Origin of the sequence: Streptomyces sp. NPDC058086 (assembly GCF_042885015.1) — a bacterium.
Taxonomy (GTDB): Bacteria; Actinomycetota; Actinomycetes; order Streptomycetales; family Streptomycetaceae; genus Streptomyces.
Window position 1 is genome coordinate 1 of record NZ_JBHVST010000076.1, and the last position, 48,049, is coordinate 48,049.

At 71.1% G+C, this 48,049-nt stretch carries 40 protein-coding genes and 1 pseudogene; 21 read left to right on the forward strand and 20 right to left on the reverse strand.

Translation table 11 applies throughout. The features are described from left to right. Nucleotides 1-18 precede the first annotated feature (18 nt). On the reverse strand, nucleotides 19-2,175 hold the full coding sequence (locus ACFVWD_RS40185; protein ID WP_389602917.1) for a protein kinase: 2,157 nt from the start codon (nucleotides 2,173-2,175) through the stop codon (nucleotides 19-21). A 187-nt stretch (nucleotides 2,176-2,362) separates the two neighbouring features. On the opposite strand from ACFVWD_RS40185, the gene ACFVWD_RS40190 reads away from it, so the two are divergent. Continuing rightward, nucleotides 2,363-3,088: a hypothetical protein gene (locus ACFVWD_RS40190; protein ID WP_389602918.1), complete on the forward strand. Its 726-nt coding sequence runs from the start codon at nucleotides 2,363-2,365 to the stop codon at nucleotides 3,086-3,088. Nucleotides 3,089-3,286: 198 nt separating this feature from the next. Here the strand turns inward: ACFVWD_RS40190 and ACFVWD_RS40195 are convergent, their stop codons facing one another. After that, nucleotides 3,287-3,877: a biotin transporter BioY gene (locus ACFVWD_RS40195; RefSeq protein ID WP_101405161.1), complete on the reverse strand. Its 591-nt coding sequence runs from the start codon at nucleotides 3,875-3,877 to the stop codon at nucleotides 3,287-3,289. A gap of 611 nt (nucleotides 3,878-4,488) precedes the next feature. Between ACFVWD_RS40195 and ACFVWD_RS40200 the strand changes: the two genes are divergently transcribed. The 8 genes from ACFVWD_RS40200 to ACFVWD_RS40235 all read left to right on the forward strand — a co-directional run bounded on the left by ACFVWD_RS40200 (nucleotide 4,489) and on the right by ACFVWD_RS40235 (nucleotide 13,250). Next, a complete protein-coding gene (locus ACFVWD_RS40200) occupies nucleotides 4,489-5,694 on the forward strand; it encodes an ROK family protein (protein WP_389602919.1) in 1,206 nt (401 codons plus the stop codon). 393 nt (nucleotides 5,695-6,087) lie between these two features. Beyond that, on the forward strand, nucleotides 6,088-7,173 hold the full coding sequence (locus ACFVWD_RS40205) for an ABC transporter substrate-binding protein (RefSeq protein ID WP_389602920.1): 1,086 nt from the start codon (nucleotides 6,088-6,090) through the stop codon (nucleotides 7,171-7,173). Between the two features lie 5 nt (nucleotides 7,174-7,178). Beyond that, a complete protein-coding gene (locus ACFVWD_RS40210; protein WP_389602921.1) occupies nucleotides 7,179-8,030 on the forward strand; it encodes an ABC transporter permease in 852 nt (283 codons plus the stop codon). Beyond that, a complete protein-coding gene (locus tag ACFVWD_RS40215) occupies nucleotides 8,006-8,743 on the forward strand; it encodes an ABC transporter ATP-binding protein (protein WP_168491541.1) in 738 nt (245 codons plus the stop codon). Before ACFVWD_RS40210 ends, ACFVWD_RS40215 begins: the two co-directional genes overlap by 25 nt. Beyond that, a complete protein-coding gene (locus tag ACFVWD_RS40220; RefSeq protein WP_389602922.1) occupies nucleotides 8,740-10,074 on the forward strand; it encodes an LLM class flavin-dependent oxidoreductase in 1,335 nt (444 codons plus the stop codon). The genes ACFVWD_RS40215 and ACFVWD_RS40220 overlap by 4 nt, the downstream gene beginning before the upstream one ends. 11 nt (nucleotides 10,075-10,085) lie before the next feature. Continuing rightward, complete coding sequence (locus ACFVWD_RS40225; protein WP_389602923.1) at nucleotides 10,086-10,976, forward strand: TauD/TfdA dioxygenase family protein; 891 nt, start codon at nucleotides 10,086-10,088, stop codon at nucleotides 10,974-10,976. Nucleotides 10,977-11,098: 122 nt separating this feature from the next. Next, entirely contained in the window at nucleotides 11,099-12,493 is a 1,395-nt protein-coding gene (locus ACFVWD_RS40230) for an amino acid permease (protein WP_389602924.1), read from the forward strand. 115 nt (nucleotides 12,494-12,608) lie between these two features. Continuing rightward, nucleotides 12,609-13,250, forward strand: a complete 642-nt coding sequence (locus ACFVWD_RS40235; RefSeq protein WP_389602925.1) for a superoxide dismutase — start codon at nucleotides 12,609-12,611, stop codon at nucleotides 13,248-13,250. A gap of 122 nt (nucleotides 13,251-13,372) precedes the next feature. On the opposite strand, the gene ACFVWD_RS40240 is transcribed toward ACFVWD_RS40235, so the two are convergent. Continuing rightward, nucleotides 13,373-13,981 (reverse strand): histidine phosphatase family protein, encoded by a 609-nt coding sequence (locus ACFVWD_RS40240; protein ID WP_101408129.1) that lies wholly within the window; start codon nucleotides 13,979-13,981, stop codon nucleotides 13,373-13,375. Nucleotides 13,982-14,186: 205 nt separating this feature from the next. On the opposite strand from ACFVWD_RS40240, the gene ACFVWD_RS40245 reads away from it, so the two are divergent. Continuing rightward, complete coding sequence (locus tag ACFVWD_RS40245) at nucleotides 14,187-14,423, forward strand: hypothetical protein (RefSeq protein ID WP_168491554.1); 237 nt, start codon at nucleotides 14,187-14,189, stop codon at nucleotides 14,421-14,423. A 13-nt stretch (nucleotides 14,424-14,436) separates the two neighbouring features. On the opposite strand, the gene ACFVWD_RS40250 is transcribed toward ACFVWD_RS40245, so the two are convergent. Continuing rightward, nucleotides 14,437-15,093 (reverse strand): DsbA family protein, encoded by a 657-nt coding sequence (locus ACFVWD_RS40250; protein ID WP_168491556.1) that lies wholly within the window; start codon nucleotides 15,091-15,093, stop codon nucleotides 14,437-14,439. Between the two features lie 204 nt (nucleotides 15,094-15,297). Here ACFVWD_RS40250 and pepN (ACFVWD_RS40255) point away from each other — a divergent pair, with 204 nt between their 5' ends. Together pepN (ACFVWD_RS40255) and ACFVWD_RS40260 are read left to right on the forward strand one after the other, a co-directional pair. Then, nucleotides 15,298-17,877: an aminopeptidase N gene (pepN, locus tag ACFVWD_RS40255; RefSeq protein ID WP_389602926.1), complete on the forward strand. Its 2,580-nt coding sequence runs from the start codon at nucleotides 15,298-15,300 to the stop codon at nucleotides 17,875-17,877. Between the two features lie 212 nt (nucleotides 17,878-18,089). Beyond that, nucleotides 18,090-19,166 carry a hypothetical protein gene (locus ACFVWD_RS40260; protein ID WP_389602927.1) on the forward strand — a complete coding sequence of 359 codons (1,077 nt, stop codon included), beginning with the start codon at nucleotides 18,090-18,092 and terminating at the stop codon, nucleotides 19,164-19,166. Between the two features lie 131 nt (nucleotides 19,167-19,297). Here the strand turns inward: ACFVWD_RS40260 and ACFVWD_RS40265 are convergent, their stop codons facing one another. The 5 genes from ACFVWD_RS40265 to ACFVWD_RS40285 all read right to left on the reverse strand — a co-directional run bounded on the left by ACFVWD_RS40265 (nucleotide 19,298) and on the right by ACFVWD_RS40285 (nucleotide 24,417). Further along, on the reverse strand, nucleotides 19,298-20,437 hold the full coding sequence (locus ACFVWD_RS40265) for a serine hydrolase domain-containing protein (RefSeq protein ID WP_389602928.1): 1,140 nt from the start codon (nucleotides 20,435-20,437) through the stop codon (nucleotides 19,298-19,300). 113 nt (nucleotides 20,438-20,550) lie between these two features. Then, the gene (locus ACFVWD_RS40270) at nucleotides 20,551-22,299 is read right to left on the reverse strand and encodes a TIGR03767 family metallophosphoesterase (RefSeq protein ID WP_389602929.1); all 1,749 of its coding nucleotides are present in this window, start codon (nucleotides 22,297-22,299) and stop codon (nucleotides 20,551-20,553) included. 273 nt (nucleotides 22,300-22,572) lie between these two features. Further along, complete coding sequence (locus tag ACFVWD_RS40275; RefSeq protein ID WP_389602930.1) at nucleotides 22,573-23,022, reverse strand: NUDIX hydrolase; 450 nt, start codon at nucleotides 23,020-23,022, stop codon at nucleotides 22,573-22,575. 36 nt (nucleotides 23,023-23,058) lie between these two features. Then, the gene (locus ACFVWD_RS40280) at nucleotides 23,059-23,940 is read right to left on the reverse strand and encodes a pyridoxamine 5'-phosphate oxidase family protein (RefSeq protein WP_389602931.1); all 882 of its coding nucleotides are present in this window, start codon (nucleotides 23,938-23,940) and stop codon (nucleotides 23,059-23,061) included. Nucleotides 23,941-23,964: 24 nt separating this feature from the next. Next, nucleotides 23,965-24,417, reverse strand: coding sequence for a VOC family protein (locus ACFVWD_RS40285; protein ID WP_389602954.1), 453 nt, complete (start codon nucleotides 24,415-24,417; stop codon nucleotides 23,965-23,967). A 126-nt stretch (nucleotides 24,418-24,543) separates the two neighbouring features. Between ACFVWD_RS40285 and ACFVWD_RS40290 the strand changes: the two genes are divergently transcribed. Next, a complete protein-coding gene (locus tag ACFVWD_RS40290) occupies nucleotides 24,544-25,080 on the forward strand; it encodes a CGNR zinc finger domain-containing protein (protein ID WP_389602932.1) in 537 nt (178 codons plus the stop codon). A gap of 264 nt (nucleotides 25,081-25,344) precedes the next feature. Further along, the gene (locus tag ACFVWD_RS40295; protein WP_389602933.1) at nucleotides 25,345-28,647 is read left to right on the forward strand and encodes a S8 family serine peptidase; all 3,303 of its coding nucleotides are present in this window, start codon (nucleotides 25,345-25,347) and stop codon (nucleotides 28,645-28,647) included. Between the two features lie 51 nt (nucleotides 28,648-28,698). Here the strand turns inward: ACFVWD_RS40295 and ACFVWD_RS40300 are convergent, their stop codons facing one another. Next, nucleotides 28,699-29,445: a hypothetical protein gene (locus ACFVWD_RS40300; protein WP_389602934.1), complete on the reverse strand. Its 747-nt coding sequence runs from the start codon at nucleotides 29,443-29,445 to the stop codon at nucleotides 28,699-28,701. Between the two features lies 1 nt (nucleotide 29,446). Further along, on the reverse strand, nucleotides 29,447-29,968 hold the full coding sequence (locus ACFVWD_RS40305; protein ID WP_389602935.1) for a sigma-70 family RNA polymerase sigma factor: 522 nt from the start codon (nucleotides 29,966-29,968) through the stop codon (nucleotides 29,447-29,449). A gap of 294 nt (nucleotides 29,969-30,262) precedes the next feature. Here ACFVWD_RS40305 and ACFVWD_RS40310 point away from each other — a divergent pair, with 294 nt between their 5' ends. Further along, the gene (locus ACFVWD_RS40310; protein ID WP_168508700.1) at nucleotides 30,263-31,279 is read left to right on the forward strand and encodes an aspartate-semialdehyde dehydrogenase; all 1,017 of its coding nucleotides are present in this window, start codon (nucleotides 30,263-30,265) and stop codon (nucleotides 31,277-31,279) included. Between the two features lie 51 nt (nucleotides 31,280-31,330). On the opposite strand, the pseudogene ACFVWD_RS40315 reads toward ACFVWD_RS40310, so the two are convergent. Beyond that, nucleotides 31,331-31,862, reverse strand: a pseudogene (locus tag ACFVWD_RS40315) (DUF1203 domain-containing protein). A 111-nt stretch (nucleotides 31,863-31,973) separates the two neighbouring features. Here ACFVWD_RS40315 and pepN (ACFVWD_RS40320) point away from each other — a divergent pair. Further along, nucleotides 31,974-34,553, forward strand: coding sequence for an aminopeptidase N (gene pepN, locus ACFVWD_RS40320; RefSeq protein WP_389602936.1), 2,580 nt, complete (start codon nucleotides 31,974-31,976; stop codon nucleotides 34,551-34,553). A gap of 79 nt (nucleotides 34,554-34,632) precedes the next feature. Here pepN (ACFVWD_RS40320) and ACFVWD_RS40325 read toward each other — a convergent pair whose 3' ends face one another. Beyond that, entirely contained in the window at nucleotides 34,633-35,934 is a 1,302-nt protein-coding gene (locus tag ACFVWD_RS40325) for a M14 family zinc carboxypeptidase (RefSeq protein ID WP_389602937.1), read from the reverse strand. 539 nt (nucleotides 35,935-36,473) lie between these two features. Between ACFVWD_RS40325 and ACFVWD_RS40330 the strand changes: the two genes are divergently transcribed. Continuing rightward, nucleotides 36,474-37,901 carry a ThiF family adenylyltransferase gene (locus ACFVWD_RS40330; RefSeq protein ID WP_389602955.1) on the forward strand — a complete coding sequence of 476 codons (1,428 nt, stop codon included), beginning with the start codon at nucleotides 36,474-36,476 and terminating at the stop codon, nucleotides 37,899-37,901. Next, nucleotides 37,898-39,058: a hypothetical protein gene (locus ACFVWD_RS40335; protein WP_389602938.1), complete on the forward strand. Its 1,161-nt coding sequence runs from the start codon at nucleotides 37,898-37,900 to the stop codon at nucleotides 39,056-39,058. Before ACFVWD_RS40330 ends, ACFVWD_RS40335 begins: the two co-directional genes overlap by 4 nt. A gap of 35 nt (nucleotides 39,059-39,093) precedes the next feature. Here the strand turns inward: ACFVWD_RS40335 and ACFVWD_RS40340 are convergent, their stop codons facing one another. The 5 genes from ACFVWD_RS40340 to ACFVWD_RS40360 all read right to left on the reverse strand — a co-directional run bounded on the left by ACFVWD_RS40340 (nucleotide 39,094) and on the right by ACFVWD_RS40360 (nucleotide 44,348). Beyond that, on the reverse strand, nucleotides 39,094-39,870 hold the full coding sequence (locus ACFVWD_RS40340) for an SDR family NAD(P)-dependent oxidoreductase (protein ID WP_389602939.1): 777 nt from the start codon (nucleotides 39,868-39,870) through the stop codon (nucleotides 39,094-39,096). 88 nt (nucleotides 39,871-39,958) lie between these two features. Further along, nucleotides 39,959-41,371, reverse strand: a complete 1,413-nt coding sequence (locus tag ACFVWD_RS40345; RefSeq protein ID WP_389602940.1) for an RNA polymerase subunit sigma-70 — start codon at nucleotides 41,369-41,371, stop codon at nucleotides 39,959-39,961. A gap of 121 nt (nucleotides 41,372-41,492) precedes the next feature. Beyond that, nucleotides 41,493-42,413, reverse strand: a complete 921-nt coding sequence (locus tag ACFVWD_RS40350; RefSeq protein WP_389602941.1) for a LysR family transcriptional regulator — start codon at nucleotides 42,411-42,413, stop codon at nucleotides 41,493-41,495. Beyond that, nucleotides 42,314-43,327: a DMT family transporter gene (locus ACFVWD_RS40355; RefSeq protein ID WP_389602942.1), complete on the reverse strand. Its 1,014-nt coding sequence runs from the start codon at nucleotides 43,325-43,327 to the stop codon at nucleotides 42,314-42,316. Before ACFVWD_RS40355 ends, ACFVWD_RS40350 begins: the two co-directional genes overlap by 100 nt. 61 nt (nucleotides 43,328-43,388) lie before the next feature. Beyond that, entirely contained in the window at nucleotides 43,389-44,348 is a 960-nt protein-coding gene (locus ACFVWD_RS40360) for an EamA family transporter (protein WP_389602943.1), read from the reverse strand. 125 nt (nucleotides 44,349-44,473) lie between these two features. Here ACFVWD_RS40360 and ACFVWD_RS40365 point away from each other — a divergent pair, with 125 nt between their 5' ends. After that, complete coding sequence (locus tag ACFVWD_RS40365; protein WP_389602944.1) at nucleotides 44,474-44,971, forward strand: MarR family winged helix-turn-helix transcriptional regulator; 498 nt, start codon at nucleotides 44,474-44,476, stop codon at nucleotides 44,969-44,971. A gap of 39 nt (nucleotides 44,972-45,010) precedes the next feature. On the opposite strand, the gene ACFVWD_RS40370 is transcribed toward ACFVWD_RS40365, so the two are convergent. Next, nucleotides 45,011-45,508 (reverse strand): hypothetical protein, encoded by a 498-nt coding sequence (locus tag ACFVWD_RS40370; protein ID WP_389602945.1) that lies wholly within the window; start codon nucleotides 45,506-45,508, stop codon nucleotides 45,011-45,013. A gap of 4 nt (nucleotides 45,509-45,512) precedes the next feature. Here ACFVWD_RS40370 and ACFVWD_RS40375 point away from each other — a divergent pair, with 4 nt between their 5' ends. Next, a complete protein-coding gene (locus ACFVWD_RS40375; protein ID WP_389602946.1) occupies nucleotides 45,513-45,701 on the forward strand; it encodes a hypothetical protein in 189 nt (62 codons plus the stop codon). On the opposite strand, the gene ACFVWD_RS40380 is transcribed toward ACFVWD_RS40375, so the two are convergent. Continuing rightward, a complete protein-coding gene (locus ACFVWD_RS40380; RefSeq protein ID WP_389602947.1) occupies nucleotides 45,698-47,176 on the reverse strand; it encodes an FAD-dependent monooxygenase in 1,479 nt (492 codons plus the stop codon). The two genes, ACFVWD_RS40375 and ACFVWD_RS40380, sit on opposite strands and share 4 nt — an antisense overlap. Nucleotides 47,177-47,303: 127 nt before the next feature. Here ACFVWD_RS40380 and ACFVWD_RS40385 point away from each other — a divergent pair, with 127 nt between their 5' ends. Beyond that, complete coding sequence (locus tag ACFVWD_RS40385) at nucleotides 47,304-47,897, forward strand: TetR family transcriptional regulator (RefSeq protein ID WP_389602948.1); 594 nt, start codon at nucleotides 47,304-47,306, stop codon at nucleotides 47,895-47,897. Nucleotides 47,898-48,049: the final 152 nt, after the last annotated feature.

The following is a 48,049-nucleotide window of genomic DNA, read 5'->3' on the forward strand; positions in this document are numbered from 1 at the left end:
GGGCCCCTCCCCCTCTGTTCACAGGGGCGTGAAGCTCTTTTTGACCTCGTCGTACAGGGGGAGCGCGGTCGCCTCGATGTCGGGGTGGTACCAGGTGCTGATCTCGTACGACGTGCCGCCGGAGCGGAAGCCGAGCAGTCGGACGTGCCAGAGCCGGCCCTTGGCCGTGACGGTGTACTCCCAGACGACCGCGGGAGCGCCGCGGAACGTGGTGCGTTCCAGGCGGATCCGGCGGTAGTTCAGGCCCTTGCTGGTGCCCACCTCCGCCTGCTGCCACTGCGCCAGCAGGTCACCCCGGGCCGGGGTCGCGTTGGCCACGATCTCCTGCGCGCGGTCGGGCGAGGTGTAGTGCACCTCGGAACCGCTCTCCGCCACCCGCTGCCAGCCCTGCGGCGGCACCCACGCGTACAGCCCGGCCTCCTTCCGGGCGCCCGCCGGCAGGCTCGGCGGGCGTGACGTGCCGTCGACGGTGGGGGGTGGGGAGGAGGGGGCGGTGGATGAGGTCTGCGCGGAGTTCGGTGACGTCGACGAGGCCGATGGTGAGGTCGAGGTGGAGGTCGATGTGGAGGCGGACGCGCCGGTCGTGTCGTGGGAGGAGCCGCCTGTCTGCGTCATGACGAGCCCGACGACGGTTCCCACGATCACCACGCCACCGGCGGCCGCCAGGCCCATCCGGCGCCGGCCCCGGCGTGGGACGGAGGGCACGGCGGGGCCGGGGAGTTCGCCCGGCGGCATGACCACCGCGCGGGAGACCGTGGTGTGCGTGGCCAGGGAGCGGGGTTCGGGAAGCGGCGGGGGTGCGCCGGGCTCGGGGGCGGGTGTGGGGACGGGGGCGGGTGTGGGGACGGGCGTGGCTTCAGGGGCGGGTGTGGGCGTGGGTTTGAGGGCGGGTGTGGGTTCAAGGGCGGGCGTGAGATCGGGTGTGGGATCGGGCTCCGGGATGGCGTCCTGTACGGGGTCCGGCTCGGAGTCCGGTTCCGGGGTCGGTTCGGGGTCCCGCCGGGGCGGGGGATGGTGCGCGGCGCGTATGAGGCTCACGTCCAGGAGCGCGCGCGTGGGCGACTCCTGGTGGAACAGGGGGACGGGGGGTGGCGCGGATTCCGGTGTCTCCGGTGTCTCCGGCATCTCCGGCATCTCCGGTGCGTCCGGAGCCTCAGCCGTCCTTCCCACCACTGGCGTCTCGGATGCCTCTGGTGCCTCCGGCGCCTCCCGCGTCTCTGCCGCTTCCAATATCTCGCATGTCCCTGGCGCTTCCGGTGCTTCCCGTGTCCCTGGCGCTTCCGGTGCTTCCCGTGTCCCTGGCGCTTCCGGTGCTTCCGGTGTCCCCTCCGCTGGTTCGGGTACGGGCCCCGCTTCAGGGGATTCGGTCTCTTCCGGTCGGGGGAACGCGATCGGGCGCAGCGCCGTCTCCAGCTCCTCCAGACCCGGTCGGGTCGACGGCTCCTTCTCCAGCAGGGCGGCCAGGATCTCCCCCAGGTCACCTGCCGTGGAAGGGAGTTCGGGCTCCTCGTACAGGACCGCGTGCAACGTCGCCAGCGTGGTCGAACGGGAGAACGGAGAGCGGCCGCCGAGGGCCGCGCAGAGCGTCGCACCCAGGGACCAGACGTCGGACGGCGGGCCCTGGGGGCGTCCGGAGACACGCTCGGGTGCCATGTAGTCCGGGGAGCCGACCAGCATCCCGACCATGGTGAGCGCCTCCGCGTCCTGGAGCGCGGCGATGCCGAAGTCGGTGAGGACGACACGATGGCCCCGCCGCTCGACCAGGACGTTGCCCGGCTTGATGTCCCGGTGCAGTACTCCCCCCGCGTGCACCTGGCGCAGCGCCGCGACCAGTTCGAGCCCGATACGGGCCGCGGCGGGCGGGTCGAGCGGTCCGTCCTCGACCACGAGCTGTTCGAGGGAGCGGCCGGCGACGAGTTCCATGACGATCCACAGGCGCTCGCCCTGGTCCACGACGTCATAGATGCGCACGACATTGGGATGGTCGATCCGGGCCGTGGCCCTGGCTTCGCGCAGGGTCCGTTCGCGGCGGGTTCGGGTGTCCTCCGGGTCGAGTCCGTCGATCCGCATTTCCTTGACGGCGACCTGCCGGTCGAGCATTTCGTCGGTGGCTCGCCACACCCGCCCCATTCCCCCCTGGCCAATACTCTCGGCCAGCCGATATCGACCCGTCACCAATAATCCCGGAACACCGCCACTCGTATTCCCCGTCAAACCCCTGCACCCCCTCAACACCCGCCACAATCGTCCGCCACAGCAGAAACACAATGGTCACACTTCATGCCGTACCAGCATAGTGCGGAGAAATCTTGTGGTACCTCTTCAAGTACTGCGAATTCAGGCGCAGCCAAGGGGGGCGAACATGAGTTCTCGTCACACGACGACCATCGCGGGATCGCTGCTCACGGCATCTTTCTCGGCCGTGATGATCCTTTCCTTCACCGCCGTCGCGGACGACCAGGGACCGGGGAGCAGCAAGGGGGGAAAGGCCGTGGACCCGGCACCGGCGGGCGTGAAGCTGACCACGTTGCTGCCCGAGAAGATCTCGGTGGACAACAGCACGCACGAAACGGCGCTGACCGCCACGGTGAAGAATGAGGGAACCAAGGACAGCGGAAAGATCCGGCTATTGGTGGTCGGATTCGACGGCCTACAGGTCAAGAGCGTCAAAGGTTGTTCCGCCATGGCGGCCAAGGATCTGCCCAAGGGTTCGAACAGTGGATTCGTGTGCGATGTCGGCAATCTCGCGGCCGGAAAGTCGCAGTCGTACGCCGTCGCCGCGACCTTCGATCTGAGCAAGACCGGAAAGATCTGCCTGCCGGTGCAGGACAGCGACGGAAAGAAGACGTTCTGGCAGCAGGGCCCGGTGCCGTTCGGTACGACGAACCCGTCGCCGAACGCCCCGGCCACTCCGCTGCTGCTCGACACCGAGAACAAGCCGGTGACACCCGGCGGCGACCAGTTGCCCAGGACCGGCGCCGGGAGTGACCTTCTGCCGCTCGGCGCGGCGGGGGCGGCGCTCGTCTCCGTCGGGGCGGCGGGGATGTGGTGGGCCCAGCGGCGGCCTCGCCGGCAGCCGCAGTCGTGACCGGGTGGGCCGGGACGCCGTGTGCGCGGCGTCCCGGCCCGCCTTCAGTTTCTGCGCACGCACACGTACTGCGGGGACAGGTGCGGTGCGGCTGTACGGGCCCGGAACACGGAAGAGGCTCGCCGGGTCGAAGTCGGAGTACGACCTGGCGAGCCTCTTTCGAGGGGACTGCGAACCTCTTCCGAGGGGACTACGGCCTCAGCGGTTGAGGAACTTCCAGGCGGTCGGCAGGACGCCCATCGCCAGCGCCGCCTTCAGGGCGTCGCCGATCAGGAACGGGGTGAACCCCGCCGCGAGGGTCGCGCTCAGTGACATGCCGGTGGCGGCGGCCAGGTACGGGAGGCCGACCGCGTAGATGATCGCCTCGCCCAGCAGCATCGTGCCCGCCGTGCGCAGGAACGAGCGGTCGGCGCCGCGTCGGGCGAGGGCGCCCACGGCGGCGGAGGCGAGCATCATGCCGAGGATGTAGCCGAGGGACGGGGCGGCGGTGCCGGAGCCGCCGTCGGCGAACCACGGCATGCCTGCCATGCCGACGAGGGCGTAGAGCGCGAGCGAGAGGAAGCCGCGGCCCGCGCCGAGGGCCGTGCCGACGAGGAGGGCGGCGAAGGTCTGGCCGGTCACCGGGACCGGGGAGCCGGGCACGGGCAGGGAGATCTGGGCGGCGAGACCGGTGAGGGCGGCTCCGCCGAGTACGAGGGTGATGTCCCTGACGCGGGAGGCCGGGAGCAGGTCGGCGAGGACCTCGCCGGGGCGGATGCCTTGGCGGGGGGTGGCGGCAGCGGTGCTCATGGGGACTCCGGCGGGTGACGGGGGGGGTCGGGACACGGTGACGCTATCCCAGGGGGACGGGTGGATCACCGTGTGCGATCGACAAAGCGGGGATCCCGGGCTTGGTGGAGCCCTTACAAAGGGGGCCGCATACACCTATCGGGGCGTGATGCTGGTCACTGAGGTGGGACGGTTTTGTCCACGGAGAGAGTCGAGCGCGGTCTGTAGGGTCTCACCAATTCGCCCCCGCCGCCCCTACCCGTCCCATCCCTCTGGGGCTCCGCCCCGGACCCCGTCTGGCGTCTTCGTTCGACTGCGGCCCGGTGGGGGCCGTTCGCGCAGTTCCCCGCGCCCCTGAAGGCCTCGACTCGGCCAGAGTTCGGAGGCGAAGGCCGATGCGGGGAGCCGGCGGCGCTGCCACCGGTGAGGGCGAGGGATGGGGGACCCTGGCCGGAATCGGGGGTAAGACCTACCCTTCAGGGCATGGTTGCCCAGGCTGAGAACTTCGCGTCGCGTCGCTATGTCGACCTGCGACGCCAGGGCACCGCCACCTGTCGCCCCGGGTAGGGCGGGCGGAGCGCATCCGGCTCGCCGAGACGCGACCGTTTCGGACACGCTCCCTAGGAAGCGCCATGCCTCGTACCTCCCTGGCCCCCTCCCCGCCCACGACACCCCACCGCGCCGCCGTCGGCGACCGCCGCCGCACCAGCGCCAGCGTCATCCTGCGCTCCGTCCTGGAACACGGCCCGGTCGCGCGCAGCACCGTCGCCCGGCTGACCGGCCTCTCCCCCGCCTCGGTGACCGACTACTGCGCCCGGTTCACCGCGCTCGGCCTGATCCGGGAGGCTCCGGCGCCCCGGCAGTCGAACGGCGTCGGACGTCCCCACGTCCCCATCCACCTGGACGACTCCCGGTTCGTGGTCGGCGGAGTCCACGTGGCCGTCCCGTACACCACCGTCGCCCTGCTCGATTTGCGCGGCCGGGTCGTCATGGAGCGACGGCTCGCCCACGACGACGGCACGGAGCCCGACCGCATACTCGCGAACGCCGCCGCCGGGCTGGCCGCCCTGCTCACCGACCACCCCGGCCGCACCCCCCTCGGCATCGGTGTCGCGGCCGGCGGCTGGGTGGACCGCGACTCCGGGACGATCGTGGAGCACGCACTGCTCGGCTGGCGTGACGTCGACGTCCGGGACGCGCTCGGCACGCAGACCGGGCTGCCGGTCCATGTGGACGGGCACGCACGGGCGTTGGTCAACGGAGAGCGGCTGTTCGGGCGGGCGCGCGGCAGCCGCAGCGTGCTGCACCTGTTCGTCGGCAACGTGGTGGACGCCGCCTTCGCCACCCACGACGAGGTGCACCACGGCCCCCGCTCCCAGGCCGGGGCGATCGCCCATCTGCCGTTGCCGGGCGGCTCGGAGCGGTGCGACTGCGGCCGGACCGGCTGCCTTCAGGCCGAGTTGAGCGAGCGGACGCTGTGCCGGCGGGCGCGGGAGGCTGGGGTCATCACCATCGCCGACCCGATGCACGTGGTCGGCGCCGCGGCCGACGGCGACCCCGTCGCCGTCCGTCTGCTGCTGGAGCGGGCGCGGACGGTCGGGCGGGCGGCCCGGCTGCTGCTGGACGTGCTCAACCCGGACACGGTCGTCGTCGCGGAGGTCGGGACCGTGCATCGGGAGGACTGCCTCGGGGCGCTGCGCGCCGAGGTGGGGGCGGACCGGGCTGCCTCGGTCCTGCCGACCAGTTTCCCGAAATCCGTGCTCGCCGTCGCGGGTGGATCCGTGGCACTCGACGTGGTGTACCGGGATCCGCTGAGCCTGTCACCGGGGACGAATTAATTCAGAAACTCGGAATGTTGACAGCGGTCGTACGAGGACAGGAGCATCCTCCTCATGAGCAGCTCGCGGGTGCAGGTTCCGCTGACCAAGTGCCGCGTCGTCGACCTTATGCGGGTCGCACGCACGCGTTGTTGCTGACGCCGGGTCACTGCCGCGTCGACGCCTTGACCTGCCGGTGTGCCGGCCCGCTGGTGTGTCGGCCTGCTGATGTGGTGACCTGCTGACGCGTTGACGCGTCGACGATCACCCGGCTTCTTCTGCCGCGCCTTCGGCGTGCGCCTCCCGCTTCCCCATGCGCGCGTATTTCGCTTCTTTCACCTCCCTCCCTTGTTGAATTCCGCCTGCCCGGAATTCCGCGCGCATTTCCGCCACTTGGATCCCCGGAGTCCTCCCATGCCACCACTGTCTCCTTCGTCGTCCCCTTTCGCGCCCGGTGTCGACCGGCGGCTGTTCCTGTCCTCCCTGCTCGGCGTGGCCGCCGCGGCCGGACTGAGCGGTTGCGCGGGGGCCAGTGCCGCCGACAGCAAGTCCAAGGGGTCCCTGTCCGCCCCGTTGTCCGCCAAGGTCCCCTCGGGTACGAGCCTCAAGATCGCCTCGTACCAGAACGTCCAGCAGCTCCAGTTCAAGCTCGCGGGCCTCACCGATCTGCCGTTCACCGTCTCCAGCTGGGTGAACATCGGCGCCGGGCCCGATGTCATCAACGCCTTCCGGGCCAAGTCCCTGGACGTCGCCAACAACGCGGGCATCCCGCCGATCCAGGCGCACTACCAGGGCTACGCCGCCAAGATCGTCGCGATCAACATCACCCGCAAGCCCAACTACCTCTTCGCGACCAAGCCAGGCAGTGACATCCACACCGTCGCGGACTTCAAGGGCAAGAAGCTGGCCTTCTCACAGGGACAGGCGCAGGGGGTCGTACTGCTGCGCGCCCTGAAGCAGGCCGGGATCAAGTACGACGACGTCCACCTGGTGCCGCTGACCAGCAACCAGTTCCTCACCGCGCTCCAGGCGGGGCAGGTGGACATCGCTCCGCTCGCCAACCAGCAGGCCCCGGCCTACCTCAAGCAGTACGGGTCCAAGGGCGCTCACACCATCACCACCGATGTCGTGGACCTGCTCAACCTGCTGTGGGCGCCCACCTCCGTGCTGGCCGACCCGGCGAAGGCGGCGGCCGTCGCCGCGTACATCCCGCGCTGGGCGCAGGGGCAGGTGTGGGCGTACGAGCACCCGGACGCCTGGAACGAGGAGTTCTACGTCAAGACGCAGAACCTCACGCTCGCACAGGCCCGGTCCATCACCGAGCTCGCCAACAAGCCGCTGTTCCCGCCGAGTTGGGACGAGGCGGTGAAGTGGGAGCAGGAGACCGCCGATCTGCTGGCCGAGGGCGGCTTCGTGAAGGCGTTCAAGGTCGGCTCGCTCTTCGACCGGCGCTTCGAGGGCATCGCGGCGAAGGCCGTCCCGGCGGAGTACCGGAAGTGACGGCCATGACGACCACCACGACCTCGACCGCCGTGCCGGTGACCGCCGCCGAGGACCCGCCTGCCGTACGGCGCAGGAGGCGCCGCGGCCTCGCTCCCGGCAAGCGCCTGCCCGCCTCCCGGCTCATCGGCCCCGCTCTCTTCCTCGCCCTGTGGGCGGTCGCCTCCGCCGCCGGACAGCTGGACCCGGGCGCGATCCCGGCGCCCTGGACGGTCCTGAAGACCGCCGGTCACCTGTGGACCGACGGCACGCTCCCCACCGACGTCCGCACCTCCCTGGAACGCGCTGGATACGGCTTCGCGCTGGGCCTGACCGCCGGTGTGGTCCTCGCGCTGGCGGCCGGGCTCAGCCGGATCGGCGAGGCGCTGATCGACGGGACCGTGCAGCTCAACCGGGCGATCCCGACCTTGGGCCTCATCCCGCTGTTCATCCTCTGGCTGGGCATCGGCGAGACCTTCAAGATCGCCATCATCGCGATCGTCGTCTACATCCCGATCTACCTCAATCTGCACGCCGCGCTGTCCGGCATCGACCACCGCTACGTCGAACTCGCCGAGGTCCAGGGCCTGTCGAGGCTCCAGTTCGTCCGCCAGATCGTCATCCCCGGCGCGTTGCCCGGCTTCTTCGTGGGGCTGCGCCTCGGGGTGACCGGCTCCTGGCTGAGCCTGGTGGTCCTGGAGCAGATCAACGCCACCAGCGGCCTCGGCTACATGATGTTCCAGGCCCAGAACTACGGCCAGTCGGACGTCATCCTGGTCGGCCTGCTGATCTACGGCGTCTTCGGCCTGGTCTCCGACAGCGTGGTCCGTCTCGTCGAACGGAGGGTGCTGTCATGGCGCCGCACGCTCAGCAGCTGACCACCGCGCCCGCCGTCCAGCTCCGGGGTCTTACACGGTCGTTCGACGGCCGTACGGTCCTCGACGACATCGACCTCGACCTGCCCGCCGGACAGTTCACGGCCCTGCTCGGGCACAGCGGCTCCGGCAAGAGCACGCTGCTGCGGGCCATCGCGGGCCTGGACCACGAGGTCGTCGGAAGCGGCCGGCTCACCGCCCCGGAGCGGGTGTCGGTCGTCTTCCAGGACTCCCGGCTGCTGCCCTGGCGGCGGGTCCTCGACAACGTGCTGCTCGGCACGAACGGTAAGGAAGCGGCCGAGAAGGGCCGCGAAGCCCTCGCCGAGGTGGGCCTGAAAGGCCGCGAACGCGCCTGGCCCAACGAGCTGTCCGGCGGCGAGGCCCAGCGCGCCGCCCTGGCCCGCTCTCTGGTCCGCGAGCCCGAACTCCTCCTCGCCGACGAACCGTTCGGCGCGCTGGACGCGCTCACCCGGATCCGGATGCACGTGCTGCTCAGGGAGCTGTGGGAGCGCCACCGCCCCTCGGTGCTCCTGGTCACCCACGACGTGGACGAGGCGATCGTCCTCGCCGACCGGGTGCTCGTGCTCGACCAGGGCCGGATCGGTCTCGACCTGACCATCGACCGCCCCCACCCGCGCTCCTACCGGGAGCCGGTACTGAGTGAATACCGGGAGCGCCTCCTTGCCGCCCTCGGTGTGACGGAGGACCACGCATGACCCGCCGACTCCACCTCAACGCCTTCCTGATGAACACCGGCCATCACGAGGCGTCGTGGCGGCTGCCGGAGAGCGACCCGTACGCCCACGTCGAACTCGCCCACTACGTCGAGCTGGCCCGGATCGCCGAACGCGGCACCTTCGACTCCCTCTTCCTCGCCGACGGACCCCAGTTGTGGAGCAACCTCGCCCAACGGCCCGCCGGCGCCCTGGAACCGCTCACCCTGCTCACCGCGCTGGCGACGGCCACCGAGCACATCGGCCTGATCGCCACGGCGTCCACGTCCTACAACTCCCCCTACAACCTTGCCCGCAAGTTCGCCTCTCTCGACATCATCAGCGGCGGCCGGGCGGGCTGGAACATCGTCACCACGGCGGGCGCGGAGGCCGCCCGCAACTTCGGCCTCGACGCCGAGCCCGCGCACGCCGAACGGTACGCGCGCGCCGCCGAGTTCCTGGACGTCTCGCTCAAGCTCTGGGACAGCTGGGAGGACGACGCGATCGTCGCCGACAAGGCGGCCGGCGTGTGGGGCGACGACGCCAAGATCCACCCGCCGCGCCACCAGGGGACGTACTTCCGGGTCGAGGGCGCCCTCAACGTGCCCCGTTCGCCGCAGGGCTACCCGCTGCTCGTGCAGGCGGGGTCGAGCGAGGACGGCAAGACCTTCGCGGCGCGCTACGCGGAGGCGGTGTTCACCGCGCAGCAGACCCTCGCCGACGCCCAGGCCTTCTACACGGACCTCAAGTCCCGTACGGCGGCGGCCGGTCGGGATCCCGAGCACATCAAGGTGCTGCCCGGCATCGTCCCGGTGCTCGGCTCGACGCAGGCCGAGGCGCGGGCGAACGAGCAGGTCCTGGAGGACCACATCGTGTACACGCACGGCGTGGACCGCCTGGAGCACCTGCTGCAACTGGAGCCCGGAACCCTGGAGTTGGACGCCCAGCTCCCCGCGGACCTGCCTCCCGAGGACGTCATCGAGGGCGCCAAGAGCCGCTACACCCTCGTCGTCGAACTCGCCCGCCGCGAACGGCTCACCGTACGGCAGCTGATCGGGCGGCTCGGCGGCGGACGCGGGCACCTCACCTTCACCGGCACGCCGGAGCAGGTCGCCGACGCGATCGAGACCTGGTTCACCCAGGGCGCCGCCGACGGCTTCAACATCATGCCCGCAACCCTGCCCTCCGGCCTCGACGCCTTCGTCGACCACGTCGTCCCGATCCTGCGCGCCCGCGGCCTGCTCCGCACGGAGTACGGACCGCGCCGGACCCTCCGGGAGCGCTACGGCCTCCCCCGCCCCGCCAACCAGTACCTCCAGCCCGCTCTCGTCTGAAAGGACCCCGCATGTCCATCGAGATCAGCAAGGTCACCGCGAACATAGGCGCCCGGGTCTCCGGCGCAGACATCTCCAAGCCGCTCGACGAGGAACAGGTCACCGCGATCCGCGAGGCCCTCAACGTCCACAAGGCCCTGGTCTTCGACGACGTGCACCTCGACGACGAGGGCCAGCAGGCCTTCGCCCGCCACTTCGGCGACCTCACCACCGCCCACCCGACGGTGGCCGCCGTCGACGGCGCCCCGAACGTGCTCCCCGTCGACAGCGAGCGCGGGCGCGCCAACCACTGGCACACCGACGTGACCTTCGTCCTCAACCCGCCCCAGGCCAGCACCCTGCGCAGCATCACGATCCCGCCGTACGGCGGCGAGACCCTGATCTCCAGTTCGGCGGCCGCCTACCGGGACCTGCCCGCCCCGCTGCGCGCGCTCGCCGACACCCTGTGGGCCGAGCACACCAACGACTACGACTACGCGGTGCCGGACGAGCAGATCGACGAGGAACAGGCCGCCCAGCGCGCCCAGTTCACGTCGATCAAGTTCCGTACCGCCCATCCCGTCGTCCGGGTCCACCCGCTGACCGGCGAGCGCGGGCTGTTCATCGGCGGGTTCGCGCAGCGGATCGTCGGGCTGTCGGTGGGCGAGTCCCGCAAGCTGCTCGACCTGTTCCAGTCGTACGTCACCCGGCCGGAGAACATCCTGCGCTGGCGCTGGTCCCCGAACCAGCTGGTCCTGTTCGACAACCGGATCACCCAGCACTACGCGATCGACAACTACGACGGCCGGCCGCGCCGCCTGCACCGGGTGACCGTCGCCGGTGACGTACCGGTCGGCATCGAGGGCAAGGAGAGCTACTCGATCGAGGGCGACGCCTCGCACTACACGTCCGTGGCCGAGTAAAGGAAATCTCACTCTCCGTGCCCCGGGTGTCCGCATAGTGGGCAGCCTCTCCCCCTGAGCGGAGAGGCTGCCCAGACTGTGGGCGTTTTTGCCCACTCGCACGTAAGGGACCACCCGCTCTCATGTCCCGCACCACCCTCGACACCCCACCCACCGCTCCCGACGCACACGCCCCGCTGTCCCACGGCCTCAAGCAGCGCCATCTGTCGATGATCGCCCTCGGCGGCGTGATCGGCGCCGGTCTCTTCGTCGGGTCCGGCGCGGGGATCGCCGCCGCCGGACCGTCGATCGTGATCGCGTACGCGGTCTCCGGTCTGCTGGTCATGCTGGTGATGCGGATGCTCGGCGAGATGTCCGCCGCGTATCCGTCCTCGGGCTCGTTCTCGGCGCACGCCGAGCGGGCGATCGGACCATGGGCGGGCTTCACCGCGGGGTGGTCCTTCTGGGTGCTGCTCTGCACGGCCGTGGGGCTCGAAGGGATCGGGGCGGCGAAGATCGTCACCGGCTGGCTGCCGGGTACGCCCGAGTGGGCCTGGGTCGCCCTGTTCATGGTGGTCTTCTGTGTCGCGAACCTCGCCGCCGTGAAGAACTTCGGCGAGTTCGAGTTCTGGTTCGCCGCGCTGAAGGTCGGCGCGATCAGCCTGTTCCTGGTCCTTGGCGTACTGGCCGTCGCGGGCGTCCTGCCGGGCACCGACTCCCCCGGCATCTCGAACCTCACCGGCCAGGGCGGCTTCCTCCCGCACGGCAGCGAGGGGCTGGTCGTCGGTCTGCTCGCGTCGGTCTTCGCGTACGGCGGTCTGGAGACGGTCACCATCGCGGCGGCCGAGTCGGAGAATCCGGTCCAGGGCGTCGCGCGTGCCGTCCGTACGGCGATGTGGCGCATCGCGCTCTTCTACATCGGCTCCATGGCGGTCATCGTCACGCTGGTCCCCTGGGACTCGAAGGAGGTCGTCGAGAAGGGCCCGTACGTCGCCGCCCTCGACCACCTGGGCATCGCGGGCGCAGGCCGGCTGATGAACGTGGTCGTGTTCGTCGCGCTGCTCTCGGCGATGAACGCCAACATCTACGGCTCCTCGCGCATCGCCTACTCGCTGGTGGAGCGCGGCCAGGGCCCGAAGGCCCTCGGCAGGGTCTCGGCCGGAGTCCCGCGCGTCGCGGTGCTCGTCTCCTGCGTCTTCGGCTTCGTGTGCGTGCTGCTGAGCTACTGGCGCCCGGACGACGTCTTCCCCTGGCTGCTGAACATGATCGGCGCGGTGATCCTGGTCGTGTGGATCTTCATCGCGGTCTCGCAGCTGCTGCTGCGGCGCCGGGTGGAGCGCGAGGCACCTCAGAAGCTGGTCGTGCGGATGTGGCTGTTCCCGGCGCTGACCTGGGTGGCGCTGGCCGGCATGGCCGCGATCTTCGTCCTGATGGCCCGGCAGCCGGACACCCGGGTACAGCTGTACTCGACGGGCGGCATGACGCTGTTCCTGGCGGCCGTCGGATACGTATGGCAGCGGGCCCGCGCCGCCCGCTGACCGTTCCCGCTCCCCCGAAAGGCCCTCGTGCGACCCGCACGAGGGCCTTTTGTTGCTAGCGTGCACTTGCAAGCTATGTGCAATAAGGTCTTACGAGGCCGGAGGGGACTTCGTCATGCCCGTCTACACACTCCCTGAGCTGCCGTACGACTACGCCGCACTCGCACCCGTGATCAGCCCCGAGATCATCGAGCTGCACCACGACAAGCACCACGCGGCGTATGTGAAGGGGGCCAACGACACGCTGGAGCAGCTCGCGGAGGCGCGTGACAAGGAGTCGTGGGGAGCGGTCAACGGGCTGGAGAAGAACCTGGCCTTCCATCTCTCCGGCCACATCCTGCACAGCATCTACTGGACGAACATGAGCGGGAACGGCGGCGGTGAGCCCCTCGCCGTGGACGGTGTGGGTGAGCTCGCGGACGCGATCACCGAGTCGTTCGGCTCCTTCGCCGGATTCAAGGCGCAGCTGACGAAGGCCTCCGCGACCACCCAGGGCTCCGGCTGGGGCGTCCTCGCCCACGAGCCGCTCAGCGGTCGCCTCGTCGTCGAGCAGATCTACGACCACCAGGGCAACGTGGGGCAGGGCTCGGTGCCGATCCTGGTGTTCGACGCCTGGGAGCACGCCTTCTACCTCCAGTACCGCAACCAGAAGGTCGACTTCATCGACGCGATGTGGCGGGTCGTCGACTGGCAGGACGTGGCCAGGCGTTACGAGGCGGCCACGTCCCGCGCGAACGTCTTGCTGCCGACCCCCTGAGGCGGGTATGAAACGTCCTGCTCGTGATCGTCTTCTCACCTTTCACGTGGCAGGCGGAGAAACGGAGGGCCCCCGCGAGGACGTGACTCGCGGGGGCCCTCCTCCTGCATGCACCGCCCGCGTCAGGCGCAGGGCACGTTGAGCGACAGCAGCGCGGCGGCACCGTCCGTCATACGGAGTTCGGTGATCGCGGCGTTGCGCAGCCGCGGGAGGACCCTGCGGTACTCGCCCAGCGGGATGGACAGCAGCGAGCAGAGCACCAGCCGGAGCAGGGTGTTGTGGGCGACGACCAGGACGCGTTCGCCGTGGTGCGCGGCCGCGATCCGGCGCAGGACGGCCGCCCCGCGGGCCGCCGCGGTGCGCGGGTCCTCCGCCTCCGGGAAGGGGTACGACACCGGGTCGACCCGGAACGCCTTCGCCCGGGCGGGGTTCTCGGCCTCGAACTCGGCGAGGGTGCGGCCCTCCACCACCCCGAAGTCGCATTCGCGCAGGGCGGGTTCGCGGTGCGCGGTGAGACCGAGGGCGCGGCAGGCGGGCTCGGCCGTGGCGACGGCGCGCGAGAGGGTCGACGTCCAGACGGCGTCCACGGGGTGCGCGGCGGCCCAGCGCCCGAGCGCCTCGGCCTGGGCGTGCCCCTCGTCGGCGAGGGGGACGTCGCTCACTCCGGCGTAGCGGTTCTCGGCATGCCAGACGGTCCGGCCGTGCCGGGCGAGCAGCAGGGTCGTGCTCACTGAGGCTGCGGGACTCACGGCGCTGTGGGTCATGTTCGTCGTACTCATGACCCGCCAGTATTCCGGTCGGGGCGCGCTCGCGTGTGCGCTCCGGCGGAAGCCCGCCGTCCGGGGTTGGCCGGCAGTGCCGCGAAGGCCCCGTGAGGAGCGAAGAGAAGCCTCACGGGGCCTTACGGTGGGCGGGCTTCCGGGGCATCGTTGCGGGATGCCGAGGGAAATGACGTACCCCTGCTACACGTGTGGGTCCTACCAGCCGCACCGCCAGCCCCGGGACGACCGGGAGCGGGACATCATCCGCAAGCTGGCGAACCTCCAGAAGCCGAACGCGTATGTGGACGACTACTGGATCTGCGGCCGCACCGACTTCGACTGCCGCAACATCCGCACGGCATCGAGGGTCAAGCCGTTCGACCCGCCCCAGAAGATGCCCGAGCCGGAATGACTCCTGGTGGCCCCTACAGGTTGCTGAAGTCCGGGCCCTTCGTGCGGGTCCGCTTGATCTCGTAGAAGCCGGGGGTCGAGGCGACCAGCAGCGTGCCGTCCCACAGCCTGGCCGCGGCCTCGCCCTTCGGGGTGGGCGTGACGACCGGGCCGAAGAAGGCGATCTGCTCGCCGTCGTCGCCGGGGAGCGCGATCACCGGGGTGCCGACCTCCTGGCCGACCTTCTCGATGCCCTCCTTGTGGGAGGCGCGCAGCTCGGCGTCGAACTCGAAGTCCTCCTGGTCGGCGTAGTCGAGCAGGGAGGCCGGGAGGCCGACGTCCTCGAGCGCGCCCGCGATCGCCTCGATGGTCGCGCCCTCGCCCTGGTTGTGGATGCGAGTGCCGAGGGCGGTGTAGAGCGGGCCGAGGACGTCCTCGCCGTGCTTCTGCCAGGCGGCGGTGACCACCCGGATCGGCTTCCAGGCCTTGGTGGCGAGCATGTCCCGGTACTCCTCGGGCAGCTGGTCCAGCTTGTCCTCATTGAGGACCGCGAGGCTCATGATGTGCCAGCGGACCTCGATGTCCCGGACCTTCTCCACTTCCAGCACCCAGCGCGAGGTCATCCAGGCCCAGGGGCACAGCGGGTCGAACCAGAAGTCGACGGGGGTCTTGGTGGAGGCGGTCTCGGGCATGGTTCTCCTCGGAAAGCGGTGTTTCCCGCAGCAACACCGGAGGCCGCTCGCCTCATTCCCGGGTGTCCCGCGTCATTCCCGGCTGTCCCGCGTCAGGGGCACATGGCAGGATCGCTCCTGTCCAGCCGTGTCCGCCGTGGGATGCCGGACATCCGTTCCGCAGGATCCATATCCATTCCGTGACGCCCCGAGGGAGTGCCGCCCGTGCCCGGTGACAATCTGACCCGCGACGAGGCCCAGGAGCGGGCAGCGCTGCTGTCCGTGGACGGGTACGAGGTCTCCCTCGACCTGCGCTCCGCCCTGGGCGACATCGAGGCCGAGCCGCGCACGTTCCGCTCGGTGACCACGATCCGCTTCCGCTGCGCGGAGCCGGGCGCCGCGAGCTTCGCCGATCTGCTCGCACCGAGCGTCACGGCCGTGTCGCTCAACGGCAAGGACCTGGACCCCGGCGAGGTCTTCGACGGCTCCCGCATCCGGCTGGAGGACCTCCGGGCCGACAACGAGCTGGTCGTCGACGCGCAGTGCGCCTACTCCCGCACCGGCGAGGGCATGCACCGCTTCGTCGACCCCGAGGACGGCGAGGTCTACCTCTACACCCAGTACGAGCCCGCCGACTCCCGGCGCGTCTTCGCGAACTTCGAGCAGCCGGACCTCAAGGCCCCCTTCCGCTGCGAGGTGCGGGCCCCGGAGGGGTGGGCGGTCTGGAGCAACGGCGTCGGTGAACTCGTCGACGGTGTGTGGAGGTTCACCGAGACCAAGCCGATCTCCACGTACATCACCGCGTTCGTGGCGGGCCCGTACCACTACGTCACGGACAGCTACGCGCGCACCTTCGACGACGGTACGACGCTGGAGATCCCGCTCGGCGCGATGTGCCGCAAGGGTCTGGCGCCCCACTTCGACTCCGACGACGTGTTCCTGGTGACCAAGCAGGGGCTCGACTTCTTCCACGACCACTTCGACTTCCCCTACCCGTTCGGGAAGTACGACCAGGCGTTCGTGCCCGAGTACAACCTCGGCGCGATGGAGAACCCGGGGCTCGTCACCTTCCGCGAGGAGTTCATCTTCCGCGGCAAGGTGACCCAGGCGTCGTACGAGGGCCGGGCCAACGTCATCCTGCACGAGATGGCGCACATGTGGTTCGGCGACCTCGTCACCATGGAGTGGTGGGACGACCTGTGGCTCAAGGAGTCCTTCGCCGACTTCATGGGCGCGTTCGCGCTGGTCGGGGCGACCCGCTTCGAGAACGGCTGGATCACCTTCGCCAACCGCCGCAAGGCCTGGGCGTACCGTGCCGACCAGCTGCCCTCCACCCACCCCATCACTGCCGACATCCGTGACCTCCAGGACGCCAAGCTCAACTTCGACGGAATCACGTACGCGAAGGGGGCGAGCGTGCTCAAGCAGCTCGTCGCGTACGTCGGCCAGGACGCGTTCCTGGAGGGCGCGCGCCGCTACTTCAAGCGGAACGCATACGGCAACACGCGCCTCGACGACCTGCTGTCGGCGCTGGAGGAGACCAGCGGGCGTGATCTGGCCACCTGGTCGCGGGCGTGGCTCCAGACGGCCGGGGTGAACTCCCTCACCCCGCAGGTGATCCTGAGCGCCGAGGGCCGCATCACGGAGCTGGCCGTGCTCCAGGAGGCCCCCGAGTCGCACCCCGAACTGCGGCCGCACCGCGTCGCGGTGGGCCTGTACCGGCGTGAGGACGCCGATGGGTCCCTGGTGCGGTACGCGCGCGCCGAGGTCGACGTCGTCGGCCCCCGTACGGTGATCGAGGAGCTGGTCGGCGCGGACGCACCTGAGCTGGTCCTCGTCAACGACGACGACCTCACGTACTGCAAGATCCGCTTCGACGAGAACTCGCTGGCCACGCTGCGCGAGAGGCTCGGCGACATCACCGACCCGCTCGCCCGCGCGCTGTGCTGGTCGGCGCTGTGGAACCTCACCCGGGACGCGCTGATGCCGGCCCGGGACTTCGTGGGCCTGGTGCTGAGCTTCGCGGGCCGCGAGTCCGACATCGGCGTCCTGCAGATGCTGCACGCCTGGGCGCACTCGGCGCTCGTCCACTACGCGGCCCCCGACTGGCGTGCGGAGGGCGGCCGGCTTCTCGCCCAGGGCGCCCTGAAGGAGCTGCGGCTCGCCGAGCCCGGCAGCCAGCACCAGCTGACCTGGGCCCGTTTCTTCGCGACGGTCGCCTCCGAGCAGGCCGATCTGCAACTGCTGCTGCACCTCCTCGAGGGGACCGCCAAGGTCGACGGCCTGGACGTCGACCAGGAGCTGCGCTGGGCGCTCCTGGAACCGCTGGCCGCGCACGGCGTCGCCGACGAGTCCCTCCTCGCGGCCGAACTGGCCCGCGACGACACGGCCTCCGGCAAGCGCCACCAGGTCCGCTGCCTCGCCGCCCGCCCCTCTGCGGCGGTCAAGGCCCAGGCCTGGGCGCAGGTCGTCGAGTCGGACGCGCTGTCCAACGCGCTGGTCGAGGCGACCATCGCGGGCTTCGCGCAGCCCTCCCAGCGGGAACTGCTGGCCCCCTACGCCGCGAAGTACTTCGCGGCCATCGAACGCGTCTGGGCCGAGCGGTCCATCCAGATCGGCATGGACGTCGTCAAGGGCCTGTTCCCGTCCCTCCGGGACTCCCAGGAGACCCTGGACGCGACGGACGCCTGGCTCACCGCCCACGAGGACGCGGCGCCGGCCCTGCGCCGTCTGGTCCTGGAGGCGCGGGACGACCTGGCGCGCACCCTGCGGGGACAGGCGTGCGACACGGCGGCGGGGTCGTAGCGACAACGGCCGGGAAGTGACGGGGCCCCGGGTCGCCCATACGGCCGCCCGGGGCCCCGTTACCGAACCCGCGCACCGGGCCCCGTAACCCCGATCCGGACCAGGGTCTTTCGGCAGTCGAACGTCCGTACTTTAGGGCGAGCTTGTCCAGATTTGTCGACAGGCGTGTAACAGCGGTTAGGGGACGGATCGGGCGCGGGAAACCCCCGGTCATGAACCACAACACCCCACTCTCCCTCCGCCCCCTGCGCCACCTGTCCCACACGCAGCGGCGGGTCCTGACCGCTGCCCAGCTGCGCACCCACGGCGTCACGGCCGCCGACACGAACGAGCAGTGCCGCCCGGGCGGCCCCTGGCAGCAGATCCTCCCCGGCGTCTTCCTCCTCCACCCGGGGCCGCCCACCTCCGAGGAACGCCTGCACGCCGTCCTGCTGTTCGCGGGCCGCACCCCCGCACGCGAGCCGGCGCCGGGCATCCCCGTCCAGCCGGGCGCCGAGGAACCGCACGCCCCGCGCCCGTACGCGGACGCGCTGATCACGGGCCTGGCGGCGCTGACCCTGCACGGATTCACCTCGTCGCCCCCGCTGACCTCCCTCGACAAGATCGACGTCCTGGTCCCCCGGCTGCGCCGGCTGCGCTCGCACGGCTGTGCCCACATCGTCCGTACGCCTTCGCTGCCCGCCCCCTCGTACCTCACGGGTGTCCCGGTCGCCCCCGTGCCGCGCGCCCTCGCCGACGCGGTGGCGGAGCTGTCGGACGCGGGCGCGGTACGGCGGCTGCTGACCGAGGCGGTACGCGCCGGGCACTGCGAACCCGCCTCGGTGGTACGTGAGTTGACGCAGGCGCGGCTGCTGAGCCGGCCGCACGTGGTGGACGCGGTGGACTCGCTGCTGGCGGAGGGCCGGGCGATCGCGGAGGACCGCCTCTACCGGATGGTGCGGGAGTACGGCCTGCCCGACCCGGTCTGGAACGTCGACCTGCGCCTGCCCGGCGGGCCCCACCTGGGCGGCCTCGACGCGTACTGGCCCGAGCAGGCGGTGGCCATGGAGCTGGACACCCGGACGCCCCGGCAGGGACACCGGCAAGGCCATGGCCTGGACGACGACGCCCTCTGGTCGGAGTACGCCCGCAAGCGCGAGCACCTGGAGCGGCTGGGCATCACGGTCGTCCACATCACCCCGCGGAAGCTGCGCGAGGCGATGGAGCAGCAGGCGGCGGTGGTCCGCACCGCGCTGATGGCGGCGAACGACCGGGATCCGGCGGCGTATGTCGTGGTGCTGCCCCGATAGTGACGGACCGGAGATATGAGCCGGGGGGGGTGGGGGGCCGGCGGGAGTTCCGGCGGCCCCTCCTCGTGCGGGTACCCGTGGGGTCTCACGAACAGCGTGATGCGGGCGGGTTCGGTCAGGCCGTCCGGGGCCTACTTGCCGCAGAACTCCCCCTCGATCACCGCGTCGCTGTCCCCCGACCAGTCCCCGTTGAAGTTGAAGGCCAGGGAGTGGCGGCCGTCCGCCGTCGTCACGGCGGAGGACGTCGAGCCGTGGATGCCGCCGTCGTGGCCCCACACATGGACACCGCAGCCGAGCTTGCGGTCGATGAGACCCAGGCCGTAGCGGGCGCCCGGGATCTCGTCGGCCCTCACCGTGGTCTTCATCTCCTTCAGCTGCTTCGGCGGAAGGAGCCGGCCGTCCAGCAGGGCCGCGTAGAAGCGGTTCAGGTCGGCGGAGTCGGAGATCATCTCCCCGGCCGAGGAGGCCAGGGAGGGGTTGAGCCGCGTGACGTCGTACGTCGGGCCCGTCGTCGTCCGGGCCAGTTTCGAGTACGCGTGGCTGCTGGGCCGTGGGAGCGCCGTGCGTGTGCCGGGGACGGACGTGGCGCGCAGGCCGAGCGGTTCGATGACGCGGCGGCGGATCTCCGTGGCGTAGGAGTGGCCGGTGACCTTCTCGATCACCATGCCTGCCAGCACGTAGTTGGTGTTGGAGTAGCTCCAGGACGTACCCGGCGCGAAGAGCGGTTCGTGGGTCATCGCGATCGCCACGAGCTGCTCGGGCGTCTTCGTGTCGTATCGGTGTTCGAGGAAGCCGTCCTTCAGGAAGTACGTGCGGGCGAAGTCCTCGTCCGCCGTGTAGTTGAAGATGCCGCTGGTGTGGTTGAGGAGCTGGCGGACGGTGATCCGGCGTCCGTCGTGGCCGTGACCCCGGACCACGCCCGGGAGCCACTTCTCCACCTTGTCGTCCAGCGACAGCCGCCGCTCCGCCTCCAGCTGCAACAGCACCGTCGACACGAACGTCTTCGTGATGCTGCCCACGCGGTAGTGGTCGGCCGTACCGCGGGGCGTGCGCGTCCGCACGTCGCCCACGCCCGCCGTGGCCGACCACGTGCCGCCGGTGTCCCGCGCCGTCGCCGTCACGCCCGGCACTCCGTCCTTCACCGCGGCGTCCATGGCGGCGCGGGTCGCACCGTGGTGACCGGCCCCGGCGGGAGCCGCCACCGCGGGCCCCGCCAGAGCGGCCGCGAGCGCCACCGCCGTCGCCGCCACCAGTCCCGTACGCACTGACATGCCGTTCCCCCTTCACCGGTGAACCTGGTCGGGGGGAGGGACCCGGCGGGCCGGTGTGAAGGTTGCCCGCCTGTACACCAGTTGAGTGGATTTCGGCCGTTCTTCGGGCTTCCTCAGGCCTTCTTCAGCACGAGCTCCGTGTTGCGGTCCCGCGAGGCGCCGGCCAGCTCGGTGCTGCGGCCCGGGGAGTTGAAGGCGAGCTCGCGGTAGAGGGCGGCGAGCCCGGTCTGGCTGAGGTCGGAGAAGTCCGTACGGTGCGGGGCCGCGGACTCGATGAGGGTGGTGAAGAGGGAGAGCGTGCCGTCCTTGTTGTCGACGACCTCGATGATGCGGGCGAGGTGCGGGAAGTCGACGTGGGAGGCGGTGTTGATCTCCCAGAAGGAGCCGTGGTTCGGCGCGGAGTGCGCGATGATCTCGTTCTTGTGGGTGTGGCCGTTCACCCAGGCCAGCACGTTGCGGTGCTTGGCGAGCGTGGCGACCACGTCCTCGCCGCCGTGGCGCTTGTCGCTCGGGTGCGCGGGGTCGGTGCGGCGGTTGGTCATCGACTTGCTGGTGTGGTGGCTGAAGACGATGGCGTACGAGTCCTTGTTGTCGCTCAGCGTCTTGTCCAGCCAGCGCAGCTGGGTCGTCCCGATGGAACCCATGTAGTGGCCGCCCGGGTCGGTGGTGTCGATGCTGATCCCGATGATGTCGTCGGAGATGCGGAAGGCGTAGTACTGGGTGCCCGCGGCGAGGTTGGCCTGTGAGTAGCCGTGGCCGATCGGGCCGGGGCCGGTGTGTGCGGGGTCGAGGTGCGCCTTGAGGTACTCGGCGGGCGTGAAGGGGGCGCGCGACTCGTCCGGGGTGACCGGGCGCAGCTGCCGCGCGTGCGCCTTGAGGAGGTCCCTGAGCTGGGTGCCCTTGGGGTCCTTGTCGTTCTTGATGGCGGCGCGCAGGGCGACGCTCGCCGAGGCGGGCAGCGTCATCAGCTTCTTGCCGCCGACGGCGAACTCGGCGAGGAAGGAGTCGCCGTGCCGGTAGCAGCCCAGCGGCAGCGCGTCGTGGTTGCCGACCGTGGAGTACCAGGGCAGGCCGAGGCCGGGGCTGCGCAGCTCACGGATGGCGGCCGCGAGGAAGCCGTGCAGGTGCGGGAAGCCGCGCTCCTTGTCGGCGTCGCGCAGGGCCGCGTCCGGCTGCCAGTACAGCTTGAGACCGCTGTTCTGAACGCCCTCGTAGTGGCGCGGGTCGCCGCTGTTGGGGCTGATCCGGCCACCGCTCATGACCTTCAGGAACCAGTCCAGCTCCGTCTTGGAGTTGTTGTCCGTGTTGTCCCCGGTGGTCATGACGAAGTGCAGCGGGGAGCCGGTGACGGGGGCGCCCCGCAGCGCGTTGACCCGCTCGACGAGCGAGACGGCGCCGGCCACGGTCAGCGACTCGTGCGGACGCCAGGCGTTCGCGGCGCCGGTACGCAGGTACTCGAGCCGCAGCGGGTGCTGGACGTCGATCAGGTGCAGGTCGGTGAACTGCACGAACGCGGCGAGCGCGGTGCGCCGGTCGGCCCGGCCCGACTTGGCCGCGGCCAGGTCGCCGCGTACGACCCGCTTCCAGGCGGGGCCGTCACCGAGCCGCCGGTAGCCGCCCGAGCCGGAGCGCGGCGCGGCCACGCTCTCCAGGGTGGTGCCGCGCTCGTAGGGAGCGAGGGGGGCGGCGGGCGCCTGCCTGGACACGGCGACGGCCGACTCGCCGGTGGTGGCGGCGTGCGCCTCGGAGTCGGGCCGCAGGGCGTAGCCGATGCCCGCGGAGAGGGTCACCGCCCCGGTGGCGGCGAGCAGGGTACGGCGGTTCATGGCGGCGGAAGTGGCGACAGAGCGTATGCGCGACATGGCGCGGTCTCCCCGAGTGCGAACGCGTCGGCAGTGGTCGCGGGGGGTTCGTTGCGATAACTCCCCGCTCACACTGGATCGTTGGCACCGCGGGTGACCTGGACGTTAACGAGGCGGCAACTGCCGACGCCGATCACCGTACGTGGATCTTGGAGCACCCTGCGCGCCCACGACCCCTCTCCGAACAGCCGGGACGCGGTCACTCCGTGTTCATTTTCCGGGGTAGGGGACCAGTTCCCCGCCGCTGCTCCCCTGTGGCTACTGCCCCGCCTCTTAGGGCCTGTCGCGCCCGAGGGGCGGTCGTTCCCGCCACAGCCGCAGTCCCACGTCGACCAGTGCGACCCGGTCGAGGGCGGGTACCTCGTCGAGCGGGTGCCAGGCCGCCATGTCGGTGGAGCCGTTCGTCTCGTGGCGCAGTTCGCCGCCGGTGACGCGGGCCTCGTAGACGATCCGCAGGGCGTGGAAGTCGTTGGGCGAGCCGAGCCGACGCGGGTGCGAACGCAGTACGGAGTCGACGCCGAGCAGCGCGAGGGGCTCGACGGCGTAGCCCGTCTCCTCCTCGGCCTCGCGGATGACGGTGTCGTAGGGGTCCTCGCCGTGGTCCATGCCGCCGCCGGGCAGGGTCCACCGCCTGCTTCCGTCCCCCGCGACCCAGCGGGCCAGCAGCATCCGCCCGTCCCGCACGCATACGGCGTAGGCCGCCACCCTCAACTGCTTCGGCATGCCCAGACGTTACGGCACGAGGCCATGGCAAGTCGCCTACGGCAGGGACGGGTTGGCCGGTGAGTACTCCGGCGGCGACCAGCGGATCGGGCTGGCGGCGGGCGTCTGCACGACCCCGGTGACGGTGAAGCAGACCGTGCGCTCCCCGTCGGCCGCGTACCCCGTACGTGCCGTGCCCGTCAGTTGCAGCACCGTCCCCGACACCCAGTCCAGGAAGAGCAGCCCCGCCCTCGGGTCCGTCTCCAGGTTGCCGAGGGTCAGGAACATGGAGTTGCCGGGGTAGTCGCGCCAGTGCAGTTCGTTCGGTGAAGTGACGTGGACGAAACCGGGGTTGCCGCCCCGGTGGCTGACGTCGGCGCCGTGCGCATGGACGGTGGCCAGGAAGAAGGTGTCGGCGGACTCGACGAACCTCCGCTGCCCGGAGGAGAGCCCGGCGGACCGGCGGGGCGTGCCGGGCGGGCGCTCGACCTTCTCGTACGACTCCCTCTTCTGCAGATACTTCGGGCAGTTGGAGAAGACCTGGTCGGCCTCGACGGCGAAGCCGCGGGGGGTCGGTCGGGCCCGTCCGTTGAGTCGCATACGGCGGCGGGTGCGCGGGTCGAGCGCGATCGTGCCGACGGAGGTGCCCGGGGTGGCGAGCGCCGGCGCCAGTGGGTCGCCCTCGCGCAGGCCACCGCCCGTGACCGAGATCTGCCGGACACCCGTCGCCCGCACAAACCCGGGCTCGCCGGTGAGCAGCGAGGCCCACACCGCTCCGCCCGCCGGATCGGCCGCTCCCAGCACCAGCATCGGCTGGAGTTCGAGGAAGGCGGCGGCCACGGGGCGGATGCCCTGCCCGACGGACCGCCCCACGTGGTCGGCGGCCTCGCGCACTCCCACCCGGTCCTGTACGGCCCGTGAGCCTGAGTGGTACGTCATGACGCGCCCCGCTCTCCACAGCTCCTAGAAGAATCCACAGGTGGGGGCGGTGGCGGACGGCACCGGGGCCCCCTCCACCCCGCTCGGCGCGTAGATCTCGAGGCGGGTGCCGTCGGGGTCGTGGAAGAAGATGCCACCGGACGCCGAACCCTCACGGTGGGCGACCACGCCCTCGTACGCGAAGTCGACGCCGTAGTCGCGCAGGGCCGTCTCGTACTCCCTGACCTGGTCGACCGAGTCCACTTCGAGGGCGAGGTGGTGCAGGCCGGCGCGGGCCTGGTCGTACGACCCCTGCGCCTGCTGCCAGAGGGTGAGCACCGGGCGGCCGTCTCCGGCGAGCGAGCCGAGGAACGCGTACCGCCGTTCCTCCTCCTTGCCCTCGGCGATCACTCCGAAGCCCAGGACGTCGCGGTAGAAGGCGAGCGAGCGGTCGAGATCGGTGACGTTCAGGCCGATGTGGCCGGTGCGCAAGGTCATGACGGTCCCGTCTGTCATTGGCCGCCCCACAGAGGAGCTAACCCCTGTGATTGACATTAAAGGTTAGAGTGAAGGGCGTCAACCAGTGACCTACCCTTGAGCGGTTAGCACTGAAGGGAGCCCCTCATGCCCACCACCGCCGATCCCCGTCCACTCACCGGGGAGCCGGTCTCGCTCGACCTGCTCAACACCCGCTGGAACCGCGAGGGAGTGACGCAGGACCTGCTGACGGACACCGAGGGCCTGGCGGTGTGGCTGGCGGCGAACGAGCTGGACTTCCCGGCCGACGACGCCGTGCTGCTGCACGTACGGGAGGCCCGCGACGCCCTGCGCTCGGCCGTCGACGGCACCCCGGAGGAAGCCGCCGCCTGGATCGACGCCGTCCTCGCGCACGGCCGCGTCCGCCTGAGGCTGACCGGACAGGGACCCGGCGAGGAGGCGGAGTTCGGCGACCCGTCCTGGGGGCCCGCCTGGCTCGCCGCCCGCGACTACCTCGGGCTGCTCGCCACCGCTCCCGACCGCATCCGCCGCTGCGCCCACGACACCTGCATCCTGCATTTCTTCGACACCTCACGGAACGGCACCCGCCGATGGTGCTCGATGGCGGCCTGCGGTAACCGTGCGAAGGCGTCCCGCCACTACGCGCGCACGCGGGAGGCCTGAGCGGCCGGGAGCGGGCGACGGGCGGCCGGGGATCGGTCGACCTTGCTTGTCGATGTCCTGTCATACCGCACTTTGACCGTCATGGCGTATGGCGGAATTACGCCATGGCTCCATCCCGCCTCGGTCAACTCTCCCCAAACAACTGCCCCTTAGGTAAAGCTGAGCGGTCATCCGGGTCCACATACCGGACTGATGTGATCGTGTCCCGTGGGAACGTCGGGACCGGTCACTCCACGCTCGTTCCTTTACCTACAAGGGATGCTGATGACCGATCCTCAGCGCGCACCGATATCGGGCGCGAGACGCGTGGCCCGCATCGCCGTGGCCGCAGGCCTGGTGGCCGCGCTCTCCGCGGCCGGGCCGATACCCATGGCCTTCTCCGCGGACCACGCACCCGCCACGCCCGACCCGGGCACCAAGTCCGCGAGCGCCAAGCTCGGTTCGGACGACGCGGACCTCCTCGCCGAGGCCAAGGCCGACGGCGCCAAGAACGTCACGATGATGATCGCCACCGCTCCCGGGCAGACCGAGCAGGTCGCCCAGGAGATGGACGCGGTCAAGGGCGGCTCCGTCGGCCAGACGTACGACAAGCTCGGCTACGTCCGGGCCACCGTCCCGACCGCCAAGGCCGACGCGGCCATCGCCGCCGCCACCAAACTGACCTCGGTGCACGGCATCGACCTGCGCCAGGACATCGCGCTCGACGACCCGACGCCGAGCGCCGACACGGTCAAGGGCGCCTCTTCGAAGGCCACGAAGACCTACGCCGCGCCCGACAAGAACACCCCCGCCGAGAACCCGTACAACCCGTCCTTCGAGACGGGCGCCGTCGACTTCGTGAAGAAGAACCCGAAGGCGGACGGCCGGGGCATCACCATCGGCATCCTCGACTCCGGTGTGGACCTGAGCCACCCGGCGCTGCAGAAGACCACCACCGGCGAGCGCAAGATCGTCGACTGGGTCACCTCGACCGACCCGATCCTCGACAACGACCTGAGCTGGCGGCCCATGGTCAGCGCGGTCTCCGGGCCCACCTTCACCTACGGCGGCCAGACCTGGACGTCCCCGGCGGGCTCGTACGAGATCAGCACGTTCCGGGAGTCCGCGACCGCGGGCGGCGACGCCGCGGGCGACGTGAACCGTGACGGCGACACCACCGACTCGTGGGGCGTCCTGTACGACCCGGCGGCCGGCACCGTCACCGTCGACGTGAACAACAACCACGACTTCAGCGACGACACCGCGATGAAGCCCTACAAGGACGGCTACCAGATCGGTCACTTCGGGACCGACAACCCGGCCACCGACGTCGTCGAGAGCCAGCCGTTCGTCGTGCAGATCCGCAAGGACGTGCCGATGGACCCCTACGGGGGCGACTGGGTCGGCAAGAAGGCCGACTTCGTCAACATCGGTCTGATCGCGAGCGAGCACGGCACGCACGTCGCCGGCATCACCTCCGCGAACGGCCTGTTCGGCGGCAAGATGAACGGCGCCGCCCCCGGCGCGAAGATCGTCTCGTCGCGCGCCTGCGTGTTCGGCCCGAGCTGCACCAACGTCGCGCTCACCGAGGGCATGATCGACCTCGTCGTCAACCACGGCGTCGACATCGTGAACATGTCGATCGGCGGCCTGCCCGCGCTGAACGACGGCAACAACGCGCGCTCCGAGCTCTACACGCGTCTCATCGACACCTACGGTGTCCAGCTGGTGATCTCCGCGGGCAACTCCGGCCCCGGCGCCAACACCATCGGCGACCCCGGCCTGGCCGACAAGGTCATCTCGGTCGGCGCGTCCATCTCCAAGGACACCTGGGCCGCCAACTACGGCTCCGTCGTGGAGAAGAAGTACGCGATGATGCCGTTCTCCTCGCGCGGTCCGCGTGAGGACGGCGGCTTCACGCCGACGCTGACCGCGCCCGGCGCCGCGATCAACACCACGCAGACCTGGCTGCCGGGCTCCCCGGTCGCCCAGGCCGGCTACTCCCTGCCGGCCGGCTACTCGATGCTCCAGGGCACCTCGATGGCCTCCCCGCAGGCCGCCGGCGCGTCCGCGCTGCTGCTGAGCGCAGCCAAGCAGAAGGGCATCGCCCTGACGCCCGCCAAGCTGCGCACGGCCCTCACCTCGACCGCCGACCACATCAAGGGTGTGCAGGCGTACGAGGAGGGCGCGGGCCTCATCAACATCGTGGACGCGTGGAAGTCGATCAAGGACGACGCGACCGCCCACGACTACACCGTCAAGGCCCCGGTCGACACCGCGATCGACTACGCCCTGAAGACCCCGGGCTTCGGCACCGGCCTCTACGACCGCGAGGGCGGCCTCAAGGTCGGCGTGAAGAAGTCGTACGACATCACCATCACGCGTACGTCCGGCCCGGACAAGGCGATCCGCCACGAGCTGCACTTCGAGAACAACGCCGGTGACACCTTCCGGATCGTCGGCTCCGACGAGGTCAAGCTCGAACTGAACAAGCCGGTCACCGTCAAGGTCGCCGCGAAGGCCTCCTCGGCCGGCATCAAGAGCGCGATCCTCGAGGTCGACGACCCGCGGACCGAGGGTCTCGACAAGCAGATCCTGACGACGGTCGTGGTCTCCACACCGCTCAAGTACAGCTACTCCGCGTCGAGTTCGGTGCAGCGCAACAGCACGCGGTCGTACTTCCTGACCGTGCCCGAGGGCGCGAAGGCGCTGGAGGTCGCGATCGGCGGGCTGAAGGACCTGAGCCAGACCCGGTTCATCTCCATCCACCCGTACGGTGTCCCCGTCGAGGACACCGGCACGCCGTACTGCTACAGCAACTACCCGAACACCAACGGCTGCAAGCCCGACGTGCGCTCGTACGCGGACCCGCAGCCCGGTGTCTGGGAGGTCGAGGTCGAGGCGCGCCGTACCTCGCCGCTGCTCGACAACCCGTACAAGCTGGAGGCCACCGTGCTCGGCGCGGCCTTCGACCCGGCCGTGGTGACGGTCCCGGAGGCCAAGGTCGGCACGCCGGTCACCGCCTCCTGGAAGGTGACGAACGGCTTCGCGGCGCTCGACGGCACCCTGAAGGGCGGCCCGCTCGGCTCCTCGAAGACGGCCCGGCCGACCATCGCGGGCGGCGCCACCCAGACCAGCACGGTCGACGTGCCGGCCGGCGCCGCGTCGCTCGACGTCGCCATCGGCAACGTCTCGGACACGGCCGCCGACCTGGACCTGACGGTGTACGACTCCACCGGCAAGCAGGTCGCGCAGTCCGCGGACGGCGACTCGGAGGAGGCGGTCTCCATCCCCAACCCCGCCGCCGGTACGTACACCATCAAGGTCGTGGGCTACTCGGTCCCGTCGGGCTCGACCGCGTACGACTACCGTGACGTGTTCTTCTCCTCCGCGCTCGGCTCGGTCAAGGTCGACGAGTCGGCGCCGGTGAAGCTCGCCACGGGCGGTACGGCGACGGTCTCCGGCGAGGTCACCGCGGCCGCGCCGGCCCCCGAGGGACGCGAGTTCTTCGGCCGGGTCCAGCTGGTGAACGCCCGCGGCACGGCCGCCGGCCTCGGCAGCGTGAAGATCGAGAAGGTCACGCCGTAACACCTGCGTCGGTGAAGGGGCGGGCGTCCGGGAACGGGCGCCCGCCCTTTTTCACGGGCACGTGAGAGTGCGGGACTCGGGCAGCGCCTTCACGATCCACGCGCGTTCGTCGGCGATGGCCTTCGCCCCCGTGGTCCAGCCGGTCGGTGTCGCCGGGTCGTCGTGGAGGGCGACGAGCACATGCTCGCCCTCGCGCGGCCGGGGAGCCACCTCCTCGTCCACTACGAGGACGACCTCGGCCTTCCCCTTCTCCGGCTTGTAGTAGCGGTCCACATGGAGGGTGATCCGGTTCTCCGTGGTGCCGGGGAGCGGCTCGACGTCGGCGACCGTGCCCTCCGCGACGAGCCGGGCGCACGCGAGGTAGCCCGGGCCGCTGAGCGAAGCCCCCTCGCCCGCGCTCCCGCTGTCGGCCGCCTTGGCCCCGCTGCTGTCCGACGTGCTCATCGCGCCTCCCCCGTTGTGCGCGAGGATCCAGCCCATGCCGACGACCATCGCGGCCACGGTGGCCGCGACGAGGGTGCCCAGGACCAGGGCTAGGGGACGGCGCCCGCGGTTCCTGGGTGCGCCTTCGGGGCGGCGGGTGCGCTTTCTGGGCGCCCGCACCGGGACCGGCTTCGCTTCCTCCGCACGGTCCGCCAGCGCGTCCCCGATGACCGCCAACTGCTCCCGCAGCAGTGCCACATCGGCCACCGCCGACCGGTGCTCGGCCATGAACTCCGGGTCGTCGCCGGCCCCTTCGGGCAGAGCCTCGTCAGTGATCGCGGCCAACAGCGCGTCCACTCCCTCATACTCGGCCACGTCACACCACCTCGTCCTCGTGCAGGCGGGCGCGCAGGGCGCGGACCGCCGAGTGCAGCCTGCTCTTGACCGTGCCCTCCGGGATGCCGAGCTCCTCGGCGATCCCGCGCACGGACAGATCGGCGTAGAAACGCAGGACGAGGACCTGGCGCTGGGCGTCGGGCAGCTCGTCCAGTCCCTGCGCCACGGCGAGCGAGAGCACGCTGGAGTCCTCGTCACGGGCGCCCGCGGGCTGCCGCAGCGAGGCCAGCCGCTCGCCGAGCCGCTCCTGGCGCCGCTTGGCCCGGTGCCAGTCCATCGCCAGGTTCGAGGCGACGACCGCCGCCCACGCGGACACGTCACGCGGCGCCTCGTCCCCCTTCGCCGCGCGTTCCAGCAACCGCAGGCGGACCTGCTGCACCCCGTCCGGCAGGTCCGCCTGCGGTACGCCACCGAGCGCGAGCACGGCCCGCACCCGGCGTTCCTGGGCCGCGTCCAGGGGATCGTCCGCCCCCTGGGCACGGCGTGCCTTTCTGCGCAGCACTCCGCCCCTCCCCTCCCGCGTTTCCTCTACGACGCCGGTGCGGGCGGAAACGTTCGGCCGAACGCGAAGGAGTCGTACGTCACACCGGGCCGGGGCCCGCGGGGACGCCCACGCCGTACGGCTTGCGGTCCCCGGCGGCCGACGGAAGGGTTTCTTTCGGATGCCGAACGGACACCGGACGGCGGACGCGTCCCATTCCTCGGGCGGCACGGGCAAAGGATTGGACACGCGGGCACGGGTCAGACGCATGATGGAAGCGCTGGACCACGTAAAACGCACGCTAAGGGAGTCGCCGTGAGGGTCGGAATCGTCGGAGCCACCGGTCAGGTCGGCACGGTCATGCGCAGGATCCTCGTCGAGCGGAAGTTCCCGGTCGAGGAGCTGCGGCTGTTCGCCTCGGCGCGTTCGGCCGGGACGGTGCTCGACGGTGTGACGGTGGAGGACGCGGCGACGGCGGACTACTCCGGCCTGGACATCGTGCTGTTCTCCGCGGGCGGCGCGACCTCCAAGGCGCTGGCCGAGAAGGTCGCCTCGCAGGGCGCGGTCGTGATCGACAACTCCTCCGCGTGGCGCAAGGACCCGCAGGTGCCCCTGGTGGTCTCCGAGGTGAACCCGCACGCGATCGCGGACCGCCCCAAGGGCATCATCGCCAACCCGAACTGCACGACGATGGCCGCGATGCCGGTCCTGAAGCCGCTGCACGAGGAGGCGGGGCTGGAGGCGCTGGTCGTCGCGACGTACCAGGCGGTGTCCGGTTCCGGCCTCGCGGGCGTGGCCGAGCTGCACGGCCAGGTACTGAAGGTCGCCGCGGACGCCGACAAGCTGACCCATGACGGCGGCGCGGTCGACTTCCCGGAGCCGGGGGTCTACAAGCGCCCCATCGCGTTCAACGTGCTCCCGCTCGCGGGGTCGATCGTCGACGACGGTCTGCACGAGACGGACGAGGAGCAGAAGCTCCGCAACGAGTCCCGCAAGATCCTGGAGATCCCCGCCCTCAAGGTCTCCGGCACCTGTGTCCGCGTCCCGGTGTTCAGCGGCCACTCCCTCCAGGTGAACGCCCGCTTCGCGCGTCCGCTGAGCGTGGAGCGCGCGACCGAGCTGCTGGCCGGCGCCCCGGGCGTCGCCCTCTCCGAGATCCCGAACCCGCTCGAGGCCGCCGGCCAGGACGCGTCCTACGTGGGCCGCATCCGCGCCGACGAGACGGCCGAGCACGGTCTCGCCCTGTTCGTCTCCAACGACAACCTCCGCAAGGGCGCCGCGCTGAACGCGGTCCAGATCGCGGAGCTGGTGGCGGCGGAGCTCAAGGGCTGACAGCCGTACCACGTGCCCCGGGGGCGGTCACCGCACGGTGACCACCCCTCCTCACGCCCGCCGCACCTCGTAGAGGAAGCACCCGTACTCCACGGCCCGTACGTGGACGAGCGCCACCTCCGGGTCGGCGAAGGCCTCCGCGAAGGCGTCGTCGAAGGCGTCGGGGTTCTCGACCAGACGGCCGCCCAGGATGTGGCCCTCGGCGGAGTAACGGCGGACCGTGCGGTGAGCGCCCGGAAAGGGGTAGCCGCGCAGGTCGGGGCCCGGGCAGTCGTCGGCGTGGACGAAGACCGGGCCCTGTTCGTCGTACGCGCCCGGGTCGGCGCCAGTCCCGGCGGCCCAGCGGCGCAGCGGCGCGTAGGAGACGAGGGCGATCCTCCCCCAAGCTCTAAAGGAGCAGGGGGGACCCCCATCCGGGTTCGCTGCGCCGCAGACAGCAGCGCAGCGGCGCACCGCCCTCCTCGTCCGCGAAGGGAACCATCGGGCGGTCCGCATCGTCAGCTGTGCGGAGATCCTTCAGGACCGCCGGATCGATGGGACGTGCCGTGTACGTGATCGCGTATGTCCTCATGTCCGTCGTCATGTCTCCAGGCTCGCGCCCGCGTGTGCCTGGCACCGGCGGGAAACGGACATCGCATCCGTGCAGGTCCCATGGAAGGATGGCGCAACCGTCACATAACGAGGAGATGACCGCGTGCCTGGCACAAACCTGACCCGCGAAGAGGCGCAGCAGCGCGCGAAGCTGCTCACCGTTGACTCGTACGAGATCGATCTCGACCTCTCGGGCGCGCAGGAGGGCGGCACCTACCGGTCCGTGACCACGGTGCGCTTCGACGTCGAGGAGAACGGCTCGGAGACCTTCATCGACCTGGTGGCTCCCGCCGTTCACGAGGTGACCCTGAACGGGGACCCTCTCGAGCCCGCCGAGGTCTTCAAGGACTCGCGGATCGCGCTTCCGGGGCTCCTGGAGGGCCGCAACGTCCTGCGCGTCGTGGCCGACTGCGCGTACACCAACACCGGTGAGGGCCTGCACCGCTTCGTCGACCCCGTCGACCAGCAGGCCTACCTCTACACCCAGTTCGAGGTCCCGGACGCGCGCCGGGTGTTCGCGAGCTTCGAGCAGCCCGACCTGAAGGCCACCTTCCAGTTCACCGTGAAGGCGCCCTCCGGCTGGACCGTGATCTCCAACTCCCCGACGCCCGAGCCCAAGGACGACACCTGGGTCTTCGAGCCGACGCCGCGGATCTCCACGTACATCACCGCGCTGATCGTCGGGCCGTACCACTCCGTGCACAGCGTGTACGAGAAGGACGGACAGAGCGTGCCGCTCGGCATCTACTGTCGGCCCTCGCTCGCCGAGTTCCTCGACTCGGACGCGATCTTCGAGGTCACCCGGCAGGGCTTCGAGTGGTTCCAGGAGAAGTTCGACTACGCGTATCCGTTCAAGAAGTACGACCAGCTCTTCGTGCCGGAGTTCAACGCCGGTGCGATGGAGAACGCGGGCGCGGTGACGATCCGCGACCAGTACGTGTTCCGGTCCAAGGTGACCGACGCCGCGTACGAGGTGCGGGCCGCCACGATCCTGCACGAGCTGGCCCACATGTGGTTCGGCGACCTGGTCACCATGGAGTGGTGGAACGACCTGTGGCTGAACGAGTCGTTCGCCACCTACGCCGAGGCGGCCTGCCAGGCCTACGCCCCCCAGTCGCGCTGGCCGCACTCCTGGACGACCTTCGCCAACTCCATGAAGACGTGGGCGTACCGGCAGGACCAGCTGCCCTCCACCCACCCGATCATGGCCGAGATCAACGACCTGGACGACGTCCTCGTCAACTTCGACGGCATCACGTACGCGAAGGGGGCGAGCGTCTTGAAGCAGCTCGTCGCGTACGTCGGCATGGACGAGTTCTTCAAGGGCGTGCAGGCGTACTTCAAACGGCACGCCTACGGCAACACGCGCCTCAGCGATCTGCTGGGCGCCCTGGAGGAGACCTCCGGGCGCGACCTGAAGACCTGGTCGGAGAAGTGGCTCCAGACCGCCGGCATCAACATCCTGCGGCCGGAGGTCGAGACCGACGCGGACGGGGCCATCACCTCCTTCGCGATCCGTCAGGAGGCTCCGGCGCTCCCGGAGGGTGCCAAGGGTGAGCCGACCCTCCGCCCGCACCGCATCGCCATCGGCCTCTACAACCTCGACGACGACAGCGGCAAGCTGGTGCGCGACGATCGCGTCGAGCTGGACGTCGACGGCGAGCTGACGGCCGTGCCGGAGCTGGTCGGCAAGCGCCGCCCGGCGGTCTTCCTGCTCAACGACGACGACCTGTCGTACGCCAAGGTCCGCCTCGACGAGGACTCGCTCGCCTTCGTCACCGAGCACCTCGGCGACTTCGAGTCGTCCCTGCCCCGTGCCCTGTGCTGGGCCTCGGCCTGGGACATGACCCGCGACGGTGAGCTCGCCACCCGCGAGTACCTGTCCCTGGTCCTGTCGGGCATCGGCAAGGAGTCCGACATCGGTGTCGTGCAGTCGCTGCAGCGCCAGGTGAAGCTGGCGATCGAGCTGTACGCCGACCCGGCGGCCCGCGAGGCGCTGCTGACCCGCTGGACGGACGCGACGCTCGCGCACCTGCGCGCCGCCGAGCCCGGCAGCGACCACCAGCTCGCCTGGGCACGTGCCTTCGCGGCGACCGCCCGTACGCCGGAGCAGCTGGACCTCCTGGAGGGCCTGCTGGAGGACCGGGAGACCATCGAGGGCCTCGCTGTCGACACCGAGCTGCGCTGGGCGTTCGTCCAGCGGCTCGCGGCGGTCGGACGCTACGACGAGGCGGAGATCGGCGCCGAGGCGGAGCGCGACAAGACGGCGGCCGGTGAGCGGCACGCGGAGACGGCCCGGGCCTCTCGTCCCACCGAGGAGGCGAAGGCGGAGGCCTGGTCTGCGGTCGTCGAGTCCGACAAGCTCCCGAACGCCGTGCAGGAGGCGGTGATCGGCGGCTTCGTGCAGACCGACCAGCGCGAACTGCTCGCCCCGTACACGGACAAGTACTTCTCCGTGGTGAAGGACATCTGGGACGCCCGTTCGCACGAGATCGCCCAGCAGATCGTGGTCGGTCTCTACCCGTCCATCCAGGTCTCCGAGGAGACCCTCGCCAAGACGGACGCGTGGCTGGCCTCGGCCGAGCCCACCCCGGCCCTGCGGCGCCTGATCTCGGAGTCCCGCTCCGGGGTCGAGCGCGCGCTGAAGGCCCAGGCGGCGGACGCGGCGGCGGCGTCCGCGTAGTCGGTCGTACGTGAGTGGGGGCTCCCGGCGTTGTGCCGGGAGCCCCCTTTCGCATGAACGCGCGTGTGGGCGCCCGGGGTCACACCAGGGCGCGGGCGAGTGCGAGCATCGTGCGGGTCTGGAGCTCGGTCTGGTCGGCCACGGGGACCCATCGGGCGTCGAAGGTGCTCGCCAGCTCACGGGCCCAGACCTCCACGAGGGTGTCCAGCGCGGGGGCGCCGCCCAGGGCCTGCCGCATCATGGCCGCCGCGCGCAGCGGGATGCGCCGGGCGGCGACGCCGAGCGAGACGGAGTTGCCCACGGTGGTGGCGAGTTCGGCGGAGTTCCAGGTGTCCACGACTCCGGGGCCGATGTCCATGAGCTCGCGGGCGGCGGTGAAGTGGGCGATCTCTTCGGGGGTCTGTGGTGACCTGGGCCCCAGCTCCCCGACCACCGCCTCCAGTTGTTTGGCCCGGCCGAGCAGGATCTCGCTCGCCTCCGCGACCTCGCGCCGGGGCTCGGCGACGGGCCGTGGATCGCTGACGCCCGCCACGCTCCAGAAGGGCGCCTCGACGACCGCCGACACGGTTCCGTGCCGCATCGCGTACAGCCAGGTCGCCTGTGAGGTGAAACCGGACGGGTCCCGTTCCTCGGTGGGGCTGCTGTCCGGCAGGACGAGCACGCCCGGGCTCTCGGCCAGCCATCCCATGCCGTCGAACGGCCGGTGCTCCAGGGGAATGCCGAGGTCCGCGGCGATCCGACGGTAGGCGGCCGCCGCCCCATGCACCGCGCGAGTCAACTGCAGAAAGGATCCGCCCACTTCGACACCGTGGAGGGAGAACTGCACGACCGGGCGCAGTTCGTCGATGAGCCGCACCAGTGCCTCGGACTCCGGCATCGCCGGACGCGGGTCACTCGGGACAGGCGGAAACTCGGGCTGCGCGGCGAAGGCGGGCCGGTAGAAGCGCCGGTAGTAACCCCGGAGGGTCGGCGTGGCCTCGGCCGCGCGTCCCTCGCCGGGCAGCCCCTCGCCGGGCAGCCCCTCGTCGGACCGCCCCTCGCCGGGCCGCCCGGTCAGCCAGCGCCCGGCGAGGCTCGCGCCGTCGGGGTCGAGGCAGAGCAGGAAGTGCCAGGCGCAGCCGGACTCCTGGAGCAGTGCGGGCTCCCGCGCGAACCTCTCGGCCAGGGAGAGCGAGGTGACCCCGCCCACCGGTTCGTTGGCGTGCGCGCCGGCGACCGTGAGGATGTGCCGGGAGCCGTGTCCGGCCGAAAGCAGCCACAGCGGCCGGCCGGCACGCGAGGTCCCGACGACACGCAACCGCAGTGCACCGGGTCGTGCCGCCACCGTCGCGTGAGCGCGTCGCAGCAGCTCGCCGAGGGTGGGATACGGGGTTCCCCGCATGCCGGGATCCGGTCAGGTGCCGTTCGCGTTGCTGTCCCCGGTGGTCTCCTTCTTGTCCAGCGGACGGATCACGATCTTGGCGGCCATGTGGCCCCCTCTCTGTGTGGGCTCTGCGGTGGCCGAGGGCCTGTCGTTTGGATCAGGTCGTTTCGGGAGCGGCACTTGATCGGTGCCGGTGAGCGGGGTCTGGTGCGTGCAGCTGCAAGGCGGAGGAGGGAGTCATGGCGGAGCCATGGCGACCGACGACAACGCCGCAGATGTGCGTGCCAGACCCCGCGGCCCAGGCCTGATCCAAACGACAGGCCCTCTAGGGCCTGTCCGGCGAAACGGATCAGCCGCCGTTGCCTCCGCTGCTGTCGCCCGTGGTCTCCTTTTTGTCCAACGGGCGGATCACAATCTTGGTGGGCACCCCAACTCCTCTCGTCAATACGGACGTTGAGCGTTGCGGGCGCGATCGCCGACCGCGTCTTGTCAAGGCTCGACTCGGGGGACCAGAGTGTCAAGGCATGTACCTGTAACGGGAAGGGGTCCTGGTGACAGTGCCGGTCGACACGCTCCGCAGACCCCGGATCAAGCCCGAGCACCGGCCGTACCGCACGATCGACGGCAACGTCCGCATCGGCAGCGTCATCCACGGCATCGGCGCCGAGATCGAGGACCCGCAGGGCTGGGTCTGGACGCTGGTCGAGACGATGGACGGAACGCGGGAGCCGTCGGCGGTGGTCGGCGAAGTGCTGCGGGCGCATCCCGAACTTCCCGACCTCACGCCCGAGGACGCCCGGCAGGCGATGGCGGACCTGCTCGACGCCGGGTTCGTGGAGGACGCGGCGGCGCCCGTGCCGGTGTCCGAGCGGGAACGGCTGCGCTACAGCCGGGGTGTGCCGCTGCTGCGCTGGATGGACCTCGGCCCCCGGACGAGCCCCTGGGACGCCCAGCTCCGGCTGCGCCGGGCCCGGGTGCTGCTGGTCGGCGTCGGCGGCACGGGCGGGTACGCCGCGCAGAGCCTGGTCGCCTCCGGGGTCGGCCGTCTGCACTGCGTGGACCCGGACGTGGTGGAGCTGTCCAACCTCAACCGCCAGCCCCTCTTCCGCGAGTCCGACCTCGGCCACCCGAAGGTGACGGCAGCGCTCGCCACCCTGCGGGCGCTGAACTCGGACGTGACCGTGACCGGGGAGCGCCGGGAGATACGACACCCGGCGGACCTGGCGGAGCTGATCCGGACCGGGGCACCCGCCGTCCCGAGCGAGCCGAAGCGGGCCGGGCCGCCCGACGTCCCGAGCGAGCGGAAACAGGCCGGACCGCCCCAAGCCCCGAGCGAGCCGATACACGCCGGACCGCCCGACGTCCCGAGCGAGCCGAGACACGCCGGACCGCCCCAAGCCCCGAGCGAGCCGATACACGCCGGACCGCCCGCCGTCCCGAGCGAGCCGATACACGCCGGGGCACCCGACGTCCGTTACCCGTCGCGGGACTCGTACGACCTTCTCGTCCTCGCCGCCGACCGTCCCGGCGACATCCGCCGCTGGGCGAACCGTGTCTGTCTGGCCGCGAACCTGCCCTGGGTCGACGCCGGCTACCGCGGCCCCCTGGTGACGGCCGGGGTCCACGTACCCGGCCGGGGTGCCTGCTGGGAGTGTCTGCGGGCCGGCGAGGTGGCCCGCCGAGAGTTGCGCCTGGCGCCCGGCCAGGACGATGAGGTCGCCTCCCCGCACCTGCCGTGGAACCCCGCGACCGCGGTCACCGCGGGCCTGTCCGGCGGACTGCTCGCCCACGCGGCCCTGGCCCTGCTGACCGGCGTCCCGGCACTCGATCCGGGCTTCCGCTTCGGGATGAACCTGATGCTGCCGGGCGACCCGGTGCTGCAGAGATTCCCCCGGCGGCCCGACTGCCCGGCGTGCGGCGACAGGCCCGCGGGCGGGGCCACCGGCTCGGGCGGAGCCACCGGCGCGGCCGGGGAGCGCGCGTGAACCACGTACGCCTGCACACCCTCGACTCCCGCCCCGACGGCGACGAGTGGATCGTCGGCCGGCTGGCGACGGGCCGGTTCGTCGCGCTGCCCGAGGTCGGCAAGCAGGCACTGGACCTGCTCGGGCAGGGGCTGAGCACCGCCGAGGTCGGAAAACGACTGCGGGAGACCATCGGCGACGACATCGACGTATCCGACTTCGTCGAAGCGCTGGTGGACCTCGGGTTCGTCGCCGAGGTGGACGGACAGGCGGTGGCCTCGCCGCCCCCGCCGAAACCGACGCTCGCCCGGATCAGGCCCCGCCATGTGCGCTGGGTCCTCAGCCCGGCCCTGCCCGTCCTCATCGCCCTGCTGATCACCACCACCCTGCTCACCCGCCCACCCGTTCCCCTCGGCTACCACACCCTCCTCTGGAGCCCGCACGGCAGCGCGGTGATCGCGCTCGGCGCGGGCTTCGGCTGGACGCTCCTGCTGGTCCACGAGTGCGCGCACCTGGTGACCGCCCGGGCGACCGGCGTGCCCGGCCGGATGCGCCTCGGTACGCGCCTGCAGTTCCTGGTCATGCAGACGGACATCAGCGGCATCGAACTCGCCCCGCGCCGCCACCGGTTGACCGCCTACCTCGCCGGGATCGCGACCAATCTCACCGTCGCCTCCCTGGCCGCCCTCGCCGCGGGCGCCACGCACGGCACCCCCCGCCGGATCCTGGCCGCCGTCGCCCTGCTCGCCCTGCTCCCCCTCCCCTTCCAGCTCATGGTCTTCATGCGTACGGACCTGTACTTCGTGCTCCAGGACCTGACGCGCTGCCGCGATCTGTACGGGGACGGGGTGGCGTACACGAAGTACGCGGCACGGCGGGCGCTGCGCCGTACCACCGCCCCGGATCCCAGCCTCGAACTGCCCGCCCACGAACGGCGGGCGGTGCGCGTGTACAGCGTGGTGCTCGTCGTCGGCACCACCCTGTGTCTCGCGTTCCTCGCGACCGTCACCCTGCCCGCGGACATCACGCTGTTCGCCCGCGCGGTGGCGCACCTGGGCCCCGGCCACTCCGCCGCCGGGCGCCTCGACGCGACGGCCGTCGTGGTCGCGCTCGGCGGGGTGCATGTGCTGTGGGCCCGCACGTGGTGGCGCGACCGCCGCGGCCGTCGGTCGTCCTAGCCGGTCGTCCCAGCCGGTCGTCCCAGCTGGTCGTCCTAGCCCGGGAACATCCCGCCGGTCACGTTGACGAAGGTGCCGGTGATGCCGCCCGCGTGGTCGGAGGCGAGGAAGGCGGCGGTCGCGGCGATCTCGGGGAGGGTGGGGTTGCGGCGGGTCATGCGCATTCCGGCCAGGTTGGCGAGCAGGCCCTGGAGGGCGTGCTCGTCGAGGGCCATGGCGCTGTCGACCGCGGCGAGCTTCTCGCGGGTCAGCGTCTCGGGCACACCGGCCGCCCACAGGCCGACGGCCCGCACCCCGCGCGGCCCCAGTTCCATCGCCAGGTTCCGTACCAGCGTGTCGATCGCCGCGTCGGCCGGGCCCGTCCCGCCCATCATCGGACTGCCGTGCGCCGAACCGCTGTTGAGTGTGAGGACCACGCCGGAGCCCCGCTCGGCCATGCGGCGGGCGGCGGCGCGGGCGGTCACGACGTTGGCGCGGATACCGGTGACGACCGGGCGTACGAAGTCGTCGACGGGCATGTCGAGCAGCGAGGCGCCCTGCACATCACCCCGGGTGACGAGGTTGAAGGAGATGTCGACGGCGTCCAGTGACGCGATGTGCGCCTCGACCGCCGCCTCGTCGAGCGCGTCGACGACCGCCGTCCCGGCGTGGCCGCCCTCCGCCTCGATGTCCTTGGCCACCGCGTCGAGCGTCGCCACCGTACGCCCCACGAGGTGCACGTGGGCACCCTCGCGGGCGAAGGTACGGGCGACGGCGCCGCCGATGGATCCGCCGGCGCCGTAGATGACCGCGGTCTTGTCGGTGAGCAGCATGGTGAACCTCCGTGAGTTGGGCCGTAAGAGCGGCCCGTACGAGTCGGCCGTACGAGTCGGTCATGCAGACGTACGCGCCGGCTTTCACTCATCGGTCGGCGGGCAGCCGCAGCGGCAGTCCGAACGCCGGGAAGAGATGCGGCTCGAAGGAGGTGATCTCCACGATCCGGTCGCCCTCGATACGGAGGACGTCGAGGACCTGCGCGCGGTAGACGGTCGTACCCGGGCGCCGGACGTACCCCCCGGCCGCGAGCTGCCCGTTGGCGCGGGCGGGCAGGTGGCGCCAGTGGCCGAGGAACATCGGGGAGGCGGGGTCGAGGCTGACGGACAGGAACTCCACGAGCGCCTCGCGGCCGACGAACCAGAACGGATTCGGCGGCATGGTGAGCGTGATGTCCTCGCTGAGCAGGGTGGCGACCTCGGTGAGGTCGAGGCGTTCGGCGGCGGCCATGTAGCGCGCCAGGATCTCGCGCTCGCGGGCGTCCGCCTCCGCGGTCCAGTCGGCGCGGCGGCGGGGCAGGTGGTCGCGCAGGGTGGGCCGGGCCCGTTGCAGCGCGCTGTTGACCGAGGCGACGGTCATCTCCAGTGCCGCGGCGGTCTCCGCGGCGGCCAGCCCCAGGACGTCGCGCAGGACGAGGACGGCGCGCTGGCGGGGTGGCAGATGCTGGATCGCGGCGAGGAAGACGAGCTCCATGGTCTCCCGGGAGACGGCGAGCGCGTCGGGCTGCTCTTCGGTGGAGGGCAGGTCGTCGTCGGGGTAGGGCTGGAGCCAGGTGATGCGGGCCGGGGGCTCGGCACCGCCGTGGTTCATCCCGGGCAGCGGCTCGTACCGCTGCGGGCGGCGCGCCGTGCGCCGCTGGAAGTCCAGGCAGGCGTTGGTGGCGATCCGGTACAGCCACGTCCGTACGCTCGCCCGCCCCGCGAACCCGTCCCGGGCCCGCCAGGCCCGCAGGAACGTCTCCTGCACGAGGTCCTCGGCATCGTCGTACGAGCCCGACATCCGGTAGCAGTGCACACGCAGTTCGCGCCGGTACGACTCGACGAGCGCGGCGAAGTCGCTCTCCGCGAGGACCACTTCCGTAACAGGACCGGCCGTGACGAGATCCGCCGCGCCGGGCTCCTCCGTACCGGGCCCGCTGTTCCCTTCCGTCTCGTTTCTGTCGCCTTCGTTTCTGTCGTCCTCGTATCTGTCGTCCTCGTATCTGTCGTCCTCGTATCTGTCGTCCTCGTATCTGTCGTCCTCGTATCTGTCGTCCTCGTATCTGTCGTCCTTCTCGTTTCCGTCGTCCTTCGCCGTGTCGCGGGCCATCCGGGCGATGCGCCGCAACCGTCCCACGGAGGTGGCCAGCTCGCTCACCCCGGAGTAGAAGACGGCGGGCGGCGCCGGGACCAGCTCACGGACCTGCCGCCCGACCTCCTCGATGAGCCCCTGGGCGGTGTCCGAGGGCGCCGCCCGCCGCTCCCGGTACGCCCTCTGCCGACAGGCGGCCGAGCAGTACACGGAGCTCCGCCCCTTGCGCCCACTCCGCCCGGCCAGCGGCTTCCCGCAACCAAGGCACACGACGTCGACCACAGGAACCTCCGGGAATCCGGGAATTACGTCACGCGCGGACGACGTGACGTTATCGCCGCTCCCCCAGCCCCGCAGCCGCCTCCCGCAAAGCCTCCAGCACCCGCCCCACCGCCGCGCCCTCCTCCGCCCCGCGCCGCACCGCCGCGACCACATGCCGGTGCGGGCGGTCACCGGCGAGTTCGCGCATCACGACGCCCTCTCGCCGCACGCGAGCCATCCGCGGCACCAGCGCCACCCCCATCCCCGCCTCCACCATGGCGAGAATGGCGGTCCACCCGGCCGCCGAGTGCCCCTGGTGGGGCGTGAACCCGGCCGTCTCGCACGCCCCCCGCGTGATCTCCGACCACGGCCCGCTCCCGCCGAAGATCCACGACTCGGCGGCGAAGTCGGCCAGCCGCACGGCCGGGGCGACGGCCAGCGGGTGCTCCCGGGGCAGCGCGAGGTCGAGCGGATCGGCGAGCAGTGGCACCCGGGTGAAACGGGAGTCCACGACGGACGGCGCCTGCGCGGCCAGCGACAGCGCCAGGTCGACCGCGCCCGCGCCGAGCAGCTCGTACGCCTCCGCCGCCTCGGCCTCCCGCACCTGCACGGAGATCCCGGGGCGTGCCGTGCGCAGCGCCCGTACCGCGGGAACGACCAGCGCGGGCACGGCGGTCGAGAAGGCCCCGACCCGCACCTCGCCCACCTCCCCGTGCTCGTACGCGGTCAACTCGGCGTCCGCCCGCTCCAGTTGCTCGAACACCGCCTCCGCGTGCCGCAGCACCAGCTCAGCCGCGTCCGTGAGCCGCACCCGGCGCCCTTGTGCCTCCAGCAGGGTGACCCCGAGCTGCTTGGCGAGATTGGTCAGCTGCTGCGACACGGCCGAGGGAGTCAGCAGCAGCGCCTCCGCGGTCGCGGTGACGGTTCCGCGTTCCCGCAGCGTGCGCAGGATGTGCAGCTTCTTGATGTCCCACTTGTCGTACTCGGCCATGACGGCAACCTATCCGTGGCGCCGAGGACGACCCCGCCGAGGATCAGGGCCATGCAGAGCAGTTGGGTCCAGGTGGTCCGCTCGCCGAGGAGCGCGTAGGACAGGGCGGCCGCGCAGACCGGCTGGAGGTAGTAGACCGTCCCGGCACGGGCCGCGCCGATCAGCGCGATCGCCTTGTTCCACGCGAAGAAGGCGACGGCGGAGGAGGCGACACCGACGTAGAGGAGGGGGCCGACGGTCGCGGGGGCCGGCGTGAACGGACCCTGTACGCCCACACTCACCGCGTACGCCGGGAGCAGCATCGCCGTACCGAGGGCGAAGGTCGTGAACAGGTAGGTGAGCCCGGTGAGCCGGGCGGGGCGGCGGCGCAGCAGCGCGCTGTACGACGCGAAGCACATCGCGGCCGCGACCATCCAGAGGTCACCGGCAGCCAGGCCGGTCGACGGCCCGCCTCCGCCCACCAGGAGCAGCACCCCGGCGCAGGCGATCAGCATCCCCACGACCCGGCGCGCCCCCAGTCGTATGCCGCCGATCCGTTCGTACACCGCCATCAGCACCGGCGACGCGGCCATGATCATGCCCATGTTCGCAGCGGAGGTGGAGATGCCCGCCTGGTTGACCAGGGTGTTGTAGACGGTGACGCCGAGGAGGGCGGCGAGCAGGACATGGCCCAGGTGTCGGCGTACCAGGGCTCGCTGCCGCCAGGCCTCACGCGCCGCGAACGGGGTGACCGCCACCAGCGCGATCACCCAGCGCCACAGCGCCTGCTGCACCGGCGGCACGCTGTCGTGCAGCGCGCGCGAGACGACGAAGCTGCCGGACCAGACCACGGTGGCGACCCCTGCCAGGACGATCCCAAGTCCCGCGGCGCCGTGCGTGCGTGTGCGTGTGCGTGTCCGGTCCAGGACAGCCACGTATATCCCTTGCCTTTCGGTGGTCGTGGGTCGACCGGGGACCGCGTCCCCGCGGCCCGAACTACCGTCGCAAGGCGGGAACCGTCACGTCCATCGAATCTTTTCGACCATTCCTTTCAGAAGAACTGAACGATCCAGCGCGAGCCGACGGCCGCCCGCCACGCGGCCCGATCTGACCGAACACCGTCGCCCCGAACGCCAGCACCATCCCCGCCACCTGCACCGGCGTCAGCGCCTGCCCCAGCGCCGCCCAGCCGATGACGGCCGCGGTCAGCGGCGACAGCGGGCCGAGGAAGGTGACCTGGGTGGCACTGAGCCGGCCGATGCCCCGGAACCAGAGCCAGTACGCCACCGCCGTGTTCGCCAGCGCGAGGTAGAGATATCCGCCGACCGCCCGGCCGTCCAGCGCGGGCGGCGCGCCCTCGACGAGAAGGGCGACCGGGACGATCAGCAGCCCGCCCGCCGTCAACTGCCAGGCGGTGAGCGCCAACGGACCGACCCCGTCCGGCCGGCCCCACCGCTTGGTGAGCACCGTGCCGGTGGACATCGACGCGGTCGCGGCGAGCGCCGCGAGGACCCCCACCGCATCCAGCGCGCCGGCCGCCTTCAGTACGACGAGGCTGACACCGAGGGCCGCGGCGATACCGGTGAGGAGCGTCCGCAGGGTCGGGCGGTCGCCGAGCAGCAGTGCCGCGAGGCCCGCGACGAACAGCGGCCCGACCGCGCCGACGACTGCCGCCATGCCGCCGGGCAGCCGGTACGCGGAGAGGAACAGCAGCGGGAAGAAGGCGCCGATGTTCAGCGCGCCCAGCACCGCCGCCTTCCCCCACCAGGCGCCGCGCGGCAGCACCCGGGCCAGCGCGAGGAGCAGCAGCCCGGCGGGCAGCGCTCGCATCACCCCGGTGAACAGGGGCCGGTCGGCCGGGAGGAACTCCGTCGTGACGGCGTAGGTGCTGCCCCAGGAGATGGGGGCCAGCGCGGTCAGGGCTATGAGGGCGGGACGGTTCGCGTTCGCGGCCATGGAGGCACCCGATTCCAAAGTAGGTCAGTGAAAAGTAGCTTAGCTCCAAGCAACTCTCTCGTCATCTACTTCCTCGTAATCTACTTTCTTGCGGGCAATCGACCCCACGGCGGATACTCGCCCCCATGAAGACGCCCCAGGACCCTGTCGACGCGATCATCGAGCAGTGGGCCACCGTCCGGCCGGACCTCGACACCGCCGCGATGGAGGTCTTCGGCCGCGTCTTCCGGCTCGCCCGCACGATGGGCGACCGGATGGAGAAGGCGTACACGCCCTTCGGGATCTCGCGCGGGGAGTTCGACGTGCTCGCGACCCTGCGCCGCTCGGACGCCCCGTACACCCTCTCGCCCCGGCAGCTCTCGGCGACGCTCATGCTCACCACCGGCGGAATGACCGGGCGCCTGGACAAGCTGGAACGCGCGGGGCTGCTACGGCGCTCCCCCGACCCGCACGACCGGCGCGGGCTCCAGGTGACGCTCACCGACAAGGGGCTGCGGCTCATCGACGAGGCCGTCGGCGCGGGGCTCTCAGTCCAGACGGAGGCCCTGGCCCACCTCGACGAGGAACGAGCCGGTCAACTGGCCGGCCTGTTGCGCGAGTTGCTGACGGGCACCGGCGCCTAGATCCCCAGCCGGCCCGGCTCCGGCCCGGCTCGAAGGCCCTCAGCCGGCCGTGACGACCCGGCTCGACCTGACGCGTATCACGGCGAGCCGGCCCAGGACCTGAGCCAGCGCCATCAGCAGCAGCGCGGCGGTCCAGGCGTCGGAGCCGGTGATCAGATTGTCCTGACTGAACCGCGCCACGCTCCCGGAACCGCCATGAGTGGCCCAGTACTCGAATCCGGCGCGCGAGGCCATGCCGACGATCCATACGAGTGCGGCGAGTGCCCCGGCGCGGGCGAACGCGATCCCGTCCGAGGCGCGGCTCAGCCGGGTGGACGCGCCGCAGGCGATACCCAGGACGGCGCCGGCGGCGACACCGGCGACGTCGAGCCTGAGGTCGTGCCCCTGGGTCGGGAAGGACTTGAGGTAGTAGGCGGCCGCGGCGGCGACGGCCACGAGCGGCAGCAGCGTGTTGTGCAGCGTCTGCCGGACGCCTCGGATCTGCGGGATCACGAGGAGGATGAGGGCCGCGGAGATCGCGTAATCGGTCGTCGTCATGCCCATGAGCTTGCGCTTCACGACGCGGAACCACCTCGGCTCCAGGGTGGAGCCGAGGGTGGGTTTCCGCCTCAACCCACGGGTTGAGATCCAGTCTCCCCACGTCGGCGCCAACGTTGAGATCCAGTCGCCCAACGTCGGCGCCAACGTTGAGATCCAGTCGCCCAACGCCGCCGCCGACGTTGAGATCTAGTCGCCCAGCACCGCCGCCAACGCCGTCTCGACGGCCGCCGCATCGGGGGACTCGGCGGCCCAGGCCACGTATCCGTCGGGCCGCACCAGCAGTGTCGTACGCCGGTCGCTCGCCCAGCTCTCCACGGTGAGACGGTCCTTGCGGTCCTTGAGGTCGCCAAGACCGTACGCCCGGACGGCCGCCGCCGGTGCGACGAGGACGAACCGGCCGCCGCGCAGGGCTTCGTAGAGGCGGCCGTCCTTCAGGGCGACATCGGGGACGCGGGTGCCGACGAGGGCGTGGGAGCCGCGCGGGGCCCGGTAGGCGAAGCCGATGCCGGTGATCTGGCCCGCCGCCTTCCGGCGCATGGGGCCGACGCCGTTGAGGACCGTGGTGAACGCGGAGCGCAGCGCCAGCGTCCAGGGGTGCTTGGCCATCGCGAGCCGGACGATCCCGCCGCTGCTGCGCAGTACCGCCCTGCCGACCGGGTGGCGCTCGGCCTGGTAGGTGTCCAACAGGTCCGTGCCGGCGTGGCCGTTGACGACCAGCGCGAGCTTCCAGCTGAGGTTCGCCGCGTCCTGGAGGCCGGTGTTCATGCCCTGCCCGCCGGCCGGGGTGTGGACGTGGGCGGCGTCACCGGCGAGGAAGACCCGGCCGACCCGGTACGCGGGCGCCTGGCGCTCGTCGCTGTGGAAGCGGGACATCCAGCGGGCGTCGTGCATGCCGTAGTCACGGCCGAGCGAGAGCCGGACGATCTCCTTGACCTCGTCGAGTTCGAGCGGCGCGCTGTCGGGGACATTGCGGCCGCGGTGCCAGCCGATCACACGGTAGTAGCCGTCGCCGAAGGGCACCATGAAGGCGAAGGCGTCGCCGACGGCGTTGGCGGTGAGGATCGACTCCGGCTCCTCGGCGAGCAGGACGTCGGCGAGGACGACGGACCGGATGACCGACTTCCCGGGGAACGGCAGCCCCACCGCCTCACGCACCGCGCTGCGCATCCCGTCCGCCCCGACGACGTACGCGCCGGCCAGCTCCTCCGCTTCCCCGTCCGCACCCCGGACTTCGAGCGTGACGCCCGCCGCGTCCTGGCGCAGTCCGGTCACCTCGGTCTCGTACACGAACCGCACCCCGGCCTCGACCGCCCGCCGCTCCAAGGCCTTCTCCACCTCGTACTGCGGGATCACGAGCAGGTGGTTGAAGCGGGAGGGGAGCGTGTCGAGGGCGACGGAGAGCCGGCCGAAGAGGCGGATGCGGTCGACGGTCCGGCCGTGGCTCTCCAGCTCGTCGGCGAGACCGCGGGCGTCGAGCTGCTCCAGGGTGCGGGCGTGCAGGACGAAGGCGCGGGAGAGGTTGCTGATCTTGTGCGGGCGCTTCTCGACGAGGGTGACGGGGACTCCGGCGGTGGCGAGGTCCCCGGCCAGCAGGAGGCCGGTGGGGCCGGCGCCGACGACGATCACGTTCCGGGACGCGGTGGTGCCGTTCGTCTTGCCGTTCATGGCGGCCTCCTGATGCCAGCACTCGTGGGCCAACGCCCGTTGGTCAACGTTTGTTGGCCAACGCTTGTTTACCAACATAGAGACATCGCTCTGGACTGTCAACAACTGTTGGCCTACGGTTGTTGGCATGCCCGACAAGGAACTCCCCGCACCCGCCCCGTCCCCCGCGGCCCGCCGCTCGGACACCACCCGCACCGCCATCCTCACCGCCGCGCGCGAACGCTTCGCCGCCGACGGCTACGAGCGCGCCACGATCCGCGCAATCGCCAAGGACGCGCGGATCGATCCGTCGATGGTGATGCGGTACTACGGCTCGAAGGAGGGACTGTTCGCCGCGGTCCTGGACGTCGACCTGCGGCTGCCGGGCCCGGACGGGCTGGACCCGCGCGAGGTGGGCCGCGTCCTGGTGGGCCACTTCCTCGACCTCTGGGAGGAGAACGAGGTCCTCACCGTGCTGCTCCGGGTCGGCGTGACCAATCCGGACGGCGCCGCGCGCATGCAGGGCATCTTCCGGGACCAGCTCATGCCGGTCGCGCTGCGCGTGTGCCCCGACCCGGAGCAGGCGCCGGCACGGGCCGCGCTGACCGCCTCACAGGTGCTGGGCATGGCGATGGCCCGCTACGTCCTGCGTTTCCAGCCCGCCGTCGCGCTGCCGCGCGAGGAGGTCGTGGCATGGCTGGCACCGACGGTGCAGCGGTATCTCACGGCGCCGCATCCGTGACAGGCCCCGAAAACACGTCGAGGGAGTCCGCGCCCCCCCCCGGGGCGCGGGGTCCCGCTGTAGGGGAGGGTACCCACCACGGGGCGCGGGGGCGGGGCCGGGGAGCGCGGCGGGATGCCGTCCCGGTAGGGGGGTTTTCGGGGATGGACCGT

Bases quoted from the DNA above. Each gene is read 5' to 3' on its own strand.
- ACFVWD_RS40190 (WP_389602918.1), top strand. From the start codon at position 2,363: ATGAGTTCTCGTCACACGACGACCATCGCGGGATCGCTGCTCACGGCA.
- ACFVWD_RS40195 (WP_101405161.1), bottom strand. From the start codon at position 3,877: ATGAGCACCGCTGCCGCCACCCCCCGCCAAGGCATCCGCCCCGGCGAG.
- ACFVWD_RS40200 (WP_389602919.1), top strand. From the start codon at position 4,489: ATGCCTCGTACCTCCCTGGCCCCCTCCCCGCCCACGACACCCCACCGC.
- ACFVWD_RS40205 (WP_389602920.1), top strand. From the start codon at position 6,088: ATGCCACCACTGTCTCCTTCGTCGTCCCCTTTCGCGCCCGGTGTCGAC.
- ACFVWD_RS40210 (WP_389602921.1), top strand. From the start codon at position 7,179: ATGACGACCACCACGACCTCGACCGCCGTGCCGGTGACCGCCGCCGAG.
- ACFVWD_RS40215 (WP_168491541.1), top strand. From the start codon at position 8,006: ATGGCGCCGCACGCTCAGCAGCTGACCACCGCGCCCGCCGTCCAGCTC.
- ACFVWD_RS40220 (WP_389602922.1), top strand. From the start codon at position 8,740: ATGACCCGCCGACTCCACCTCAACGCCTTCCTGATGAACACCGGCCAT.
- ACFVWD_RS40225 (WP_389602923.1), top strand. From the start codon at position 10,086: ATGTCCATCGAGATCAGCAAGGTCACCGCGAACATAGGCGCCCGGGTC.
- ACFVWD_RS40230 (WP_389602924.1), top strand. From the start codon at position 11,099: ATGTCCCGCACCACCCTCGACACCCCACCCACCGCTCCCGACGCACAC.
- ACFVWD_RS40235 (WP_389602925.1), top strand. From the start codon at position 12,609: ATGCCCGTCTACACACTCCCTGAGCTGCCGTACGACTACGCCGCACTC.
- ACFVWD_RS40245 (WP_168491554.1), top strand. From the start codon at position 14,187: ATGCCGAGGGAAATGACGTACCCCTGCTACACGTGTGGGTCCTACCAG.
- ACFVWD_RS40250 (WP_168491556.1), bottom strand. From the start codon at position 15,093: ATGCCCGAGACCGCCTCCACCAAGACCCCCGTCGACTTCTGGTTCGAC.
- ACFVWD_RS40260 (WP_389602927.1), top strand. From the start codon at position 18,090: ATGAACCACAACACCCCACTCTCCCTCCGCCCCCTGCGCCACCTGTCC.
- ACFVWD_RS40265 (WP_389602928.1), bottom strand. From the start codon at position 20,437: ATGTCAGTGCGTACGGGACTGGTGGCGGCGACGGCGGTGGCGCTCGCG.
- ACFVWD_RS40270 (WP_389602929.1), bottom strand. From the start codon at position 22,299: ATGTCGCGCATACGCTCTGTCGCCACTTCCGCCGCCATGAACCGCCGT.
- ACFVWD_RS40275 (WP_389602930.1), bottom strand. From the start codon at position 23,022: ATGCCGAAGCAGTTGAGGGTGGCGGCCTACGCCGTATGCGTGCGGGAC.
- ACFVWD_RS40280 (WP_389602931.1), bottom strand. From the start codon at position 23,940: ATGACGTACCACTCAGGCTCACGGGCCGTACAGGACCGGGTGGGAGTG.
- ACFVWD_RS40285 (WP_389602954.1), bottom strand. From the start codon at position 24,417: ATGACCTTGCGCACCGGCCACATCGGCCTGAACGTCACCGATCTCGAC.
- ACFVWD_RS40290 (WP_389602932.1), top strand. From the start codon at position 24,544: ATGCCCACCACCGCCGATCCCCGTCCACTCACCGGGGAGCCGGTCTCG.
- ACFVWD_RS40295 (WP_389602933.1), top strand. From the start codon at position 25,345: ATGACCGATCCTCAGCGCGCACCGATATCGGGCGCGAGACGCGTGGCC.
- ACFVWD_RS40325 (WP_389602937.1), bottom strand. From the start codon at position 35,934: ATGCGGGGAACCCCGTATCCCACCCTCGGCGAGCTGCTGCGACGCGCT.
- ACFVWD_RS40340 (WP_389602939.1), bottom strand. From the start codon at position 39,870: ATGCTGCTCACCGACAAGACCGCGGTCATCTACGGCGCCGGCGGATCC.
- ACFVWD_RS40350 (WP_389602941.1), bottom strand. From the start codon at position 42,413: ATGGCCGAGTACGACAAGTGGGACATCAAGAAGCTGCACATCCTGCGC.
- ACFVWD_RS40360 (WP_389602943.1), bottom strand. From the start codon at position 44,348: ATGGCCGCGAACGCGAACCGTCCCGCCCTCATAGCCCTGACCGCGCTG.
- ACFVWD_RS40365 (WP_389602944.1), top strand. From the start codon at position 44,474: ATGAAGACGCCCCAGGACCCTGTCGACGCGATCATCGAGCAGTGGGCC.
- ACFVWD_RS40370 (WP_389602945.1), bottom strand. From the start codon at position 45,508: ATGACGACGACCGATTACGCGATCTCCGCGGCCCTCATCCTCCTCGTG.
- ACFVWD_RS40375 (WP_389602946.1), top strand. From the start codon at position 45,513: ATGAGCTTGCGCTTCACGACGCGGAACCACCTCGGCTCCAGGGTGGAG.
- ACFVWD_RS40380 (WP_389602947.1), bottom strand. From the start codon at position 47,176: ATGAACGGCAAGACGAACGGCACCACCGCGTCCCGGAACGTGATCGTC.
- ACFVWD_RS40385 (WP_389602948.1), top strand. From the start codon at position 47,304: ATGCCCGACAAGGAACTCCCCGCACCCGCCCCGTCCCCCGCGGCCCGC.